Source organism: Bacillus sp. FDAARGOS_1420 (genome assembly GCF_019344915.1).
Classification (GTDB): domain Bacteria; phylum Bacillota; class Bacilli; order Bacillales; family Bacillaceae_G; genus Bacillus_A; species Bacillus_A mycoides.
Genome location: NZ_JAHWJB010000004.1, coordinates 115,343 through 173,013 on the forward strand (window position 1 = coordinate 115,343; position 57,671 = coordinate 173,013).

33 protein-coding genes, 1 tRNA gene and 30 pseudogenes (2 of these 64 running past the window's edge) are annotated in these 57,671 nt (G+C 34.6%); 36 read left to right on the forward strand and 28 right to left on the reverse strand.

The genetic code is table 11. The features are described 5' to 3' along the window. Positions 1-599, forward strand: partial view of an ATP-grasp domain-containing protein gene (locus tag I6L50_RS31875; RefSeq protein ID WP_219304067.1) — the 3' portion only. It extends 577 nt beyond the left edge of the window; only the last 599 of its 1,176 coding nucleotides appear in the window; the start codon falls outside the window, past its left edge; its stop codon occupies positions 597-599. 573 nt (positions 600-1,172) lie between these two features. Next, positions 1,173-2,510 (forward strand): amino acid permease, encoded by a 1,338-nt coding sequence (locus tag I6L50_RS31880; protein ID WP_219304222.1) that lies wholly within the window; start codon positions 1,173-1,175, stop codon positions 2,508-2,510. An 80-nt stretch (positions 2,511-2,590) separates the two neighbouring features. On the opposite strand, the pseudogene I6L50_RS31885 reads toward I6L50_RS31880, so the two are convergent. After that, positions 2,591-2,878, reverse strand: a pseudogene (locus tag I6L50_RS31885) (DDE-type integrase/transposase/recombinase); the annotation flags it as partial. 255 nt (positions 2,879-3,133) lie between these two features. Continuing rightward, positions 3,134-3,805: an IS6 family transposase gene (locus I6L50_RS31890; RefSeq protein WP_219304068.1), complete on the reverse strand. Its 672-nt coding sequence runs from the start codon at positions 3,803-3,805 to the stop codon at positions 3,134-3,136. Between the two features lie 65 nt (positions 3,806-3,870). On the opposite strand from I6L50_RS31890, the pseudogene I6L50_RS35245 reads away from it, so the two are divergent. Next, positions 3,871-3,999 (forward strand): annotated as a pseudogene (locus tag I6L50_RS35245) (DUF3221 domain-containing protein); the annotation flags it as partial. Positions 4,000-4,074: 75 nt separating this feature from the next. On the opposite strand, the gene I6L50_RS31895 reads toward I6L50_RS35245, so the two are convergent. Continuing rightward, positions 4,075-5,079 carry a helix-turn-helix domain-containing protein gene (locus tag I6L50_RS31895; RefSeq protein ID WP_219304069.1) on the reverse strand — a complete coding sequence of 335 codons (1,005 nt, stop codon included), beginning with the start codon at positions 5,077-5,079 and terminating at the stop codon, positions 4,075-4,077. Positions 5,080-5,484: 405 nt separating this feature from the next. Between I6L50_RS31895 and I6L50_RS31900 the strand changes: the two are divergent. The 3 genes and pseudogenes from I6L50_RS31900 to I6L50_RS31905 all read left to right on the forward strand — a co-directional run. Further along, a pseudogene (locus tag I6L50_RS31900) lies at positions 5,485-5,925 on the forward strand (tyrosine-type recombinase/integrase); the annotation flags it as partial. Further along, a pseudogene (locus tag I6L50_RS35250) lies at positions 5,921-6,163 on the forward strand (hypothetical protein); the annotation flags it as partial. The pseudogenes I6L50_RS31900 and I6L50_RS35250, both read left to right, overlap by 5 nt. Positions 6,164-6,602: 439 nt before the next feature. Beyond that, positions 6,603-7,520, forward strand: a complete 918-nt coding sequence (locus I6L50_RS31905) for an Rpn family recombination-promoting nuclease/putative transposase (RefSeq protein WP_219304070.1) — start codon at positions 6,603-6,605, stop codon at positions 7,518-7,520. A 377-nt stretch (positions 7,521-7,897) separates the two neighbouring features. Here the strand turns inward: I6L50_RS31905 and I6L50_RS31910 are convergent. The 3 genes and pseudogenes from I6L50_RS31910 to I6L50_RS35255 all read right to left on the reverse strand — a co-directional run. Further along, positions 7,898-8,860, reverse strand: a pseudogene (locus tag I6L50_RS31910) (tyrosine-type recombinase/integrase). Between the two features lie 48 nt (positions 8,861-8,908). Next, on the reverse strand, positions 8,909-9,109 hold the full coding sequence (locus I6L50_RS31915) for a hypothetical protein (protein WP_219304071.1): 201 nt from the start codon (positions 9,107-9,109) through the stop codon (positions 8,909-8,911). A 476-nt stretch (positions 9,110-9,585) separates the two neighbouring features. Next, positions 9,586-9,723 (reverse strand): annotated as a pseudogene (locus tag I6L50_RS35255) (IS6 family transposase); the annotation flags it as partial. A 113-nt stretch (positions 9,724-9,836) separates the two neighbouring features. On the opposite strand from I6L50_RS35255, the gene I6L50_RS31920 reads away from it, so the two are divergent. After that, positions 9,837-10,781, forward strand: coding sequence for an ETX/MTX2 family pore-forming toxin (locus I6L50_RS31920; RefSeq protein ID WP_219304072.1), 945 nt, complete (start codon positions 9,837-9,839; stop codon positions 10,779-10,781). A gap of 259 nt (positions 10,782-11,040) precedes the next feature. Here the strand turns inward: I6L50_RS31920 and I6L50_RS35740 are convergent. Continuing rightward, positions 11,041-11,178: pseudogene (locus I6L50_RS35740) on the reverse strand (IS6 family transposase); the annotation flags it as partial. A gap of 489 nt (positions 11,179-11,667) precedes the next feature. On the opposite strand from I6L50_RS35740, the gene I6L50_RS31925 reads away from it, so the two are divergent. The 5 genes from I6L50_RS31925 (at position 11,668) to I6L50_RS31945 (ending at position 16,907) form a co-directional block, all read left to right on the forward strand. Continuing rightward, positions 11,668-12,378: a response regulator transcription factor gene (locus I6L50_RS31925; protein ID WP_098638850.1), complete on the forward strand. Its 711-nt coding sequence runs from the start codon at positions 11,668-11,670 to the stop codon at positions 12,376-12,378. Then, positions 12,375-13,364 (forward strand): sensor histidine kinase, encoded by a 990-nt coding sequence (locus I6L50_RS31930; RefSeq protein WP_219304073.1) that lies wholly within the window; start codon positions 12,375-12,377, stop codon positions 13,362-13,364. The genes I6L50_RS31925 and I6L50_RS31930 overlap by 4 nt, the downstream gene beginning before the upstream one ends. A gap of 149 nt (positions 13,365-13,513) precedes the next feature. After that, positions 13,514-14,284: an ABC transporter ATP-binding protein gene (locus tag I6L50_RS31935; protein ID WP_219304074.1), complete on the forward strand. Its 771-nt coding sequence runs from the start codon at positions 13,514-13,516 to the stop codon at positions 14,282-14,284. Continuing rightward, positions 14,259-16,193: an FtsX-like permease family protein gene (locus tag I6L50_RS31940; protein WP_219304075.1), complete on the forward strand. Its 1,935-nt coding sequence runs from the start codon at positions 14,259-14,261 to the stop codon at positions 16,191-16,193. Before I6L50_RS31935 ends, I6L50_RS31940 begins: the two co-directional genes overlap by 26 nt. 123 nt (positions 16,194-16,316) lie before the next feature. Next, positions 16,317-16,907, forward strand: coding sequence for a lipoprotein BA_5634 family protein (locus I6L50_RS31945; RefSeq protein WP_219304076.1), 591 nt, complete (start codon positions 16,317-16,319; stop codon positions 16,905-16,907). Between the two features lie 222 nt (positions 16,908-17,129). Here the strand turns inward: I6L50_RS31945 and I6L50_RS31950 are convergent. The 3 genes and pseudogenes from I6L50_RS31950 to I6L50_RS35260 all read right to left on the reverse strand — a co-directional run. After that, positions 17,130-17,291, reverse strand: a pseudogene (locus I6L50_RS31950) (IS4 family transposase); the annotation flags it as partial. Positions 17,292-17,455: 164 nt separating this feature from the next. After that, positions 17,456-18,667, reverse strand: coding sequence for an IS110 family RNA-guided transposase (locus I6L50_RS31955; RefSeq protein ID WP_098630104.1), 1,212 nt, complete (start codon positions 18,665-18,667; stop codon positions 17,456-17,458). Between the two features lie 41 nt (positions 18,668-18,708). After that, positions 18,709-19,050 (reverse strand): annotated as a pseudogene (locus I6L50_RS35260) (hypothetical protein); the annotation flags it as partial. Positions 19,051-19,107: 57 nt separating this feature from the next. Here I6L50_RS35260 and I6L50_RS31960 point away from each other — a divergent pair. Then, a pseudogene (locus I6L50_RS31960) lies at positions 19,108-20,531 on the forward strand (IS3 family transposase). A 56-nt stretch (positions 20,532-20,587) separates the two neighbouring features. Here the strand turns inward: I6L50_RS31960 and I6L50_RS31965 are convergent. Continuing rightward, positions 20,588-21,730, reverse strand: a pseudogene (locus tag I6L50_RS31965) (IS4 family transposase); the annotation flags it as partial. 103 nt (positions 21,731-21,833) lie between these two features. On the opposite strand from I6L50_RS31965, the pseudogene I6L50_RS31970 reads away from it, so the two are divergent. Beyond that, positions 21,834-21,926: pseudogene (locus I6L50_RS31970) on the forward strand (ATP-binding protein); the annotation flags it as partial. A 622-nt stretch (positions 21,927-22,548) separates the two neighbouring features. On the opposite strand, the gene I6L50_RS31975 reads toward I6L50_RS31970, so the two are convergent. After that, entirely contained in the window at positions 22,549-23,727 is a 1,179-nt protein-coding gene (locus I6L50_RS31975) for a tyrosine-type recombinase/integrase (RefSeq protein ID WP_219304078.1), read from the reverse strand. Positions 23,728-24,130: 403 nt separating this feature from the next. Between I6L50_RS31975 and I6L50_RS31980 the strand changes: the two genes are divergently transcribed. Continuing rightward, on the forward strand, positions 24,131-25,135 hold the full coding sequence (locus I6L50_RS31980) for a helix-turn-helix domain-containing protein (RefSeq protein WP_219304069.1): 1,005 nt from the start codon (positions 24,131-24,133) through the stop codon (positions 25,133-25,135). A gap of 75 nt (positions 25,136-25,210) precedes the next feature. On the opposite strand, the gene I6L50_RS31985 is transcribed toward I6L50_RS31980, so the two are convergent. Then, a complete protein-coding gene (locus I6L50_RS31985) occupies positions 25,211-25,615 on the reverse strand; it encodes a YobA family protein (protein ID WP_219304079.1) in 405 nt (134 codons plus the stop codon). A 254-nt stretch (positions 25,616-25,869) separates the two neighbouring features. On the opposite strand from I6L50_RS31985, the gene I6L50_RS31990 reads away from it, so the two are divergent. The 3 genes and pseudogenes from I6L50_RS31990 to I6L50_RS32000 all read left to right on the forward strand — a co-directional run. Continuing rightward, entirely contained in the window at positions 25,870-26,193 is a 324-nt protein-coding gene (locus I6L50_RS31990; RefSeq protein WP_374108450.1) for a DDE-type integrase/transposase/recombinase, read from the forward strand. 485 nt (positions 26,194-26,678) lie between these two features. Beyond that, entirely contained in the window at positions 26,679-27,050 is a 372-nt protein-coding gene (locus I6L50_RS31995) for a MerR family transcriptional regulator (protein WP_219304081.1), read from the forward strand. Between the two features lie 79 nt (positions 27,051-27,129). Next, positions 27,130-27,356, forward strand: a pseudogene (locus tag I6L50_RS32000) (transposase); the annotation flags it as partial. A 316-nt stretch (positions 27,357-27,672) separates the two neighbouring features. Here I6L50_RS32000 and I6L50_RS32005 read toward each other — a convergent pair. The 3 genes and pseudogenes from I6L50_RS32005 to I6L50_RS32015 all read right to left on the reverse strand — a co-directional run. Then, on the reverse strand, positions 27,673-27,858 hold the full coding sequence (locus I6L50_RS32005; RefSeq protein ID WP_219304239.1) for a hypothetical protein: 186 nt from the start codon (positions 27,856-27,858) through the stop codon (positions 27,673-27,675). Beyond that, positions 27,858-28,973 (reverse strand): response regulator aspartate phosphatase, encoded by a 1,116-nt coding sequence (locus I6L50_RS32010; RefSeq protein WP_219304082.1) that lies wholly within the window; start codon positions 28,971-28,973, stop codon positions 27,858-27,860. The genes I6L50_RS32005 and I6L50_RS32010 overlap by 1 nt, the downstream gene beginning before the upstream one ends. Before the next feature lie 618 nt (positions 28,974-29,591). Continuing rightward, positions 29,592-29,927: pseudogene (locus I6L50_RS32015) on the reverse strand (Rpn family recombination-promoting nuclease/putative transposase); the annotation flags it as partial. A 167-nt stretch (positions 29,928-30,094) separates the two neighbouring features. Here I6L50_RS32015 and tnpC point away from each other — a divergent pair. Further along, positions 30,095-31,497 (forward strand): annotated as a pseudogene (gene tnpC / locus I6L50_RS32020) (IS66 family transposase). A 234-nt stretch (positions 31,498-31,731) separates the two neighbouring features. Here the strand turns inward: tnpC and I6L50_RS32025 are convergent. Next, positions 31,732-33,504, reverse strand: a pseudogene (locus tag I6L50_RS32025) (DUF4158 domain-containing protein); the annotation flags it as partial. Positions 33,505-33,724: 220 nt separating this feature from the next. Next, positions 33,725-34,755: pseudogene (locus tag I6L50_RS32030) on the reverse strand (endonuclease/exonuclease/phosphatase family protein). 230 nt (positions 34,756-34,985) lie between these two features. Between I6L50_RS32030 and I6L50_RS32035 the strand changes: the two are divergent. Then, entirely contained in the window at positions 34,986-36,584 is a 1,599-nt protein-coding gene (locus tag I6L50_RS32035; RefSeq protein ID WP_374108442.1) for an esterase/lipase family protein, read from the forward strand. Positions 36,585-36,749: 165 nt separating this feature from the next. On the opposite strand, the gene I6L50_RS32040 is transcribed toward I6L50_RS32035, so the two are convergent. Continuing rightward, positions 36,750-36,823 (reverse strand) — tRNA-Ile (locus I6L50_RS32040). Between the two features lie 933 nt (positions 36,824-37,756). On the opposite strand from I6L50_RS32040, the pseudogene I6L50_RS32045 reads away from it, so the two are divergent. Both I6L50_RS32045 and I6L50_RS32055 read left to right on the forward strand, forming a co-directional pair. Further along, positions 37,757-38,311 (forward strand): annotated as a pseudogene (locus I6L50_RS32045) (M9 family metallopeptidase N-terminal domain-containing protein). A gap of 287 nt (positions 38,312-38,598) precedes the next feature. Beyond that, on the forward strand, positions 38,599-39,183 hold the full coding sequence (locus I6L50_RS32055; protein WP_257475457.1) for a methyltransferase: 585 nt from the start codon (positions 38,599-38,601) through the stop codon (positions 39,181-39,183). Between the two features lie 162 nt (positions 39,184-39,345). Here I6L50_RS32055 and I6L50_RS32060 read toward each other — a convergent pair. Then, positions 39,346-40,195 (reverse strand): annotated as a pseudogene (locus I6L50_RS32060) (GerAB/ArcD/ProY family transporter). 96 nt (positions 40,196-40,291) lie between these two features. Beyond that, positions 40,292-41,431, reverse strand: a complete 1,140-nt coding sequence (locus I6L50_RS32065) for a Ger(x)C family spore germination protein (protein WP_219304086.1) — start codon at positions 41,429-41,431, stop codon at positions 40,292-40,294. Positions 41,432-41,553: 122 nt separating this feature from the next. Between I6L50_RS32065 and I6L50_RS32070 the strand changes: the two are divergent. The 5 genes and pseudogenes from I6L50_RS32070 to I6L50_RS32090 form a co-directional block, all read left to right on the forward strand. After that, positions 41,554-42,780 (forward strand): annotated as a pseudogene (locus tag I6L50_RS32070) (transposase); the annotation flags it as partial. Positions 42,781-42,912: 132 nt separating this feature from the next. Next, positions 42,913-43,498 (forward strand): annotated as a pseudogene (locus I6L50_RS32075) (recombinase family protein). A gap of 69 nt (positions 43,499-43,567) precedes the next feature. Beyond that, positions 43,568-43,798: pseudogene (locus I6L50_RS32080) on the forward strand (transposase); the annotation flags it as partial. A 499-nt stretch (positions 43,799-44,297) separates the two neighbouring features. After that, a complete protein-coding gene (gene ltrA / locus I6L50_RS32085) occupies positions 44,298-45,602 on the forward strand; it encodes a group II intron reverse transcriptase/maturase (protein WP_219304087.1) in 1,305 nt (434 codons plus the stop codon). A 146-nt stretch (positions 45,603-45,748) separates the two neighbouring features. Then, positions 45,749-46,141, forward strand: a pseudogene (locus I6L50_RS32090) (IS4 family transposase); the annotation flags it as partial. Positions 46,142-46,354: 213 nt separating this feature from the next. Here I6L50_RS32090 and I6L50_RS32095 read toward each other — a convergent pair. The 3 genes from I6L50_RS32095 to I6L50_RS32105 form a co-directional block, all read right to left on the reverse strand. Beyond that, positions 46,355-46,540, reverse strand: coding sequence for an aspartyl-phosphate phosphatase Spo0E family protein (locus I6L50_RS32095; RefSeq protein WP_219304088.1), 186 nt, complete (start codon positions 46,538-46,540; stop codon positions 46,355-46,357). Positions 46,541-46,634: 94 nt separating this feature from the next. Next, positions 46,635-47,684 (reverse strand): Fic family protein, encoded by a 1,050-nt coding sequence (locus I6L50_RS32100; RefSeq protein WP_219304089.1) that lies wholly within the window; start codon positions 47,682-47,684, stop codon positions 46,635-46,637. A gap of 72 nt (positions 47,685-47,756) precedes the next feature. Then, a complete protein-coding gene (locus I6L50_RS32105) occupies positions 47,757-47,939 on the reverse strand; it encodes a hypothetical protein (protein ID WP_219304090.1) in 183 nt (60 codons plus the stop codon). Positions 47,940-48,362: 423 nt separating this feature from the next. On the opposite strand from I6L50_RS32105, the pseudogene I6L50_RS32110 reads away from it, so the two are divergent. The 9 genes and pseudogenes from I6L50_RS32110 to istB form a co-directional block, all read left to right on the forward strand. Further along, positions 48,363-48,550: pseudogene (locus tag I6L50_RS32110) on the forward strand (AbrB/MazE/SpoVT family DNA-binding domain-containing protein); the annotation flags it as partial. 198 nt (positions 48,551-48,748) lie between these two features. Continuing rightward, a complete protein-coding gene (locus I6L50_RS35270; protein WP_257475458.1) occupies positions 48,749-49,072 on the forward strand; it encodes a recombinase family protein in 324 nt (107 codons plus the stop codon). Positions 49,073-49,098: 26 nt separating this feature from the next. Continuing rightward, positions 49,099-49,269, forward strand: a pseudogene (locus tag I6L50_RS35275) (IS3 family transposase); the annotation flags it as partial. A gap of 49 nt (positions 49,270-49,318) precedes the next feature. After that, positions 49,319-49,735 (forward strand): annotated as a pseudogene (locus I6L50_RS32120) (reverse transcriptase/maturase family protein); the annotation flags it as partial. A 545-nt stretch (positions 49,736-50,280) separates the two neighbouring features. Further along, positions 50,281-51,543 carry a group II intron reverse transcriptase/maturase gene (gene ltrA / locus I6L50_RS32125; protein WP_219304091.1) on the forward strand — a complete coding sequence of 421 codons (1,263 nt, stop codon included), beginning with the start codon at positions 50,281-50,283 and terminating at the stop codon, positions 51,541-51,543. Positions 51,544-52,189: 646 nt separating this feature from the next. Beyond that, on the forward strand, positions 52,190-52,660 hold the full coding sequence (locus I6L50_RS32130; protein WP_219304093.1) for a transposase family protein: 471 nt from the start codon (positions 52,190-52,192) through the stop codon (positions 52,658-52,660). Positions 52,661-52,694: 34 nt separating this feature from the next. After that, on the forward strand, positions 52,695-53,747 hold the full coding sequence (locus tag I6L50_RS32135) for a transposase (protein ID WP_257475459.1): 1,053 nt from the start codon (positions 52,695-52,697) through the stop codon (positions 53,745-53,747). A gap of 204 nt (positions 53,748-53,951) precedes the next feature. After that, positions 53,952-55,457: an IS21 family transposase gene (gene istA, locus I6L50_RS32140; protein WP_219304094.1), complete on the forward strand. Its 1,506-nt coding sequence runs from the start codon at positions 53,952-53,954 to the stop codon at positions 55,455-55,457. After that, a pseudogene (gene istB / locus I6L50_RS32145) lies at positions 55,454-56,197 on the forward strand (IS21-like element helper ATPase IstB). The gene istA and the pseudogene istB overlap by 4 nt, the downstream one beginning before the upstream one ends. A 54-nt stretch (positions 56,198-56,251) precedes the next feature. Here the strand turns inward: istB and I6L50_RS32150 are convergent. From I6L50_RS32150 to I6L50_RS32165, 4 genes and pseudogenes are all read right to left on the reverse strand, one after another. Further along, positions 56,252-56,512, reverse strand: a pseudogene (locus I6L50_RS32150) (zinc ribbon domain-containing protein YjdM); the annotation flags it as partial. 137 nt (positions 56,513-56,649) lie between these two features. Next, positions 56,650-56,889, reverse strand: a pseudogene (dltC, locus tag I6L50_RS32155) (D-alanine--poly(phosphoribitol) ligase subunit DltC). A 41-nt stretch (positions 56,890-56,930) separates the two neighbouring features. Then, positions 56,931-57,452, reverse strand: a pseudogene (locus I6L50_RS32160) (hypothetical protein). A gap of 64 nt (positions 57,453-57,516) precedes the next feature. After that, on the reverse strand, positions 57,517-57,671 hold the final stretch of the coding sequence (locus I6L50_RS32165; RefSeq protein WP_219304095.1) for a SulP family inorganic anion transporter. Its footprint extends 1,609 nt past the window's final position; only the last 155 of its 1,764 coding nucleotides appear in the window; the start codon falls outside the window, past its right edge; the stop codon is at positions 57,517-57,519.

A 57,671-nucleotide genomic window follows, 5' to 3' on the forward strand; every position in this document is an offset into this window, starting at 1 on the left:
TCGGTGAAAATGGAAAATATATTTTTATGCCTTTAATTTATCAAGGAACCACCAATATAAATGGCGAACATCCTACGAAGCGTTGGAGCTATACACCTTATAATGAAGAAGAAATTAAGAAATCAATGCAAATCATTGCATTAAAAATTGCACGAAAATTGAATTTATGTGGAAGTGCTGAATTAGAAGTAGTATGGGAACCGCATTCAAACCTTATTTATGTTTTAGAAGTGAATCCAAGACTCAATGGTAATACACTTTTAGGTATGGCGCATACAAATCTCTGTGTACCGACACTTTTCATTGATATGGCTGATAATACTTGGAGCGCTAACTCGGAATCCATTGTTACGGATAAACGAAGTATTGTATTAGATTTAAGACCAGATCTTTCAAAGAATATAATAAATAAAGTGAATTCTTTATCGACATTTTTTAATTTTAGACGTAATAAAGATGGACGATGTGTAAACTTTATCTTAAGTGGTAATACAGAGGATGTTATTTTAGATATGGAAATAGTAAAGTCACTTGGAGTAAGCTCACAACTGAAGGATACTATTGATTTTCAAAACCTATTAAGAATCATACAAAAGTAAACTAAAGTTATAAAAAACAAAATTGGTGTTGATGTCAGCAGAAACTGTAATTGTTCGCAGATACTTAACAAATTGATCATGTAAAATTAATTAAAAGTTCTCTGTATGCAGCCTGCAGCTATTTTTGAATTATGATGAGAAATTATCTTGCTTTGCTGAGAATGTAATCCAACTGCTTTTCATTTTTCCCATTGTTGCATGGTCGTTGTAAGTGGCGTTTTCTCTGTCAACATACAAGTTTTGTAATACTATAATTCGATAAAGTACATAAACGGTCGAGTACTTCCGTACTTGATACTAATCTAAAGAAAAATTGATTTTTTTATAGTACGAAAATAAGTTTCAATTGCCTATCTCTTACTATTGTACTGCATGATTGGCTTGTTTAATACACTTACATCCGTACATAAAAAGCACTCATATTTTTCAATGTCTTTAAGTCAAAAATCAACAGGATTTTCCGATAGTGGTTTAGAGTATCTATCTTTCTGTGCCCCACAATGGCAAGACTCTTTTTGTAATAAAAAATCAAACACATAGGGGACATTCGCATTGGAAGGATGTGAAAGTATCGTGAATAAAAAACTAAAAAAAGATTTGAAATTTCGCCATATTACAATGATTTCAATGGGTGGAGTTATTGGAGCTGGTTTGTTTATTGGTAGTGGTGCGGTCATTCATTTGGCAGGACCAAGTTCTATTATTTCATATGCATTAGCGGGACTTTTAGTTGTTTTTGTAATGAGAATGCTAGGAGAAATGGCTTCAATAAATCCGACAAATGGTTCATTTGCAGCGTATGCAAGTGAAGCGATTGGACCGTTGGCAGGCTATACTATCGGGTGGTTATATTGGTTTTTTTGGGTTATTTTAATTGCAATAGAGTCTACAGCAGGGGCTACTATAATGCAGTATTGGATTGTAGGGTGTCCTCTTTGGTTACTGAGTTTAATACTAACACTGTTATTAACTTTCACAAATGTTTTTTCAGTGAAATCATTTGGAGAATTTGAATATTGGTTTTCTTCTATTAAGGTAATCAGTATAATATTATTTCTTTGTCTGGGGCTTATTATTGTTTTAGGAATTTATCCCGGAATGCCAGCACCAGGAACTTCGAATTTAATTGGACAAGGTGGATTTATGCCGAATGGTATAAGTTCCGTTTTACTTGGGGTTACAATTGTAATATTTTCGTTTATGGGATCTGAGATTGTCACAATAGCGGCCGTAGAAACCACGGATCCTGTAAAAGCAGTTGAAAAAGCAACAAATAGTGTAATTTGGCGGATTCTTGTATTTTTTATAGGATCTATTTTAGTAGTAGTAACGCTACTACCTTGGAATTCAGCTAACATATTAAAAAGCCCATTCGTAGCGGTACTTGATCATTTAGGTATACCCTCCGCAGCGCAAATTATGAATTTTACCATTTTAACCGCCGTACTTTCGTGTTTAAATTCAGGTTTATATACAAATTCTAGAATGCTACTTTCCATGGCTGAAAGAGGGGATGCTCCAAAAATATTTTTAAAGTTAAATGACAACGGCGTTCCTGTTCGTGCAGTTTTATTTGGAACTTTTTTTGCTTATGTTGGGGTAATATTTAGTTATATATCACCAGATAAAGTTTTTTTATTTCTAGTAAATGCATCTGGTGGAATTGCATTACTAGTGTATCTTGTTATAGCAGTCTCTCATTTACGAATGCGTAAAAAAATGGGAAAAGCAGCGCGAAAAAAATTAAAGATAAAAATGTGGCTATTTCCGTATTTAACTTATATTACAATTATTGGGATCATATCCGTTTTAATTGCAATGTTTGCGATTCAATCATTGCGCTTACAAGCGCTATTAACTATATTTGTTACAGTTCTTATTATAATTTCTTATTTTCTGAAAAAACAATAAGGGCTCTTTTAAATGGAGCTAAACGGTTCCGTTGTAAAGTTTGAGAAAGTTTAAACGGGTAGAGAAATGAAAGAACATATTTATGCAGTGGCTACTAATTTTTGTAATTCATTGTATACCGAAAAGACGAAGTTCGTTTGAAAATTTCACCTCTGTTTATAGATAGTCTGAATCGTTTCGATTCCTTTAATAGTACGAAAAGTATGACGAAGAGTGTGAAATCCAGCTGATTTCACAAATCGGTGTTTGACATGTCGATGGTCCTGTTCAATAAGATTATTACGATGGTTAATTGTACAGTGTTTGGTACGTGTATAATAATCGTCTTTCTCCAATTTTTTATATGTACAAAGCCAGGAGCCTTGTTTGCCATAAGAACTGATACATCACGTTCAAGATTTCAGATACGTCACGATAGCTTAAAGAAATGTCTTTTTGAACTGTGTTCCTTTAAAATATCTCATGTATCATTTTCTTTAGCACATTTTCCATACAGTTTAGCTTCATGTTAAAAATTTTGCAACAGAATCCAATATTATTTAAGGATTAATATTGGTTCTGTTGCAAAGTTAAAAAAATAGAGAACGGATTATAAAGTGGCGTTTGGGTTTAAGCAACCGCTACTAGTTTTGTAGTTCATTGTACGCCGAAAAGACAGAGTCTAATTCAAGACTTCGTCTCTGTTTATATATAGCCTGAATCGTTTCAATCCCTTTTATAGTACGAGAAGCATGACGGATACTTTGGAACCCAGAAGATTTGGTAAAGCGTCGTTTTACATGTCGATGATCTTGTTCAATAAGATTATTACGATATTTGATGGTACAGTGTTTGGTATGTGTATAATAATCGTCTTTCTTCAATTTTTTGAATGCACAAAGCAAAGCCGGGGCCTTGTCTGTCGTAAGAACCGATGGTTCTCCAAAAGCTTTGACAAGTCGCTTCATAAACATATAAGCCGCTTGATGATCACGAGTTCTACGAAGTTGAATATCCAATGTATGTCCATCTCCATCAATTGCACGGTACAGATAGCACCAATCCCCTTTAACTTTGATGTAAGTCTCATCTAAATGCCAAACAGGGTGTGTCGTTTTGTTTTTCTTTTTCCAGATTTGATAAATCAAATTGCCATATTCATGAACCCAACGCATGATGGTCGTAGGATGAACGGATATGCCACGTTCTTTCAAGAGTTCAGAAATATCACGATAGCTTAAAGAAAAACGACAATAATAGCCGACGGCTACCAAAATAATGTCTCTCTCGAATTGTTTTCCTTTAAAATATCCCATATGTTATGCTCCTCACCTCATTTTTTCTACAGTCTAGCTCAGTTCCAAAAACTTTGCAACAGAACCTAAGAATTCCTATCTCTACTAGTGATCATTATTTAGCGGGGGACAAATTAAATGTATTTTCAGCAGGATGGACGTTCTCACTGCCACCAATTGCTATTATGCCTACTATTGAAAAAATAGTTGAGTAAATAATTATATGGAATAGAAGAAAAGACATCGTTCCATAATTTTTATTCGCATATATAAATTTAAGTATGGTGAATTTATAAAGAGGAATCAACTTTTTCAATATAAGATTTTACAGCTTGCAATAAGAATTCTTCTTGCCCTATACCAGCATCCACTGCCATTTTTACTACTTTTTGCTTGAATTCATGATCTGCATGAAAAGTTAATGTCTCTACATTACTTTTAAAGTAAATGCCTTCTATATGTGGAAGTATCGTGCCTGATTTCATATGAGAATGTAAGTATTTAATCTCTTCTTGAAACTGTAATGGATCAACTTGTAATACGAAAGGTTTAATTTCTAATTTAATAGTATCAGATGAAATACTCAATCGCATATTTGTGACACCTAGCTCTTTATAAAATAAGTTTATTAGATTATAAGTGATGGAATTAAATAGCTGAGGTTTTTTAAATGAAAAAGATAAATACCCTCGTTTTGTAATTACAGCTTGTTTATGGAAAGGTTCAAAGGAGTAATCATATTCCTTATAAGTGGATAGAGGGAAAATTTCTTCGTCTTCTGTAAGAATCTTGCCGCCTGCTCCATTGATCTCTATTACTCTAGCTGTTTTTCCGGTATGTTGATGTGTTAATAATTGATATAAATATATATCTTCTTCTTGAATTTTAGTAATGAATGTTTTTCGCTCTTTTGATGTAGTTTTTTCATAAGTAAGTTGAAAAGCTTCAAGGTCATCTTTATCAACGATATATACTTCTTTTCCGCGTTTTTCAAGCTTTGAAGCAGGTAATTTTCCAGATTTAATATATGTAAAGACAGTAGATGGTGCTACATTAAGAATTTCAGCCGCTTCTTTTGTGCTATAACCCTCAACCTCTTCAATATTTTTTAAACGTTCAATATCCTCTAAATAGAAAATTTTACTACCAAATTGTTTCCAATTATCTTTATATACACATTCTATTAATCCATCTTTTTCTTTCTTTAAAATTGTTTGTACCGTTACTCCTAATAAGTCGGCTGCCTCTTTTGTCGTTACAGTAGGTTTTGTAATGAACAATAAATCTTGTGTCATGTAAGGACACCTCCATAACTATTGTTTGTTAGTATTTTAGATATGTATATATCATATCAGAATATGAGTTAAATTTAAAATGAGAAATAGAATTTATTAAAGTTCTTATACATTTTTATAGTTTAAAAATATTTGTAGTTTATTTTATACTTTAATTGGTTTTTATAGTTAATTTAATTATAAAAACAATTTTAATATAAAGTAGTTAATCATTAAAAGATATCTATTTACTAATAATTTATAAAAAAATATAAGTATAGGGTAATCGAGAAGAAGAAGAATGTTTCTTACAGAAAGAATATGAATTATCATTTGTATAATAGATAGAAGTGAAATAAAATGATAAGTATAGTTAATAAAGAGAATTATATTCATAATCTTCAATAGGAGAGGTGAGTTTGAAATATGGATAATAAAAGTGGAATAGAAAACTTACCTATTATAAATAATCAAAGTAAATATATAGATATATATTTAGAGAATATGAGATATATCGTTCCATACCTGCATAAAAATCGTTATGTAGATAAAGTGGAAGAGAAGATGGAGGTTGCAGAAAAAGAGGGAAAGAGTAAATATACGTATTTAAGTGATCTGGAAGTCATTTATCATTTCGTACATTTACAAAAAGATATGGATGAGAAGAAGAATAGAAAAGAGGATACGAAAAAGAGTTATATATCTGAAATTTTGTCATTTTGTCAGTGCATGGTGCAGCATGCAGAAGAATTCGAATTGAATGGGGAGGAGGTACAGCAAAATGACTCGTTATTGAAAACATTACAGCTTTGGCATATTCGTAAATATAATGCTTGGTTGAAGCAGGTAGAGAGCGGTAGGAACGGGGGAAGAAATCCCTTCTTCACAAGCATTACAAATACTGGGACAGTTTGCTCCTGAAGAAATACCAGGTACAATTAGACAAGGACGTCGGTATCGTATAAGGAAAAATGGAGAAGAATTGTTCGGATACTACAGACAGAAGCATCCGAAATTATTTGATAAACAAAAATTATACACGTATGAAGAGTTGAAACATCGAGCGGTGAACTATTGTTCGTCTCATTTGGTGATTCACATGTAATTAAAGATGTACAGGAGAATGCTCTGCCTACTTGAATATCCTCAAAATTGGTTATTATATCTAATTCATTAGTCGAGAGGGATAAAAAAACGAACGCTCAGATTCCTCTCTAACGAAAGATAAGGAGATTCCAAATACGTTTGAGTATCGACAGGGAAAGAGTCCCCATGCAAGGAGATAAGAGGATGAAAAGATGGGTAGTAAATATTTCAATTAGAAAGGGATATAAATCAGTAAGGATAGGCGCATATACAAGTAAATACATAAAATTTCACGTACCGTAATATTTATAAAAACAAAATACATCAACATTAGTGACAAGGGTTGCTTCTTCCCTCCTATCTCCGCTACAATAGATATATACTTTCTTTGCCCATTCCCCCGAAAAAGGGGAATAACAAAGAAGACAGAATATGAAATAAGAAAGGTGACTCACTCTATGAATCAACCTTTAGTAAATTTACGAGTCGATTTTGCTTTTAAGCAATTATTTGGTGTACAAGGACAAGAGGAATTACTGATTTCTTTTTTAAATGCAATCTTGCATGAATCCTTATCTACACCGATTGTATCCTTAAAAATTGAAGACCCACATTTACATAAAAAATATGAAGAAGATAAATTATCCATACTAGATATATTAGCTACACTTCAAGATGAGACCAAGGTAAATGTGGAAATCCAGTTACGCAATACACAAGAGATTGTAAAACGTTCCCTGTATTATTGGAGTAAATTGTATACATCTCAATTAGAGCAAGGAATGCCCTATCGTTCTTTACGAAAAACGATTGCGATTAATCTATTAGATTTTGATCTCTTTCCTCAATATGATGATATGCATACAGTCGGACAATTTTGGAGTCAACAACACAAGGAAGTGTTACTCGAAGATCTGGAAATCCATTTCATTGAAATTCCGAAATTGCTACAGCAATGGAGAGAAGAAAAAATTAATCCGTGGGAAAATGAATTCGCTCGTTGGTTACTTTTACTACCAGCGCATGAAGATGAACATTTAACCCACACGTTGGAGGATATCGCCATGAAACAAGATCCAATGTTACAGAAGGCAATCCACAAATGGGAAAATATGAGTCAGAGTAGCTCTTTCCGTCTCGCATATGAAGCACGTGAAAAAGTGTTATTTGATGAACAAGCTAAATTAGCACACGCCCGTGAAGTTGGTATGGAAGAAGGGATGGAAAAAGGGAAAAAAGTTGGGAAAGAAGAAGGCATTCAAGAAGGCAAAATCCAACTTATCCGAGGCATGCATAAAAATGGCATGGATATAGAAGATATTGCGAAGTTTACGAATATGGATATGTTAGAAATACGCCATATTTTAGACAAGTAAAGTGTACCGTACACTTTTTCAAAAGGTTAGATGATTCTTTAGGGCCATCTGAACCGGAAGAACTAATACTGAAAAGTAAATTAAATATTCAGAAAATACAGACCGAATAAATTCAGTTATGATATAATTAGCGTAACCGATATACTGTACTATCTTTTACTCCCTGATTTGTATAACAAGTCAGGGAGCTTTTCGTATGTTTCATGTTCTACGATTCTGTTTTCAACAGATTCCTATATAAAAGAAATATATTGAAAATATTAGGATTTTCGGCATATGACGAATATTATTTCTCCATCACAAGAGATTCAATTGTTACATTTTTAAAGATAAACTTATATTATTTTAGTATGTCATAAAAATTGATTCTTTTCAAACTATGTTCCATGTGAATGCTGATTTGCATATTCTACATAACGCTTTACTGATAAATGAGAAAGGAATCCTGTTCTTTTTATGATTTCCTCTGTAGACATATTTCTTTCTAAACAACGTAGAATAAAGGTATTCCGTAAATGCTGTGCGGAAATTCCTTTTCTCAGTTTCGCTCTGGCTACTTCTAATCGAATCATCTTTTGTACAGCAATGGCTGTTAGTGCTTTCGGAGCATCATTGTCATACACCTAGCGAAATGTGCCACGTTTAAAATCAAATGAGACCAATAAAGGATCCGTACTATGATATCTAGGACGAACTGGTTCAGGTATCGTTTTATAGTACGTAAATAAACGTATTTTATCCTCTTCCCTTAACATGATCCTTCTCTCTGTCCCTTTGTTATGTAAAACAGTAATCATATTCTTTCCAAAGTGCACCTGTTGCATCTGTAACGACACAAGTTCTTGTAGTGTAAGCCCATAGTCCAAAAGAAGTGATAGAATGGATACATTTCAATCTATGAGAAGCGGTCGAACGGAAAGTTGTTCTTCTGACAATCCTTCAGGTGAAGAAAGAATGTTTTTCAGCTTTTTCTCTTCTTCCTTCGTAATAAAGTCCTCTTTGCGTAGGGCCCGATTCGGTGGAGTAATTCCCTGCATTTCTACAATAGGACTTGGAATATCCAAGAACTGATACAATTTCTTTAACACGACTGCAATTCGATGAATGGTTTTCTCTCCATACTTTCGTTTATATATGAGTTCCTGAAAATAGGCTTCAAAATCCTCTTTATCTATCTTGTTCCATACGTTCTTTTCTTGAAAACGGTTCGATGTTTGCAGCCATCTTCCAAAGTCTTCAATATCATAGACATATCGTTTAATTGTGGATGCTTTTCTTCCACGACTAGCTAAAAAGAAAGAAAAATTTTGTAAGGTATCCTCAAATTCTTTTCTATTCATGTACCTATCACCTCACTTTTTCTGTATGATTTTAGTCCTGTACAGTTTTCATTTCAGCTTAGCTGGGTATTTCCAATCTCGTTTATCAGACTTTATTTTTGGTTTCTTTCGCTCTATTTTGTTCTTCACCTGATTTTGTTGTTCGAATGTATCTAACTTTATTTGCATTTTCTCCATCTGTTCTTTTACTTCTTTAAGTTCCAACTTGATTTCTGATAACAACCTTAAAATTGCATCACCTTTATTCATAAAAATAACCTTCCTTTTTAGGATGAGCATTTTCTCAATATATAATAGATTTAATTTTCAGTATTTTTGTGTATAATAAGAAAGAATAACTGTCATTATTCCCTTCTCAAAGGACGGACTATGCCAATAGGACCGTTCTTTTTTGTGTTGATAATTTTTATTATCTAGAAATTCATTATACTATGAATTTGAGTGACTTTCATTTCATCTTTTATCTATGGGTAGATTATTTCAATAGTCTGTTCTTTCCCGTTCGCAAAGGTACACTTTTTGACACTGGGTACAACGTCTAAATAACATAAGCTTATTCCCCCATTTCGGGGATTTGGGCAAAAACACCCTATATACGAATAGCTACTTTGCGGTCTACAGCAAGAACCCTGTGACTAAGCCAAGTAGACAGTATTTAAAAAGCGCAACGGTTCTGTTGCAAAGTTTGAAAAAACATCAACCTGCTTACAAAATACGATTGTAGTTTAAGCAGTTCTTAATAACTGCTGTAATTCCTTGTACGTTGAAAAAGAGAAGTCTGGAATGTGACTTCTCTTTTGTTTGTATATGGCATGAACTGTTTCGATTCCTTTCAATGTACGTGAAGCATGGCGAAGATTTTGCAACGGAACCAAAAAATTAGATTTTTTCCTATTGTTAAAAGTATTTTTTGTTAAATATTTTTATGGAAATCTCGTTATTCTATTAATATCTTAAAGAAATCGAGGGGATTCAGATGAAAAAATGGATTGTTTTAACAAGTCTAGTAACGTTACTGGGAGTAAGTGCACCAACAAATTACCATGTGTTTGCTGATGGTAATTCAGCGCATTCAATTAATAAAGTTACTACTGGTGAAAAAAATCTTGGGCCAGTCTTTCTGCAAAAGGCTTTTACAAAGGGGAAAACTACTACAATATTAAAAGGAACTGAATCTAAAACCTACGAACATCCAGAATTTGTAACTGTAGCTGGTTTGGACAATACAATAGGGACGATAGAACAAGAGGTCCAAACACCATCTCGTTCTAAAAAGACTGCTACGAGCTTTACTACTACTAATAGTATAGAATTCAACGTAGAAAACACCTTAAAAGTAGAAGGCTCTGTTCCAGGGCTAGGAAAAGTAGCAAATGATCTCAAGGTTGGTATGAAACAAACTACTGGAAATACTTATGTATCGTCAAATGAAATTACATTAACGATACCAAGCCAAAAGATCCGTGTACCTGCAGGTAAACATTATCAAGCAACGGCAGTGTATAAAGAAGAACGAATCACTGGAACTGTAACAAATGATATCGAATTAACAGGAAATTTAGAATGGTTATCATTTTTTGGAGATAATAAAGAAGAGTTTAATTTAATTTCAGAGCTTCCTACGAAAGAACATACAAATATCACACCTTATCAATTTGTAAAATTAATACAAGCAGAGAAAAAGAATGGACATAAATGGATTCATTTACTAACAAAAGCAAAACCTGGAATGCCAAATACTTGGACTTTAAATATAGATGATTTTTTACGTAATTTAGATATCGATGATACCGATCAAAAAATAGTATTAAAAGGCGTGGAAACAAATTTTACGGCAACATCGGGAATATCTTTTCATATGAAAATTAATGATTTAACTTCCCAAAACACAGTATTTCAAAGTTCAATAAAATATTTTTAAAGTGCTGTAATGAAAGAAGATTAGTATAAGAAGCCTTTAAAGTTCCTTCACAACGTTTTAACAATAAAAGGTTAGTATAAATGCAGATTCTTTTCCATAATTTTAAGGTACAGTAAGTATGTATAACGCAGGATTAAATTTTACTGTATAAATCAAGTTCAATATTTTAATAGTTGCTCCATACCGGACCTTTGCAAAACTTTTTCTGGACATTGAGCGGTTCTGTTGCAAAGTTAAAAAACATAAATCTTATTGTAGTTTAAGCAATTCTAAATAAGTGCTGTAATTCTTTGTATCTCGAGAAAGAGAAGTCTGGTATGTGACTTCTCTTTTGTTTGTATATAGAAGGAATCGTTTCGATTCCTTTTAATGTACGTGAATCATACCGGATACGTTGCAACAGAACCATTTCGGGAAAATTGTAAGCTAAGGACTATAAACCCTTATTAATACAGTGTTTTTTAAAAAGGAACTTATGTTCACAAAGATAAAATACTAAGTTTAATTGAACACTGATTTATATACAAACTTTATGAACACGATTATAGCTAGAAAGCGTTGATATTATTGAGTTTTATCGTTTGTCCATAAACAAAATTTTCTGTACACGAAAAAAGACAATTTTCTGTACATGTTGATATTTATTCTGAATTTTCAGTAACGTTACAAAACTGTTAGGTTTTTGTAACGTTAATCAATATGAAAGATGTTCCACTTTATATAGACTAAGGAAGAGGCAATTAAATTGTTGAAGATGGATTTTGAGGAGATAAACAATCCTATTTTTCAGGAAACTATAACAAAATACGAATTAAATCTAAAGTTCTTCAAAAAATATATTATTTAGTTTAAAACATATTTATTTTAAAGGAGAGAAAGCGAACCTATGCATAAAATCATGATAGTGGAAGATGATGAAAAAATCTCTGATTTGCTTCAATCTTATATTAACAAATACGGATATCAAGCAGTTACTACAAAAGATTTTGAACATGTCCTGGAACAGTTCAAGGATATTCAGCCTGATTTAGTTCTACTAGATATCAATTTACCGTATTTTGATGGTTTTTATTGGTGCCACCAAATGAGAACGATATCCACTTGTCCGATTCTTTTTGTATCAGCACGACAAGGAAAGATGGAACAAGTTATGGCATTAGAACACGGGGCAGATGATTATATCGTGAAACCGTTTCATTATGAAGTTGTAATGGCCAAAATTAAAAGTCATCTTCGGCGGATTTATGGTGAATATGCCCCAAAAGTACAAGAGAGAGTGGTACAACGATCAGGATTACAACTATATCCAGAGAAAATGGAATTAAAATTAAAAGATAGAACTAGTATGCTTACAAAAAATGAAGCGCTATTAATAGAAATTCTCCTAGAAAGGTGTCCTAACATTGTTAGTCGTGAGAAAATGCTAGAAAAAATTTGGAATGATTATACGTATGTAGATGATAATACACTACGTGTAAATGTTACACGTGTTCGAAAAAAATTAGAAGCACTTGGAATTAAAGATGCACTGGACACGGTCCGAGGGGCGGGATATCGCTTAAAAATAAACTGGGATAATGATGGAGTACTATCATGAAGTTATTTTTACGAGAACACCTACTTTTGATTGGAATGATAATTTTACAACTCATTGCGACTCTTATGGTGTATTGGTTAGATGGCTATCGTCATATACTAACAGCTTTATATAGTATATTTTTAGGGATTTGTTTTTTAATTGGGTATTTAATATATCGTTATTATAGCCATCGTAGATATTACAATATATTGTCTCAACCTCCTCAAACTATGCAGGAATCAATGAAAAAGATGGATGAGACGCCTATACCCATAGCTTTTAGACATGTATTAGAAGCGCAATATAACCAATGTCAAAGCCAATTAAAAGCATGGGAACGCAAACAAAAGGAACATTTGATATTTATGAATCAATGGGTACATCAAATGAAGACACCTATATCTGTAGTGGAATTAATTATACAAGAAGAGCATGGAGAAACGTTTGAAAGTATAGCGGAAGAAATAGATCGTATGAAGTATGGGTTAGAAATGGTACTACATATGGCACGATTAGAGACGTTTGAACAAGATTTTCATGTGGAAAGAGTATCATTAAAGACACTAGCGCAAGAGGTGATTTATGAAAATAAACGGTACTTTATCAGAAATTATGTGTACCCGAAAGTAAAAATCGCACAAGATTACATCGTCGAAACAGATATAAAATGGCTCAGATTTATTGTCAATCAAATTCTGTCTAATGCGATTAAATATTCTACTGGAACTAGACAGAACATTACAATGATTTCTTTTAAAAGGGGAAGATCTATTGTCTTAGAAATCCAAGATTATGGTGTAGGAATTCCAAAAGAAGATTTGTCAAGAGTATTTCGGCCGTTTTATACAGGAGAGAATGGAAGGAAGTTCAAAGAATCTACTGGGATGGGATTATATCTTGTGAAAAATATTATAGAGAAATTAAATCATGAAATCGAAATAGAATCTGAAATAGGGAAAGGGACGAAAGTTCGAATTATTTTTCCTTATGCAAGACAGGCATAAAATTCATTTTGAATTTTCAGAACTCTTACACGATTGTTATGCATTCGTAATGAAAATCGATAGGATCAATACATGTTCTCCGTTACACTTAGTATATAAAAAAGAAAAAGGAGACAAACGAGACAAACGAGACAAACGAGACAAACGAGATGGAAATACTCACAGTAAACGAGCTTAGTAAGACCTATAGGGAGAAGATATCCTATGAAGCACTTTCTAATATTAATTTAAATATAAATAAAGGAGAGTTTGTAGGTATTATGGGGCCTTCTGGAAGTGGAAAAATAACATTGTTAAATATGGTGTCTACCATTGATTCTCCCACATCTGGGGAAGTATTGATTAGCGGGAAAAATCCACATCGTTTATCAGCTAACAATCTTGCAGAATTCCGAAGACGTCAGTTAGGGTTTGTATTCCAGTCTTTCAATCTGTTGAACACATTGACAGTAAAGGAGAATATTGTTCTTCCTTTGATCTTAGATGGTATGGATGTCAAACGGATGAATAAACGTGTAGAAACGATTGCAGAGAAGTTAGGTATCCAAGAAATATTAAACAAGCGTACGTATGAAATATCTGGTGGACAAGCACAAAGGACAGCTATTGCGCGTGCTCTTATCCATAAACCGCAACTTGTACTAGCAGATGAACCAACAGGGAATTTAGATTCAAAAGCGGCTAGTGATGTTATGGCGTTATTACAGCAATTAAATAAAGAACAAGAGGCGACAATGATGCTGGTTACACATGATCCAATGGCTGCGAGTTATTGCGATCGCATCGTATTTATCAAAGACGGCAAACTGTATAATGAACTGTATTGCGGGGAAAGTCGCCAAATGTTTTATCAGAAAATTATGGATGTACTTGCTTTATTAGGAGGACGTAAGGATGAATTTTCGACAATTCGCGTGTAACAACGTTATGCGTAGCAAGCGAACCTATGCCGCGCATTTTCTCAGTAGTACCTTTTCCATTATGATTTTCTTTACGTATGCGTTGCTATTGTTTCATCCAAATTTACAAGGAGAATTAACTTCTGAGAGTGCAATGATGGCGAAACTTGGAACAATCGGGATGCAAATTTCTCAATCCCTCATTTTCCTTTTTTCTTTTTTCTTTCTTTTGTATTCTGTCAGTGCATTTTTGAAAACAAGAAAAAAGGAATTTGGGCTTCTTATGATGCACGGCATGTCTCCGTCACAGTTAAATACATTGATATTTTTAGAAAATATGATAATCGGAGCTGCAGCGATTGTTTTTGGCATTCTGATGGGGCTGATTTTTTCAAAACTAATTTTATTATTCAGTGCCAATCTATTAGCGATTGAAACAGGTCTTCCTTTTTATGTGCCCATCAAAGCAATTGGGATGACTGCTGGCGCGTTTCTGATTTTATTTTTATTGATTTCCCTGTTTACTTCCAAAATGGTAAAAGTTAACCAGTTGATTGAATTGATGAAATCCGAGGACAAGCCTAAACCAGAGCCGAAAGCGTCTAGGGTACGAGCCTTTCTTTCCCTTCTTTTTATTGGTATTGGATATGGTTCCGTATTTTATTTTGTGTCAACGGCTAGAATGACTTTGAATCCTATACCGTTGGTTATCGGGGTGATATGTACCATAATTGGCACATATTATTTATTTTCTCAATTGAGTGTAGGTATCATCGGTAGGTTAAAGAAGAGGGAACGTATATTTTTTAAGAAAACAAATCTTCTCACTATTTCGGAATTAGCGTACCGCATGAAAGATAATGCCACGATGTTCTTTATGCTAGCGGTTGTTTCCGCTGTAGCTTTTACAGGAATTGGGACATGTTTATCAATCGGAGATTCTGCATTATATGGAATGAAAAAGCCGTCATTTGCATTTACCTATACTTCATGGAAAGGAAATGCGCAAGAAGAAGCGCATATTACAGAAATAAAGAAACAGCTTACAGATGCGGGATTTTCTTATCAAATGGGTGCTGTAACGAAAAAACATAGTGAAAATGGTTTCGCAATACTGAAGTTAAGTGAGTATAATTCTTTAGCAAAAGCATTGAGGCACCAAGCAGAAATATTACAAAATGAAGATGAAACAATTGTAGTTCCCACATCTGCTTCAGCAGTGGCGAAATATCAAAAAAGAGAGGGAATTCCTTCTGAAATATCCGTAGTACAAGGAGAGAAAAATCTTTCATTCAAAGTGAAAAAAGCCGTTCCCTATCTAGTGGAACCAAATGGATATGGCGTTACTCTTGTTGTTTCAGATTCCATGTATGATGTGATTCCAAGCGGAGATGATAAGCGTACTTTTACAGAGTACGGGTTTACTGTGAAAGATTGGACAGAAACAAAAGATATAGCAAAGCAATTAGATGCGAAATTCATGAAGACAGAAAAAAAAGACTCAAAATACAGTTTTAGCTCCTTGTACACGGAAAATCATATGTTTAGACAAGGAAATGGTATCTTATTGATTTCTAGTGTATTAGTAGGTATTGTATTCTTCACCTTTGCATCCAGTTTATTGTATTTCCGCCTGTATGCAGATTTAGAAAGAGATCAACGACAGTATGAAATGATTGCAAAAATAGGATTAAGCAAAAAAGAATTAAAACAAATTGTTACAAGGCAGCTGTCGTTGATGTTCTTTCTCCCCATACTTGTATCGGTCATTCATAGTGGAGTAGCATTTTTAGCTTTACAAAAATTACTTGAATTCTCTATTTTGAACATTTCTATGGTAGTATTTGTAGGGTTTATTGGAATTCAAATACTGTATTTCTTTATGGTGAGACGTGGATATTTACGACAATTGTATACAAAAGTTTTATAAATGAAAAATAAAACGCGAAATGGAGAAAAATGATGAAAAAAAATACTATCTATATGTGGAATTGGATTATTTGTGATTTCAATACTCGGTGCGTGCTCGCTGTTTGGAGGAAACAAAGAGCCAGTGAATGGGCTGATGTTACTAGGTGAAGAACAGACATTAAAAAAAATAGAAACTGAATATAAAAAAGAGGTTAAGTCTACAGCGTTTTATAAAATAAAGCAAGTGGAATATGATGGCGAACAAGCATTTATCATGGATAAAGAAACTGCAAAAAAAGTGATGAATAGTGGTATTTTAAGAAAAAGAGATAATAGTGATGATATGATAAGTAGCGCCCCGCTATTTTCTTTACCTGCTAGTGGAAAAGAAGAAGGAATTTTATTTGCCAATAAAGACAAGAAAGATGTAAAAACTGTGGTTTTAAATGGTACTAAAGTAAACGTAAAATATGATAGTGATACATGGTTTGGGCATATGCGAGGTGAATTTGATAAAATTATAGTAATTGTAGACAACACTGCATTCCAGAAAATCCCTGCGACAGAAATTGATATGAGTATAGTAGAATTGAATAAAACTTATGGAGAAAATAAACCGTTTGGTTCTGATGATGTCGAGGAAGCACAGAATGCAAATGAATTTGAAAAATTAGTTAAAAATATGGTAAGTGATGTTAAACTTTCAATGCCGATTTCAATTATTAAACAATAAAAAATAAACCGATTCCTTAAAGTATAGGGAATCGGTTGTTTTGTGTCCAAATTGTGTCTAAACGTACAGTTTTCCCGAAATGATATGGTGACCCCATGCCCATCAACTTAAGAGAACAAATAAAATGAAATTCCCTTCAAAACAGCTACTAATTGTTCATCATATTGATTATTCCTAAAAGTACGCATACTAAATAAACTCTAACGAGTTTTATTTTTAAAACTATGCAGCTTTCTTTTGTTCCCTAGCTATACTATACTCATAATGAACACCCATGATATCAAAGACCGTTTTCTTCTCGTATCGATGAGATTTCCGTCCGTTTTGTTGTAGAAGGTGGAACAGACGAATTAGAAGCTTTGTTATCTCTTGGGTGTTTTTCTTACGATTAGTCAACTGTTTTCTTACGATTAGTCAACTGTTTTTTAGAGTTATAATTGATTAAATGCCAGAGATTTTAAGCCAATTAGAATGCAAGCCAAATACCCCTAATATGTGTCCATTTTTTACTAGGGGGAAGATATGGTACGATGGATGAAACTATGGTTTTAGGCGGCTAACCGATAATCATAGTGCATATTATGTGTAATGAGATAGAAGAGAAGCTTCAATAATTTATTTACACATGCAATGGACGCAACTTTATGACACTTGTTATAAGGTTGCGTTTTTAATTTATCGTAATACTCAACAATATGATTTTGTCCGTAACGTCGTTGTTTAATCATGTTCTGGATGATGAGGAAAAGGAGCTTCCTCAAATGTTTATTTCCACGTTTATTGATTTTATCTTTAAAAAAGGTTTTACCTGATTGAAAACGGCGTATATCAATACCAGCAAATGCATTGAGTTGCTTGTTATTGTTAAAACGAGTAATATCTCCTATTTCAGCCATCAAGCGTACGGCAGTATTCGGTCCAATCCCAGGGAGACTGCGAATGATATCGTATTCTGCGCGTTGCTCAGCTACATACACCATCTTGCTAATACAGCTTTCTTTTTGGTGAAGAAGCTCTTGATAGCGCCTTGCGTATAATTTGAGCTGGTCACACAGAACATCGTTCTGAGAAACCGCAGGATAGCAAATTTTCGCTATTTCAAGTATCTGAATCGCTTTTTTCTCCGCCGTAATATTTGATATTTTTTTATTGGTGTTGGCACGAATACGATTTTTTATAATGGTTTTAGAAAGACCTAAAACACAATCTGGGTGGGGAAATAGTTGAACAAAATTTAAAAACAAATCAGATTTACTAGTAAATATTCTTTCCAATTCTGGAAATGTTAATTGGATTACTTTATGCATACGGCCGCGAATTATTGATAATTCATCATCCAGTTCACTATATAATCTAGAAAGAGATTTTAACTGATAGAATAAATTATCAGTTCCGGTAGATACCCTTCGGGTAACTGTAAAATGAGTGAGAGCTAATCGGTGTGCGTCGCTTCGGTCTGTCTTATGAATCCGCAAGGAATCACATTGTATTTTGGCTTCTAATGGGTTTAATAAACAATATGTATACTGGTTATTTTGCATAAATCGTTCTAGCTGTCTGGAATAGATCCCTGTTGCTTCGAACACAATTTCAGGTGATTCGCCGGTTTCATCTGTAAGCTTATGTATCTTTTCTTGTAGCTTTTTAAAATCAGGCTTAGAATGCTTGATTTCACTTTCGAATACGCATTGTTTTTGTGCATTATAAATTACCATATAACTTTTACCCATACTGACATCAAATGCAATAACTTGTTTCATATAGCGCCTCCTCAGGTGGAATTGAAGTCTTCAACTTACACTTATCGATTCTCATTTCTTATACACGATCTCGAAGACCAACATACTAAAAACTGATTCAAATAAGGTAAGTGAAGAAGGTCAGTTTTGTATACGGATTCAAGATCCCAAAACACCCACGACCTCCTCTTCACTTCTACTATATAAAAAATAGTAGTGCGAACCAATGCCTTGGTCTGCACTACTAATCTTAGTATGTTTTGTATGGCTTGATAGAGGAGAAATAGGTGATCTTGAATCATTCCAATCGCTTTATATTCACTTAATTCTATTTGCTTCTTCTGTAACAAAAGTTGGCGCATTTTAAATATAGTAGAAGAACATAAAAAAATAGCAATTAGTTTTGTACCGACCCCCAAAAGTTAGACCAAAAAATCTAACTTTTTGAGGTCGGTTTTTTCATGACGAAATATAGTTTTAAGCTCAAAATGAACGTAATTCATGAATATCTCGATGGCAAAGGTGGTGTGAGCTTTTTAGCGAAGAAACACGGCATTAAAAGTTACTCGCAAATTCAAAGATGGATAAATAATTATCAAGAATTCGGAGTAGAAGGACTTTTGCGAAACAGACAAAATAAGAATTATTCTGTTCAATTCAAGCTGGATGCGATAGAGTTATATCAAACAAGCGAGATGTCCTATCGTGAAGTTGCCAACGTACTCGGAATAACCAATTCTCCTATGATTGCTTCTTGGATAAGGAAATTTGGGGAGAATGGCATTGAAGGACTCTCCAAACCGAAGGGGCATCCAACTAAAATGTCTATAAAGAAAGCCAATAAAACGGGTAATAAAGATTCTATAAATAAAAGTCAGAATACTGATAAAGAACGTATCAAAGAATTAGAAAAACAAGTCAGAACTCTACAAATCCAAAATGCCTTTTTAAAAGAATTGAGGAAGCTGAGAAAGCAGGAAGCTCAAAAACGAACGAAACAATCACAAGAATCATTTCCAGCCTCCGAGGATCATTCAAATTAACTGAGCTTCTTGAGGTGCTAATGTTTCCGAAGTCTACGTATATGTACTGGCAAAAACGCCTTTATCGTGCTAATTCTAACCAAACCATAGAAGATGAGTTGAAGAAGATTCGTGAAAAACATAAAGATTATGGATATCGTCGAATGACTCAAGAGTTAAGGAACCGCGGGTTCCTTGTGAACAAAAAGAAAGTCCAGCGTTTGATACAAAAGTTGACTCTTCAAGTTCGCTCCTTTACTCGTAAGTCTCGCAAATATAATTCTTATAAAGGAACGATCGGAAATATCGCAAAAAATTTGGTACATCGCCGTTTCTGTACAAGTGTAATGCATCAAAAGATTACAACAGATACGACCGAATTCAAATATTTTGAGACAGATAGTGATGGGATTATCCGTCAAAAGAAATTATATCTCGATCCTTTTATGGATCTATACAATAGTGAAATCGTCTCCTACCGCGTCTCTGAACGTCCGAATGCACAAGCTATCATGGAAGCTCTTGAGGAAGCAATCGGTGTAACTAATAATTGCCCTTACCGAAGAACATTTCATTCTGATCAAGGGTGGGCTTATCAAATGAATGCCTATCGAATCAAACTAGAAGCAAATAAGATTTTCCAGAGTATGTCCCGTAAGGGAAATTGTCTGGATAATTCTCCAATGGAGAACTTCTTTAGCCTTCTTAAACAGGAAATCTATCACGGTCATATTTATCACAGCTTTCAAGAATTGAAGCAAACGATTGACCAGTATATTTATTACTACAACCATGAGCGCATGAAGGAAAAACTTGGTTGGAAAAGCCCAGTAGAATTTAGAAAACATCAATTTACTGCATAAAAAATAGAGCGGAAAAATTCGCCCTATTAAAAGTCTAACTTTTTGGGGTCACTACATTTTCCATATAAGTGGCACTCTATTCTTTCTCGTTTGACAGTGCGACAATGATCTATATCAAACAATGATTTCCACGTTTTAAAAACAATTTCTATCTGCCAGCGTAATGTATACAATTCATGTACTTGTTCCATCGGAACCTATTCCCAAGGTGCATTTGTCACATATACATTTAATCCTGCTACTAATTTACTTTTCTCTGAATAGGTTCTATGTTTCAACTTTTCTTTTTCTGCAATTTTTTTCAAGCGTTTTTGTAATTGTGCTGCTGTTAAACGATGAAAAACGAGACGTGAAAATAACTGCTGTTTATCTCCAATATAAGCTTGCTGGTATTCTATTGTTTCACCTGGTTGGAGTTGATTCAAAATTTGCATGACATTGATTTGTATGTATTCTGATTGCTTTTTAATGGTACCATTTTTAAAATACTCCGGACTTGGATTTTTTACATATACGTTCGTATTTAACTTTAACCTCGAAATATAATATGTCCCCCGTTGATCCATTTGGTCTAAATCTTCTAATGAGAAATACCCTAAATCACGAATACATAAATCGCCTGGTCGTAACGTATCTAAACATTCTGTTCCAAATGTTTTATCATTATTTTTTCCAGGTCCCACTTGAAAATTGAGAAATTGGCCACTATGTAAGTCATATTCTAATTGAATTTTGATCCCAGCTGTTTGCGCACAACCACCTGAACCAGGATATATATGTTCCAACGTATTAGGTACCTGAAACATGGTGGCATCCATGATACGAATACGTTTAAAATGAGTATAAAGTTGGCTAGAAATGTGCGTTTGCTCGCAGACTTTTTGTTGTAACAACAAAGAAAAGATATGTTTTAAAAATAACACTGATTTTTCATTAAATCGTTTATTTAAGCCCTCCGGACTAAGTGCAGTACCTGTAACTGCGTGAAGCCTACTACATAATCGTACTAAAACTAAAGGATCACTGGCCACCCTTTGGCTAATCCAAATACAAATGGTAGCTAAATCTGCCCCCGAAAATTTGCGCTTTCTCTTTACAAATTTCATCTCTCTTGCGAGTTCTTCCAAAAAATCAGGTGTGATATAGCGCTGTAATTCTTCTGCAAATGGTTGTAACTCCTCTTGAATCGAGAGATTCATAAAAAAACGTCACCCTTCCTTATAGTTTATTAAGAAAGAATAACGTTTTTTTGTACTTGGGGGTAGTAAAAAGGCTTAAGTTGATGGGCATGTATGGTGACCCCTACTAGATCGTGTATTACATCACGCTACCGTTGTTAGCATTGTAGGACAATCATATCGAATTAAAGATCATTTCAGTAAAGAAAACGATTAAACTTGTACATGCTTAAACAAGTGAAAATGTACATGATCATCTTGACATTTACAGGAATGATAGAAATGATTCAGGACCACTTAAACTATACGTATATTTTGGAAAAGAGCTTGTGTTTTTTCAAACTTTGTACCAAAAAACATTTTTGTTGATAAACAACCTACTGAGAAATAATAAGATACGTGAGGGCTGCACCTGTCGTAAATATACAGGAGAATTGGTCGCAATGAAAAATCATGACGGCGAGTAGAATATAAGGGCGTTTCTGTATATATTGTATCAGAAACCAAATGAGAAGGTTTGTGAAAAATGGAATTTTCATCCTTCACCAACATCCATACCTAGAGGTAAGCCATGCCAACACATGTAAAAATAGGACGAAGATGATGCGGGAAGCTTTTTCACCTAGTTGTTCTACCGTAGTCAATTGTTTTTTCTCAATATATGTAAAACAAAGACTAGGATATACGATAGGTATCCCTAATCATTCGAAAGTATTACAATATTCCCCATGCGAGTTGCCCGAAAAGAATATATCGAGGTGACGTGAACCAAAGGTGATCCCTCTTTTTATCATATAAAAAATATACAATAAAGAAACGGGCTCTTCCCTTCTCTTCTTCTACTCCGCTCCCAACATATCCGCAAATGAAGTACCCACATTATTCTTACGTTTCATATGCTTCTCTAAATAGATTTTTGTTGTTTGGATATTTTTGTGACCCAGCGTTTGCATTAAATGATAAAGATCCGCGTTTCCTTGTTCAACTGCCATGATTGCAAATGCATGACGGAATGTATGCGCCGTTACTGGGTTTTCACGATACTGCAGAAATTCTAAATTGGTCTTTTTTATCATATCCGTTATCTGGTTCGATAACGTTTTTGAATTATAAAAGTTCCCTCTTTGATTTACAAATAAAGGACTTTCATCTCCTCGATTCAATATTGTTTCGAACCCTCTTCTTCGTCTCATTTCACAAATACACTCATATAAATGTTCCGAAATGAAAAGTTCACGTACTTTATTTCCTTTACCTATAACTTTTAACCAGTGCTTTCCGTCATAATGTAAGTCTTTTACCCTTGTTGTACATAATTCTTGAATTCTTGCACCGGTACTTGCCAGAGCTAGTAAAATTGTATAGTTTACTAAATGACCTTGTTCTTTATAAAACCCTAAAATTTTCATAACTTCCTCATAGGATAGGTCCCGATTCGGCCGATCATGTTCATTTACATTCGCACGCTGCAGTTCTTCATGAAGAGGTTTTTCAATATAAGCAAATACATGAAGGTGTTTTAGAAAAGAACGAATGAGTACTGTTTTCTTTGCAAGTGTTGCGACCGCGTACGTATCCCCGTTCCTACCGCTCTCTACCTGCTTCAACCAAGCATTATATTTACGAATATGCCAAGGCTGTAATGTTTTCAATAACGAGTCATTTTGCTGTACCTCCTCCCCATTCAATTCGAATTCTTCTGCATGCTGCACCATGCACTGACAAAATGACAAAATTTCAGATATATAACTCTTTTTCGTATCCTCTTTTCTATTCTTCTTCTCATCCATATCTTTTTGTAAATGTACGAAATGATAAATGACTTCCAGATCACTTAAATACGTATATTTACTCTTTCCCTCTTTTTCTGCAACCTCCATCTTCTCTTCCACTTTATCTACATAACGATTTTTATGCAGGTATGGAACGATATATCTCATATTCTCTAAATATATATCTATATATTTACTTTGATTATTTATAATAGGTAAGTTTTCTATTCCACTTTTATTATCCATATTTCAAACTCACCTCTCCTATTGAAGATTATGAATATAATTCTCTTTATTAACTATACTTATCATTTTATTTCACTTCTATCTATTATACAAATGATAATTCATATTCTTTCTGTAAGAATCTTATATTCTTCTCTAGTTACTTATACTTATATTTTTTTATAATTTATTAGTAAATAGATATTATTTAATAATGGATAATTTAATTTTTATAGTACTTTCGTGTTTAAGATTACCGTTAAAATACATTAAAATATAAAATAAAGTTTAATTGTTTTTAAAATATAAAACTTTATAAAACATTTTATAAAAACTATTTATCATTTTAAATACAATTCAGATTCTGATATGATATATACATATCTAAAATATTAGTAAACAATAGTTATGGAGGTGTCCTTTTATGACACAAGATTTATTGTTCATTACAAAACCTACTGTAACGACAAAAGAGGCAGCCGACTTATTAGGAGTAACGGTACAAACAATTTTAAAGAAAGAAAAAGATGGATTAATAGAATGTGTATATAAAGATAATTGGAAACAATTTGGTAGTAAAATTTTCTATTTAGAGGATATTGAACGTTTAAAAAATATTGAAGAGGTTGAGGGTTATAGCACAAAAGAAGCGGCTGAAATTCTTAATGTAGCACCATCTACTGTCTTTACATATATTAAATCTGGAAAATTACCTGCTTCAAAGCTTGAAAAACGCGGAAAAGAAGTATATATCGTTGATAAAGATGACCTTGAAGCTTTTCAACTTACTTATGAAAAAACTACATCAAAAGAGCGAAAAACATTCATTACTAAAATTCAAGAAGAAGATATATATTTATATCAATTATTAACACATCAACATACCGGAAAAACAGCTAGAGTAATAGAGATCAATGGAGCAGGCGGCAAGATTCTTACAGAAGACGAAGAAATTTTCCCTCTATCCACTTATAAGGAATATGATTACTCCTTTGAACCTTTCCATAAACAAGCTGTAATTACAAAACGAGGGTATTTATCTTTTTCATTTAAAAAACCTCAGCTATTTAATTCCATCACTTATAATCTAATAAACTTATTTTATAAAGAGCTAGGTGTCACAAATATGCGATTGAGTATTTCATCTGATACTATTAAATTAGAAATTAAACCTTTCGTATTACAAGTTGATCCATTACAGTTTCAAGAAGAGATTAAATACTTACATTCTCATATGAAATCAGGCACGATACTTCCACATATAGAAGGCATTTACTTTAAAAGTAATGTAGAGACATTAACTTTTCATGCAGATCATGAATTCAAGCAAAAAGTAGTAAAAATGGCAGTGGATGCTGGTATAGGGCAAGAAGAATTCTTATTGCAAGCTGTAAAATCTTATATTGAAAAAGTTGATTCCTCTTTATAAATTCACCATACTTAAATTTATATATGCGAATAAAAATTATGGAACGATGTCTTTTCTTCTATTCCATATAATTATTTACTCAACTATTTTTTCAATAGTAGGCATAATAGCAATTGGTGGCAGTGAGAACGTCCATCCTGCTGAAAATACATTTAATTTGTCGCCCACTAAATAATGATCACTAGTAGAGATAGGAACTCTTAAAATTTTATTTTGAGAAACTAATTCCCACCAATCCTTTTGATAAGAAAGAGCTTCTTCCTTTGTAGCAGTATTAGCAACGACTACATAATTGTCAGCGCTTTCGATTACATACCCAGTAAAAGGAACCTGCGCTCGTACTTGTTCCTCCTTAACGGAAATAGTTTTCATAGAATTGTTGTTTACATCTGCAAAAGCAGGTGCAGAACTAACAGTAAATCCGCATCCTAATGCTAGCGTAGTTGCTACGGTAATTAGTTTTTGTTTCGTTGTAAACATAATAAATATCCCCTTTGTAATTGATTTATTCTGTACATAACATATTCTAGGGAATAAAACCTGTAGTGTCTACGCGTTGTAGATTGATAAATATTTTCCGGAAAATTCCTTTAAATCTAATGCATATACATTTTAATTTGAACCGTACAACGAGTCAGATAATGAAAAGGCAAGATAGATACAAGTAAGAAATATCCTACAACCATCCTGCAGTAGGTATATGAAGATTGCAATTTGATGTGACGTATATCAACGTGAAGGGAGATGGGTGTTACCTGTATGGTACGATTGATAAAAAAGAACATACATTGGATATTCAACTTTGTAAAAGGCGAAATCAACAGGCTACTTATGATTGTATGAAAAGCCTTATAAAACGTTGTGAGAACCAATGGTTCTCACAACGGACAAAGCTCCAGCGTTACTTTGCACATGTAACAAATTTAAAAAATACGGTTTCCTCAAAAATACCATCAAATTTGAAAAACATTCACAATGTGGTACCACGACAAATCGTATTCGTTATAATCAATTTGAGAAAAAATTATTTGAATAGTAAGAATAAATGTTTTTGTTGATTTTTATTTCATCACTTTCACAAAGGAGGTACAGCGGAATATTTCGTTTATTATCAAAATTTGGTTTTAGAATGAAATACTCTCACATAAAGAATTTCAAATATAGAATCGTGCTATTTTAACATGTAGGAGTTATATTCCCTGTTGGTCCTACGTGAACAAAGATAAGATTAGGCGGATTCTTAAAAAACGTTCAAAATAGGATAACCATATGCAGAATGATACGTTATACGTGTTACTTTGAGGAATATATCACCGTGGAATCGTATACGTATTCATACAATGATGAGAAAAACACGTTGACGAGACGATAATTGATAACGCTTGTGCTCTGTTGATACATGCGAAAAATTATAGAATACAGACAACCATAATGGTACCATACACTGTGCTTTAAAATGTCGGAATTATCCAATCGAATAGCAACATAGGGACGCATTCGTTTTATTTTATAAAAAAGATGTTGAAATAGGAGTGTCAACAGAATGTATACAATTGGAGATATAAGTGTGAAAACGGGTCTTTCTAAAGCGACTTTACGTTATTATGAAAAAGAAGGGCTACTTCCTTTCGTGAAGCGCGATTGTCATGGGAGTCGCCTCTATAATGATGAAAATGTGGAATGGATAAAGTATATCTTAGTATTACGTTCAATAGGTATGTCAATTAGCCAAATCAAGAAATATGTAGAATTATATCAGCAAGGAACTCATACCATTCAGGAACGCAAACAACTCATAGTAAGTCATAAAAAACATATAGAAGATGAAATAATAGAAAGATACAGCTATTTTAAAAAAATCAACTATCAATTAACTCTATATGAGGTATTGGAAACGCTAGTACAGAAACAATAGATGAGCATTTGAAAATTCCGGAAATAGAAATCGCTCAATTCTATTTCTGAAATTTTTCTTTCCATTATAGACACACCCTATTTTAGATTCCACCGCATTTCAACTCCCAGATTCGTTTTCATTTGTTTATCCAGGTGCAAGAGGATGCAGCCATACAGCGGGGAGAAAGGTTCAACTTGAGTATGATTTATTAAGTGGAACGTTCCTACATATTCATATAGGTCCCGGTAAACAACATGATTTAACTGACGGTTCTATGTGTGTTCCGACAGTAACAGCGATCATTTATGTATTCGAGACTTAGGTTAGATTGTTGGTTTATCATTCATATAATCCACGCTTTTTCAACGAGCACTTCCATTATTGATTCTGTATTTCATCCTTGACTTTTCATAGTTGGTCTTTCAATATCTCCCTAGTAAATTACATATATTTCTGGTTTAGTTTCGCGGTGTCTTTTGTCAGCAAATAGGCCTTTGATAACTAAAAATTCTTTGGTTTTTCAGTTGACATACTACCGCAGGTCTTATTTTATCGTGTTCGGTATAGTAAAAAAGCATCAAAAAAAGACCACTTTTATAAGTGGATCCAAAAAGAAGGGGTATGGCAACACCATTTATAATTATCCTTGCTGTGGTGCACCATTATAGTCACCAGCACCATATACAGAAGTAAGAAGATTATTTTTTTCAGGGATAGGGTAGTGTCCGTGAGTAGCAAGTTGATCCGTTTGTGAGAACTGTGTCATTCCGATAGTTATCATTCCAATAAAAGCTATTCTGGATAATACAACTTTGCATTTTTTCATTATTTTAATGCTCCTTTTTTTAGTATTTTTCGTTTCGCTTGATAACAAATATGAAAATAATCGCTTACCTTTTTGTAATCTCCTAATTGTCTACATAATGTAGCAAATAATTCAGCATATTCTACAACATAATCCCACAACTCTTTTTTCTCGAAGTATATGAGTCCCTCTTGAATAATTTTTTCTAATTCTTCTAAGGAAATATTTTTGTTTAAACTATTCAAAATAGAGAAGTGGTGCGTATATTCCTCATTATTAATTTTTTTGCAAATTTGTAATCCTTTATCGATGAGTGGGCTGGCTGCGGATTGTTCGCCTAATTTATAATGTTCCTTAGCTTGTAGAAAGATAGCCTTAAAATGCGTAGGTACTTTAGCAGTCACTTCTGAAAGCTGGCGAATAGCTAAAGTGGACTTATTTTGATCAGAATATAGCCACCCTATGGTATTTCTTACATGTAATAAGGAATCTTCTGCATGATTTTCTTTTAGTAAATCAATTGCAGCGTTTAGATATACTTCTGCTTGTTCATACTGTTTTACATAAATACAGCAACCACCGAGCAAACTATTACAAAAAGCGGTTTTTATTTCATAACCTTCATGCTTCGAAAAGATTTTCTTTGATTTATTTGCGTATTCGATCGAAGCAAGTATATTATACGTATGATGATAAAAAGTAGCAATTCTATAGTAGAATTCAGCATGTTCAATTTCATCCGGTATATCGATTAATATCTTTTCCGCCTGTTTATAATATTCAATCGCCTTAGTATAATTCGTAGTAAAAGTGGCATGAATCGCTTTAAAAAAATGATAATAGAAGTGGAGAAATTGGTCTGTAGGCATATCATACTCGTCAAGACTATCAAGACTATTTGGTTGAATGCTAAGACCATCTGTTAAGACAGTGTAACGAAACTCAAGTAGTGAGTAATACAATAACAAATTTTGATCTTGACGGTACTGATTCCGTTCAGTACTTAACGTACTAATTTTTTTATCGATTTTCTTTTTTAAATTTGTAGCTTTTAAAACTTGTTGCGATAGCATAGATTGGTACCATTCGTTCAATAGAGAGGTTAATTGCTCATTTGTTTTTACTGAAACACTCATTTTATATCCCTCCGTCCTATATAAATATCTTAAACGCCATGTAACTGTTATTATCATAGCAAAATTGGAGAAATAATAGAATGATTCGATAATTTTTTCAAGAAAATTCAGAAAAAACACTCAATTTATGTCGAATATCCATATACTTAAAATATCGTTTGAACTTCACGTTTGTGTAAAAATAAATTGCAATATCTTGCGGTGCCATTCCAATTTTCTGACAATACGAGCATCACGCCACTAAGAAATCAGTTTGGGTAATTCAATATAATGGATTTCTATACCATCACAGATAGGTGATTTTTTCCACACTTCATAAAATACCTGTCGTTTGAAAATGATCTTGATCCAGGTACAACACAAAATCTAATACATTAGTCGTAATCCCCTTGCTGCGGGGGCCTATTTTCTAACAAAAAATAAATATACATTCTTTTTATATGCCTATTATACTCTAACTTATATATCTAGTTATGAATTCTAAAATGTATAAAAAAAAGAGGGTATATGCCTCATACTAGTCATAATATCCTCTTAATTATACTATGTTTAATATTGAAATTTCTGAACAATCAAACAATAATAGAGAGGAACCCCATTACATGAAATGCCTCTCCGTTATTGCCCCAAAATACGGCGTATTTTCAATGCATCCATATTTGTAAATTTTGCAATGTCTTCTATGTCCATTCCGTTTTTATGCATACCACGGATCAATTGTACTTTTCCTTGTTCAATCCCTTGTTCAATTCCCTCTTGAATCCCTTCTTCTCTTCCTTGTTCCAATCCTTTTTTCTCCGCATGCGCAACGGCAGCCTTCTCATCTAATAATGCCTTCTCCCGTGCTTCATACTCTCTACGAAATTGCTGATTATGGCTCATATTGTCCCATTTTTGAATCGCCTTTTGCAACGTTTCATCTTGTTCCAATGCAATCGCCTTGAACCTTTGTGTTCGTATTGGAGAATAGAGGGAGACACTATCTAAATTTTTAATAGGAGTGATTTCAATGTATTATTGTAACTACTCAGCCACCTTTCGGTGTCTTTTTTTAATTTTACTAGTTTCATATGCCTCCCATTTGTAAATACTGAGTATATCAAACAGGGGAGGTGAATATTATGGTCGATCGAAAAATTATTTTAGATACATATAAAAAAGGACCTGAAGCTGTTATTTCTTTATTTGAAGAAACATTTTCTAGATTAGAGAAACGTATACAAGAACTAAAAAATGCTTCAAAAAAAACTCCCAAAATAGTCATAAGCCACCTTCTACAGATGGTTTGGGTAAGCCCGTTACAAAAAGTTTGCGCAAACCGCCTCATCGTCAAACGGGTGGCCAGTTTGGCCACAAGGGACATACTCTTGGTTTGACAGCGACTCCAGATTATACGATTACACATTCTCCTACATATTGTACTTGTTGTCATACTTCCTTGAAACACGAGCCTGTAAAAGGGTATCGCATTCGCCAAGTGTATGACTTACCACCTATTCAGATCGAAGTGACAGAACATAAAGTAGAACAGAAAGAATGCCCATATTGCCATTCTATCCAAGAAGCCCAATTTCCTTCGACAGTATCTCGTCCCGTTCAATATGGTCCAAATATAAAAAGACTGATTCCCTATTTGACGCATTATCAATGCCTTTCTTTGAAGCCAACAAAAGAATTCTTTCAGGACTGTTTTGGACATTCTATAAGCGAAGGAACCCTGGTAAATCATACACAGGCTTTCTCTTTTCAATTGCAGCCATTCATAAAAGAAGTAAAGGAAAAGATTCTGCAGTCTCCTGTTGTCCATTTTGATGAAACTGGTATGCGTGTAGAAAAAAAAACACAATGGTTACATACTGCCAGTACACCGGAGGTGACATTGCAACATATTCATGAAAAACGTGGAAAAGAAGCAATGGATGCGGGAGGAATTTTGCCGTCTTTTTCTGGAATTGCGATGCATGATGGTTGAAAATCGTATGATGCGTATACAGATTTTCGTCATGTATTATGTAATGCCCATCTCTTACGAGATTTGCAAGGAATTATAGATAGTACCGGACAAAAATGGGCACAACAGATGCAGAAATTTCTAACGCAAGCCTTAACGCTGAAAAAGCAATTCACAGGAAGCCTGCCAAAAGCGGAACAACAGAATCTATTTACTGTCTATCAATCCATATTGAAAGAACAACCAGTCTTTTCTGCAGAATTAAAAAAGAAAAGAAAGCAGACGCCTGCTCAAAATTTATGGAATCGCTTCGTCAAATATGCTGATAGAATTCTAGCATTCTTAGAACAGCCAGACATTCCATTTGACAACAATCAAGCGGAACGGGATATTCGAATGACGAAAGTAAAGCAAAAAGTGTCTGGGACTTTCCGAAGTAAGAAAGGCGCAGAATCTTTTTGTCAGATACACAGCTTTATGAGTACCATGAAAAAACAAAAACAATCTGTCTTACAAGCGATAGGCCAGGTTATAGAAACCGGAACGGTTCCTTGGAATTGCACAATTTCATAAGAGAAATTCTCTATTTGATCTAGCTTATTTCTCTTATTAGAGTATTTTCTTTTTCATGTTTTCGAATGGAAAACATTTATTTGGTATGCCTTTTTCCTAACTAAGCTGAGTAGTTACTCTTATTCTTATATGTCGTACAATGCTAAACATCATATGAGTGTGGATGTACAATAACATACCAACAATTTTTTTACTTGAATCCCTTTACATTGGGGCCATAGGATAGGTGACAAATAAATTAATATCATTCCACCTATTTTTAACTTCTTGTTTAATAGTTGGTACAAGTGGAGGTTCCAGTTGCTTATCAAGGGGAGTAACTTGGATCCATCCTTTATTACTTTTGGTAGTAATCACTATTTTTTTATTGCTTTGACTCTCTAACCCTTGATGAAGCATTTGTAATTTTTCTTTCATTAACTGCTTTATATTTTCAATAAAAGGCTTCACATCAAGTGGTATCTTTAATGCTTCAAAATATTCTTCCTTATTTTCTTCAAAATCTTGTGGAAGATCTTCATCTGGGTTACGATATCGATTTGCTCCTTCAATCCAAATTTCTTTACACCGAAGTTGCGTACGAAGAGATTGAATTACTGCAATTTCATAGTTAATTCGATTGACTCTTTCAACTTCCTGACTATCCGCTTCGATAATAATATTTTTCCATTTAGGTTGAATGACACCCTCAATTGGAACAGTATCTTCAATTGCAAAATAACGTTGGCCACTTTCTTTATATTCTCGGATAAGTTGGATAGCTTTAATTACAGGCTGATGTAATTGGTTATTAGACCGAAAGGTAAAATTCATCAAAATATCAATAAATGTCCGTCGATAGTGTCCGCCATAAGAAGCATGCATCCTAGTATAAATTTTTTCTTCATATTCACGATTATTTTTTGTCATCTCTTTTATTATATCTTGAATTGTGTTAGCGCTAACAATTGGGAATAAGGTATCTTGAATAATCCCTTCGGGCTGTTCTACAGTTGCTGTTAATAAGCTTATAATATGTTTATTTTTCCCTTTTACTCGTTCCAATTCTGCAATGGCTTCTTTCCGAGTTGTATTTTTAGCTCTATTTTTAATTTTTAGTGTAATTTCATCTAATAAATCTGCTAAAGAATCAATGACTTTCCCATATTGATGTGAAAACAAGATAGCTAATAATGTATAACGAATGTGGGCCGGATGCGCACGTAATTCCGTTACAGTTTCTGTTGCTGCGCGAAAACGATATTTTTTTTCTAATTTTGGAGATAAATGTTGAAATAGTCTAGGAGGAATTTCTAATTGTTGGATGGCTAACAGTTTTTTTAATTCTGTTTCCATAGTATTTACACTCGGTTTACATGCAGACGATAACAGATATCGAAAAGATAACTGATTTGAATTTGTTTTTTCATACATGATGTCTACAATTTCTAAATCTTCATTTGATTGCACATCTAATAATGCATCTAATCGACAACAAGTTTCAGCAGATAATTGTTCGGAAATTGTATAATATAAATCTTTCTCATACGTATCAAGAGTGGAATGAATCATTCGTTTTAAACTACCTTTAGAAGGTGATTCTACTTTCCATTTGCGAAATAAATGATAAGCTTGATCAGATAAATATTCCATATCATGTGTAAATTGTACTTGTTCTTTTAGCCATTGTATCAATTGGATATTATCTTTTGAAGCAAGCTCTCTGAAACTAAAGAAATCACGAATGGTTTTTAGATGATCTGTATAACTTCTTTCTTTTCCGCCCCATCTATAATGTTCAAAAAAATCTTCAGGTGACGCATCTATTTGCTGTGCTAAATGTTGAACAATATCTTTCGAAATATCTTGTTTTTCGCTTGGAAAACGAGCTTCTTTTTGAAAATATTTTAGTAAGACAGCAAATCCCAGCCGATTAACGTTTGTTTTTTTACTCAATACTAAATGACGTTCATTTGGTAACAGCATATAGTTCTCTAATAATTCTTCTTCAGTCCAACTTTTTTTCAATATTTCCCCTCATCTCATTACGTTTATTTAATAAATAGTATAATTGAGAGAGAGCATAACCTTCAAGAACACCCTGTTTTACTATTACTGGAAAAAGCCCTACGGACTAGATCAGCTACCCTGTCACTAAGCCTACCAGCTCCGATAACAACAATTGTATATGCTTGTTTCATGTTTATTCACGTCTCCCAAAAGTTTATTCAAACGTATGTCTTCCGTTCTACTGTAATTGAAAAACAGCACTCACAGGATTATGATCACTATGTGTAAACTGTAAATCGTGTCCATTAATTTGAAGGATTTCCACATTAGGTGAGACTAAAAATCCATCAATAATGGTCACAAAACTTTTTCCTTTTATGTATGCCGTACGATTATCGCGTACCGTATACACAGAAGAATCTACAGCCCATTGAAATCCTCCTTCTGTAAAATCTTGGGGCAAACGCACTAACCACTTGGGCCAGGCGGCTAGAAATGCGGGGTCTTGTAACTGAATATCTAACAGTAGCTGATTCCAGTCGCCACCTACAATCACATAATCCCCCTTCTGATACTGTGTATGCATATACTGTTTTACGTATTGCAGTTGTTGTTTGCGGATATTTCCACCTGCATCATATGCCGATACATGTAGATTTACGATTCGTAAGTTCTTTCCATTTTCCACCGGGATAATGTGTTCTACCATCGCACGATCTAAATCAAAGAGTTGCTTGGGCCAAGGCTCTCTCCCTGGTAATTGAAAACGAGTTGCCTGCTTTATGAAGTAGGTAGAAAACGTAGCGAGTCCTGATTCCACATATCCCATGGATTGCTATAATTATAACCAAATGTAGAAGCGTGAGAGGATAACTCCTGTTGAAAAAATTGATATTCATTTTGATCAAAAGAACGGAATGCTTTAATATCGACTTCTTGTAACAAGACAAAATCTGCATGGTCTTCTTTTAAAAAGGACGACATGTGTTGTAAGTTCTGTTTGGTTTGTTCTTTACTACGAGAACGTGAGCCTGTTCCTCCGTCCATGAAGAAATCTTGTTTTGCATCTAATCCTGCGTAACCAATGTTAAAGGTAGTAACTTGGAATGGCGTATAGGATGGTAATCTTTTTTCTTGCGAGTTTTCTATAATAAGTTTTACAGATTCGGATGGCTTTTTATGCTTACATCTGATAAAAGCTAAAAAGATGATAGGCAGTCCGAGCAAAACCAATGAGAAAGTAACCAATATTCGGATTCCCCTTTTCATCCGCTCCCCCTCCTATTTCTATGATCCTAGACAATCCTGCCAGGTACCCCCAGTATATATCGGATATAAGGGAAGTATTTTGAGAAATATCGCGAAACTGCTAGAATAAAAGGTTTTTCTCTTTTAGAGACCGAATATCATCAAGAATTATATGTACAAGATGGGGGGGAGTAGATGTAATCTTCATTTGAAAGTGTATGTAAAGATAAAAAACATGAGGGGGTATTCATTTGAAACATTGTAAAAGACTTTTGCAATCTTTTCTTTTGTTTTTCTTATTTTCCATTTTTTATAACGCACCTTCTGTATATGCAGAAATACATCCGGATTATGGAAAGGTGTTTCCACCAACAGAAACATTCAAGCCAGGGGATTGGTTTGTGGGGGTAACACCTGCACAGGTAGATCCTACCAAATCACCGATTGTATTCGTACAAGGAAAAAACGGAAAGGCAAATGATTGGTATGGAGAGACTTACTATCATGGGAAAAATAATATGTATGACCTTGCTTACGATGCTGGCTATCCAACTGCTTTTGTACAACTGTATGATGCGGCGGGGACAGGGTCTGTCAGTCCTTGGACAAATGGGAAATTATTAGCTAAAAAATTAGAAGCCATTTCGCAACATTTTGGAAAAAAAGTAAATATTATCGCGCATAGCAAAGGGGGCATTGATACACAAGCGGCTCTTGTACAATATGGTGCGCATCGTTTTGTTGATAAGGTCATCACACTTGGATCCCCTCATTATGGGACACATCTAGCAGATTTGTCCTATAGTTGGTGGGCTGGATGGCTTGCCTCTTTACTAGGGCAGCAAGACGAAGGAACGTATGCGTTACAAACCGGGGAAATGGCACGATTTCGCTCGATTATTGATGCGAATCCTGCCACAACATCCAATCAATATTACACGATAGCAGGAACCAGTTGGGGTCCTACTTTTTCTGCTTTATCTATGGGAGGATTGTATTTGTCACCATATGGAAATAACGATGGACTTGTCAGTGAATGGAGTACCACTTTGCCGTACGGTGCCCATCTTTTTTCTGATGTTACATTAGATCATGATTCGATTCGAACGGGAAGTGCCGTCTTTTCTCGCATAGAACCTTACTTACGAACGAAAAAAAGGGGGACAGCATGGTCACCGTCTTCCGCGCCTTCTAAAAATGAGCCCTATACAGGGTTAGGACCGACAGAAAACCAAACAGTTTTAGGTGGAGAACTGATTCCACATCAAGAAAATCGCGCTGTGTTTTCTGTGGATACGTTGACATCAGGAACCGTATCCATTTTGACTGCGAGTAAACAAGTAGAGATACAACTCATTTCGCCATCAGGGAAGGTTTACAACAAACAGGATGCGGTAGTAACAACGGGTGATGAGACCTTTTTTAAAGGGGCCTTTATTCATACATTTCAAATAAAAGGTATGGAAGTGGGAGACTGGAAGATACGTATGAATACGGAAGGGAAAGATGCCTATTTAGCGATGGTACAGTATCAACAAGAAGCACCTTTCCATTTGAAAATACCCGCTAAGATGAAAGTAAATAAAGCAAAATTACAAATCCAATCTGCTGATAAAAACCCAGTTGAAGCGGAGGATGTCTCTATGACGGTTCGAGTTATCGATCGGACAGGTACACTGATTTCACAATCTGATGGCGTTCAACAAGTAGATGCAAATACGTTATCTACCACGTTACAGCATATAGAGCAATCAGGTGTATACAATCTTACCATTGATGTGAAAGGGAAAAATAAAGCGGGGTATCCATACACACGTACCATGATACGTTCTATGTATATTGAGAAATAAAATATATTTAGGAGGCAACAAACCGAAAAAGGTGCTCTTAGGAGCACCTTTTTCGGTTTGTTGCCTGTCTTCATATCCAATCTTATCATAATCCATGTAATCGTTTCTGGACTAGGATTGTCCATACCCATGCATGTTCTAATCAGACAGATATACAAATAGTGATGGACCTTGTAGGATTTGAACCTACGACCGGACGGTTATGAGCCGTCTGCTCTTACCAACTGAGCTAAAGGTCCATAATACGATAATCTTTTTACACATTTTATCGTATTTGAATATATATGACAATCAAAAATATCCAAAGAAAAAACACCCTTACAAGCGCTTCCCCCTTGACTTGATAACCACTTTCATTTTAATAACATACTATTTTATAGAAATACATATAGAATTAGCCGATTCCACATATATTCTATCATAGATGTTCCATGCTTTTGTTGAGAAAATGATAAGGAAAATATTTTCATCGTACACAGTATCCAGCGATTTCAATAGAATATATTTCTCAATACATTGGCAAAGGTAAAAAAATGATTTGCCATATATTAAGTACTGTTGGGATGATTTTAAAACAATAAACGATAAGAAAAAAGATCATACAAGTTAGATGCCTTTATATTGGTGTAATCCCAACAAGACAAAAAAGAAGAACGGAGGGATGTTTATGAAAATCATCTGTGTTTTTCATGAAGCATCTCCATAGTCGAACGATTTGGTTTCCAGACTCTATGAAAAAATCTCAACCATCATGTGACAGTCAGCTAGAATTTTTGATTTTTGAAATGGAGGAATTGGATGAAACGTATAGGTAAGATTATAATCATGTTGTTGTGTTGTACGATGTTAGGTTCCGTACATGTTGTACAGGCGAATTCTATACAAGTTTCTAGTAAACGGCCGGTTAGTAGCATAGCGCAAGAAATGCTTGGGAATACATTGGTATTGGTATCGTCATCTAATCCGAGCCCCTATGATTTACATTTACATTCATCGAAAATAAAAAGACAATATATGTCCCAAAAACCTTTTCACAAACCATATCTATATACTTCCAATTTGTTCCCTACACCATTTCAAATCGACCGACCGATCGATCGATTCAACCACCTGATGAGAAAATAAACTTTGCAACGTTCACTGCTACATCGCCCGCTCAACAAACATTTACGATGGCACAATTACAAGCACTTAGCTATGAAAATCTCGTACAAGTACTTTCGGCCATACGTTGGAGTGACATTACGGAGTTATTTCAATTGAATGCAGACTCTCTCGCATTCTATCAAGATCAAAATCGTGTCCAATTTTTAATTCAAGCATTAGAAAAAAGAGGAGCGACGTATACCACAACAAGTTCAAATGGAATAGAGACGTTAGTGGAAGTATTGCGCTCAGGATTCTATTTAGGCGATTACTATAAAGAGCTTGCTTATCTCAATGAACGTACGTTTCATGATACATGCTTACCTGCTTTAAAAGCAATCGCAAGCAACCCAGCTTTTCGACTTGGAACAATGGAACAAGATCGAGTCGTGGCGGCTTATGGGAATTTAATTTGAAATGCCTCGAGTAATCCAGAAATTGTATCGTTAACGGTTCCTGTTTTAAATCAATTTAATCAAAATTTACAAACGTACGCGAAAGAATATTCAAAAGGAACAGCGGTATACAGTCTCTTAAGTGGTATTGACTATGATCTTCAAACGTATTTGTACCAAACTTAACCAATCACCTTGGTATGGGAAAATAAACACCTTTATCGATGAGATTGGAAAAATGGCATTATACGGTCCAGTCAATGCCGACACGGTACACACAAACCGATTTGATTTCATATCTAGAACGAATTGAAACCACCTTAAAAGCAAAAGAATATGCTTCTTTCAAAAAAGTGAAATTTCTGAATTTTTACTTTTCATTTACTTTCTGTCGTGATATGATGTTTCCATTCCTTATATATGACACGATTTGATAAATTTCGCGAGCAAGAGGGAAAGGAAGGACTATACGTATGAAACGATATAAAATTATGAGTGCAACTGCTTTAGCTGCAATATTAGTAACCAGCTCATCTACATTCGTATATGCTGCGGAAAAAGAAACGACTCCGCAACAAGTACAAGCAGCCCATGTATTTTCATCAAACTTTATTGAACAAACGCAAAGTCTAGATGCTATCCCTATGAACGATCTAGATAAAGCGGTACAAGCAGCTTTGTTAGGCCCTGAAATAAAAAAATTAAAAGTATTTGATCATGAATTCAATATAAAGCCAGCTTATATTTCTAAAAAAGACAAGCAAACTATCGTGAATGGACAAATTTCGCATCATTTGAGTTATCGTCTAGATGATCAAGTCTATTATCGCTTTGTAAAAGAAGGTGGGGTAATCAAAAATTTAGAAATTAAAATCGATCGCGGTGGATGGACAAAAATTACAGCACCTATCGGTGCAATTATTGCTCAATATTTTGGTGTTCCCATTACGCCAGATCTTTTATCACAAATTGGTCAACAATTAGGAGCCCTAACAGATGGAAAATGGGAATACACTTCTGAAGCGATTATTGCCGCAATTGGTTTATATGTAGAATAAAGGGTACATATAATGTGTAGCAAGTTTACTTTCTTGACTTCTATAATACGTAATAATTTTGGTATACACCGATGGGAATATACATACCATTTTTAAAATACTCCAAAAGAAAGAGAATACTTATTTATTCTCTTTCTTTTGATATTGTACTTTTAAATAGAATCACAAAAGGAGTATAGGAATATAGATATAAATTAAATAAAATGTAAACCGAGAAGTTTGCGTAATAAATGTATTAATGGTATGTCGATTTTGTAGCAAACAGACAATCATACTATTCATACTTAACAGAATCAGTAACGTATATTTTTGACGAATCTTCGCTATTTCTCGAATACCCCGTGTACAAGCCCAAAGAGGTAACATCATACTTGTAACCATCTGCCATGCATACGCTGATACCATCAGGTATTCAAACCTTTGTAGAAAAGGAAAAGTAATCACTTGAGAAAGTGACAGTTGAGACCAAATAAGAATGATTCAAAATAGGTGAAAAAACATCCCAATGTCCATATACTACCACGCAGTATACACAGAGAATTGCATAAAATATAGATATAAAAATAGAGACAATACAGATGGCGGTCATCACTTGAAATCCTGATGAAATAATGTAATACACTAAAACAGACAAAATAATCGTAAGTATAAGAGTAGAAGCAGTGGGAAACATCCATACTTGTACGATTTCAATATAAGTTCGTAAGATCGAGACACTTACAATCAAAAAATAAACAAGAACTACCAGGTTTAAACCTGTTCCGATAAACCTGCCAAACATATACGTCTGGAGTTCTAAAATACTTCCTTGAACCCAAGACAGCATACGGTACCTCATCCACATTAAAATATGCAAGAAAATACCCGCCAGTACGACTCCAATCCAAGCACCATATCCGGATTCTTTAGCAATAATTCTAGCAAATCCCAGTACACCAGCCCCAAATTGCGCACTATGTATTAAAAAGAAGACATAAATTGGAGATACTTGATATGCCTTGTTAATCTTCATTTTTTTCTACTCCCACTGTATGGTATGTGATATAAATAAAACCATATCCACGTAACAAAAGATGCATGATTTCATGATAGATAGGTTCTATATGCACTATTTTGGCAATGTCGATCCAGATTGTGTAATCTGAGACTGTACGTGAATACGAATTTGACAGGTAGAGAAATATTGTTTGCCATTCTCCCAATCATTCTCTATTTCTTTCCACTTTTTGAAGTTTTGTCGTTGATACTTGTCTCCAATTCCAATGACATCTAATTTATATTGTGTTTGTAAGCGTTTGGTTGTCGTTTGTAGTTGTTTTTTCATTTCGTTTGCTAATACCTGCTGGAGCTGTTTCATGGGATGTTGGTGAGCTGGAGAGGAATGCATCTCTGCAATTTTCCCATCTAATTTCACATATATATCGACCTTAGGGTGTTTGGGGTTTGTCATATCGAGTTCCATACGCTGGTGCACACGATGAAATTCATAGGTAATATGTTGTTTGTTCATAGGAACAGTAACAATCCCTCTTACTTTTGAGCTAGTCATATACTGTAAGGCAGCAGTATCTTGTGCGTTTAACATCGCAACCAAGCGATTATCGGTACCTTTAAATAAGGCAGAGCCACTTAATTCTACGCCTTGTTTTGTACGAAATACAACGGGAAGGATAAAACTTTTCTTTGCAATGATTTTACTGTGAATATCGCCAATTCGCTTTTTCTCTATCATTTGAGCATTTTTTTGCGTATGTTCGGATAACATCCAAACGTATTTGGCCGGTAAATATTCAGGGCCTGCATTTTGTGCTAAAATGTGTTCGGCACTACCCTTGGCTACAAATAACCGAATGTTTCTTCTCATTGCGTCATCACGTGTATATACATCTAAAATATGTTGTAACATATGTGGTGTGCGTAATACCTTTTCCGAACAGATAATGACTTGTATATGTGGAAAAAATAAAGGACGACTAATTTTTTTCGCAATCATGCGGAAATGTGCAAAAATACTTTCTCCTGTAGCACTTAGATTAATATAATTTTTTTGTGTAGCGGTTCCATGCTCCGAGCTACTAAGTGTATTGGGTAATACCATTTGATAGGTGCCTTTAATGGCCGAATGTGATGATTGATCATAGGCAGCACCAACAACAAATCCTAATTCTTCGATTTCTCTTCGTTCCGCACACGCACACAATAGATAAAGAAGGGAACCTACAAAAATGAGTTTTGTAATCGTTTTCATATACACTCCTTCTGTTAATAATTGGTGTGTATAATAGAGTGTGTTGTTTGAAGAATAAATATGTAAGAAAACAGAAATATGACTCACATAGAATTGGCTTATGCAATAAAAATGGAGTGATTTTATTAGATTTATTAAAAGAAACGGACTTTCATACAGGATTCACCAAACATTTTAAAACTACAGCTAACCGAGAAATATTAGATTCAGAAACGATTCAACGTCGTTTACTTCTTTGTTTATTTGGGTTAGGAACAAACACTGGGTTAAAAGCAGTAGCTGCTGGAAACCCCATTGATAATTATCGAGAGCTTCGATATATGCGTCAGAAATTTATACATAAAGATCATTTAAGAAGAGCAAATGCAGAAGTAATCAATCAAATTATGAATCATCGAGAGAAAAATGTATGGGGAGAAGCTACCACTGCTTGTGCCTCTGATTCTAAACATTTTGGTACTTGGGATCAAAATCTACTAACAGAGTGGCATCCTCGTTATAGGAAACATGGAATTATGATTTATTGGCACACAGATCGAAAATCTGCATGTGTGTATTCTCAAATTAAATCTTGTTTATCTTCTGAAGTAGCTGCATTGATGGAAGGTGTCTTGCGCCACTGTACAGATATGGAAATTGATCGAAACTATGTAGATACGCATGGGCAAGGTGTAATTGCATTTGCCTTTTGTCATCTGTTAGGTTTTAAACTTATGCCACGCTTCAAGAATATTGGTTCTCAAAAATTGTATCGTCCTGAAGCCGGGATGAATGAAGAATATGCTCAGTTACATCCTGTTTTAAGTAGACCGATTAACTGGGATCTTATTCAACAACAATATGAAGAAATTGTTAAGTTTGCGACTGCCCTAAGATTGGGAACAGCTTCTGCTGAATCTATTTTAAAACGATTCACAAGAGATACAAAACATCCAACATATTTAGCATTATGTGAACTGGGAAAAGCAATGAAAATCATTTTTTTATGTGAATATTTACACTCCGAAGATATTCGTAGAGAAATTCAAGAGGGATTAAATACTGTAGAACAATGGAATTCAGTAACTACTTATATTTTCTATGGAAAAAATAGTGAATTGCGCTCCAATTCATTAGAAGATCAGGAAGTATCAGCTTTATCACTGCAGCTACTTCAAAATTGTTTGGTCTATATGAATACATTAATGGTACAAGAAATTCTATACGATAACCAACAATATTGGTTAAAAAAAATGACAATGAAAGATTTCCGAGGTTTAACCCCGTTATTTTATCATCATGTTAATCCATATGGAATTTTCAAATTAAATATGAATCAAAGAATACCAATTAAATTACAAGTAGCTTAAAAGTAATCATTCTTGTAAAACAGAGTTATAACTTTTAAGTTTTGACTCTGTTTTTGAAGCGCTGTAATATCAGTATGCAGACCGGTGTCATAACTTAAGGTCTAAAGTTTAGTGGAAAAAGGAGCAATTTTTATGAAATATGGCTATGCACGCGTAAGTACATTACACCAGGACCTGAGGTCCCAAATTCAAACATTGCAAAATGAAGGCTGCGAAGAAATTTATTCTGAAAAGTTTACTGGAACAAAAACAGATCGTCCAAAGTTTCAGGAAATATTGTCTATACTAAAAATAGGGGATACGCTTGTTGTGACAAAACTAGATCGTTTTGCACGTTCAACAGTTGATGCGATACATATAATTAGAACGCTATTTGAAAAAGGTGTAAAGGTTCATATACTCAATATGGGATTAGTTGAAGATACACCAACAGGCAGGCTTGTATTTAATGTAATGAGCGCATTTGCTGAATTTGAAAGAGATATGATTGTAGAACCGTACACAAGAAGGAAAAGCAATTGCAAAGCAAAATCCTAATTTTAAAGAAGGGCGACCAAAGACATATAATAAGAAACAAATAGAACATGCTTTATTTCTTTTACATAATCATTCTTACAAAGAAGTGGAAGAAAAAATGGGGATTTCAAAAAGTACATTAATCCGAGCAAAGAGGCAATTAAAAAAAGAGAGTGCCACAGAAATTACAGTTACATCATAGCATTCATCTCACTATTTACTTTTAATAGAAAAAGTCCTGCGGACTAGAGCAGCTACCCTGTCACTAAGCCAAGTAGGAAATGTTTATGTTGGTGATCAAAAGGTTTTGTTTACACGACTCGTTCTGTATCGTCTAACAGAAAAACAATTGCGAGAACGCCGGAAAAAACAAGAGGAAAGCGTATTCGGAGAAAAGTAAAATATTATCTAGGCTGAATATATATGTAACAAACACTCCGTGGAGTGGGTTCCGATGAAACAAGTCCATGAACTATACTCTTTACGCTGGCAAATTGGTGTGTCCAGATAAGGACACATTATCTAGTTGGTGAAAGTCCAATCGGGAGAATAGACTCCACTCCCGTAGCCTGAGAGGCGCCATGAAGTGAAAGCGACACGGCGAAGCCCTCTGACATCACATGCAAAAGGCATGTGGGCAAATCTCCAGGTTGTAACGTACAGTGAACGTAGACGTAGCCTCGTTACACGCAATTCCGGTGGCTGAGACGGTCGATAACGTGCGAAAGCAGTAAGAACTGACCGAAACGAGTCTGGAACGGCAGTTCTCACCGGCGACATGGAGAGAAAGATAATGTGGAAACTGGAGAAGCCCTCGACACCCGATGAAGAAACCTCATCGAGGAGACCGTCTCTATAACCGCGATCGGGAAGTGAGAACGGTAGGTGTCAGGGTGGCGGAACGGATCGTAGTACCAGAGATCTGCGTGCAGCAAAACGTGCGGGGAGGGAAGGGTCCGAACCTGTAAATATTTCGTACGACCAAAGGAGGCAAGGGTGCCATGATAAAAACACCTATTACTTTGCAGGAGCTAAGGCGACGAATCTATCAAAAGGCGAAGTCTGAACCTACGCATCGGTTTTGGGGACTATTTTCCCACATTACCAAACTAACAACCCTTCATGAAGCATATCAGCAAGCGAGGAAAAACAACGGTGCCCCAGGCATCGACGGGAAAAGTTTCGCTGATATAGAGCTAGAGGGAGTTATGCCGTTTTTAAAGAATATCCAAGCAGAACTACAGGCTGGAACATATCAACCACAAGCTAATCGTAAAGTAGAAATCCCAAAAGAAAACGGAAAAATGCGGACACTACAAATCCCGTGTATACGGGACCGCGTGGTCCAAGGAGCGTTAAAACTCATATTGGAAGCCATCTTTGAAGCTGATTTCTGTTCAAATTCCTACGGATTCCGACCAAAACGCTCTCCACATCAAGCACTGGCAGAAGTGCGACGTAGCATATTGCGCCGGATGACTGTAGTAATCGATGTTGACTTGTCACGCTACTTTGATACAATTCGACACCACATACTTTTGGAGAAAATTGCAAAGCGTGTCCAAGATTCGCAAGTTATGCATCTTGTAAAACAGGTAATCAAGGTGACAGGAAAGATTGGTGTCCCGCAAGGGGGACCATTTTCTCCCCTAGCCGCAAACATCTACCTCAATGAAGTAGATTGGACATTTGATGCCATTCGACGTAAGACAACAGAAAACCATTACGAGGCTGTAAACTATCACCGTTTTGCTGATGATATAGTTATCACTGTAAGCGGACACTCTAGTAAACGTGGATGGGCTGAATTGGCATTGCGACGACTGTGGGAACAATTAAAGCCTTTGGGAGTTGAACTGAATCTGGAGAAAACCCGAGTGGTTAATGTTTTAAAAGGAGAATCCTTCGGGTTCCTAGGATTTGATTTGAGGCGAGTACTTAATCGAAATAAGAGTAGATACTTTGTTCTTATTACCCCGAAGAAGAAAGCCTGTACGAAAGTGAAAGCAAAAATCCGAGAATTAATCAGAAACGCAGGCGCCAAGCCTGCACAAGATTTAGTAAAACAAATCAATACTGTACTGATTGGATGGGTGAATTACTTCCGGGTTGGGAATTCTAGTCGAGCTTTTAGTAAAGTACGGGACTACACAGAGATGAAAGTCCGTACGTTATTGACGAGAAGGAAACGGCGACAAAAGCGTAGCATTGGATGGCAGAGATGGAGTAATGAATATCTCTATGGTGTACTAGGACTCTATTGGGACTGGAAAGTTTGTCCTCTCGAAAGCTCAGGAAGATATTGATAAAAGTGTCTGCCATCTGATAGGTCTCATAACCCTTTTGATGAAGTTTATGGGGTGAGCTGCTTGAGGGAAAACTTCACGAGCAGTTCTTATGGGGAGGGGCTGGAGACGGGTCATAACTGATACCGCGTCAGTTCTTTACCCGACAAATTGTTTTTAAAACGTGGAAATCATTGTTTGATATAGATCATTGTCGCACTGTCAAACAAGAAAGAATAGAATGCCATTTATACGGGAAACTGATTGCTATTTTCTTATGTTCTTCTACGATGTTTAAAATGCGCCAACTTTTGTTACAGAAGAAGCAAAAAGAATTAAGTGAATATAAAGCGATTGGAATGATACAAGATCATCTGTTACTCTTATATCAAGCCATACAGAAGGACACCCAAGAGATAGCAAAGATTCTAATTCGCCGGTTCCACCTTCTAGAGAAAAATGGGCGGAAATCTCATCGATATGAGAAGAAAACGGTCTTTGATATCATGGGTGTTCATTATGAGTATAGTATAGCCAGGGAACAAAAGAAAGCTGCATAGTTTTCAAAATATAACTCGTTAGAGTTTATTTAGCATGTGTATTTTTAAGAATAACCAATATGTTGAACAGTTTGTAGCTGTTTTGAAGGGGAACGCACCTTATTTTTGTTCTTAAGTTGATGGGCATGGGGTTGCCATATAGATTATTGAAAAATAACATATATACACATGCACTTTAAAAACTAGTAAGAAGTAAAACAACGTTAACATTGTTTATTTTTTCATACATGTACAGGAAGATAAGCTGGCATTTTGATGCATGAAAAGATATATTAACCGGTCCAGTTCTTGACTTTTGGCAAGGACGATAGGATTCGTACAACTATACTGCTGTAAAAGCAATAGAATTTCTTGCTTCTTTTCTGTAATTTGTTTTTGTACATAGGGAAGCTTAGACATGGTATATGCTCCTATTCTCTTGTTTTAAAAATATTATTTCGCCGTATACATGGTACGTAACGAATAAATAATAGACGGAATGCATACAGGAACCTTATGTATATACCTGTATCCACCTTGCGGTTCTTCCTTTTGAGATAAGCTGAATATGACCGGCATGTTGTAAAGAAGCAAAAGCTGTACTAATTGTACTCTCAGCTACGTCTGGATAGGCCTCACGAATATCCTCCCGTGTAAATGTATCTGTTTGCTGAAGAATATATTGCTTAATTCGTTTCAATTTTGTCTGTTTATCCATTGAACTCAATAGTATATGATTTAAGTCTTGATATCCTTCTATTAGTATTGTTAAGAGTTTCTTTAACCAAAAGCTTATATTATGTTCACCACAGTGCCAATTCGCAGACGATTGATAAATGGATTCGTAATAAGTGGATTCGTTCTTTTTTATATATTTGTCTAAACATACATACTTTATAAACGGATACCCGTTCTGTAGTAATAATAACTGCAGTAAGATGACGGCCACTCTGTCATTCCCTTGATCAAAAGGAACGATACAATACAAGTTTAAAATAAAGCGGGAAATTAATGGAAGGGCATGCATGTCTTTATTGGCACGTAAAGTATTATATTGCTCACATAGTTCTTTTACGGATTGTGGAACCTGGTCATACGGAAGTAGTCGATAGCTACTGACATGTTCCTCGTTTGCTGGTATGCCAGGAATCAGAAATGACTTTTGACGCCATTTCCCGCTATCCGAGGTACTATAGTGTAGTAACTGGAAATGTAACTCTTGAATGGTTTCCGGGCTAATAGATAGCGTATCAAATGTTTGGTGCACGAGAGAAAGTGTTTGATAATAGCAATACACAGCGTCTTCTTCTGTTGTTTGTGGGGGGATGTCATGTATAATCAGTTCTTTTACTCTTGTATTTGGAACACGTATATCCTTGTACATTGTGGTGAAGTTTTTCATATATTGAAGTGGAATATTCGTTTCTAAATGATGTAATATGGGATGTTTTTGTAATTGATAAACTGATAATTTACCCGTATATTCACTAATCTCACTAATTAACTTTATTACTTCTCTTTTAAAATTGATATTCATATATGTTTCTTCAAAGAAGTTGCGCATCTTATTTCCTCCGTTGTTCTGTCTATAGTGCTACAAAATAAATATATTATAACAGGTGATGGCATTCATACTTTAGTTTTGTCTCCAAACACCATTCTTTTTATGATATATATTTTTGTTATTCATGAATGTAGCTGCATCACCCGGTATCGTATGTTTTTTATTTGTTTTTTTCTTCCTATTTTTTCTTTTTTCCTCTTTCATAGCTTGTAAATCTGCTTTCCATTTCTTTAACATCGATTTTTTATGGTACATCAAATTCTCCCCTAGTTGAAACTGTGTATCAGTATATAAATGTGACATCATATGTGTGAATAGCGTTATTTTTATAGTGTGAAAAAACAATGTTGCGGGTACACTTACTATATATTTATGTTATGTTTTGTCACAATAACAAGCAAAGAAGAATGGAACTTATTGTTTTTTGGAATTTTTCACTATGTTTTTAAATGATTATTCCAAAAATAATATTAAAACACATTATTTTTTTGGATAAAAAAACATTCCAGAAATATACTCCCTTTGAAAATTGCGAATTGTCCACATTTGTAATATTTAACATTGCAACATTTTTTCTGCAGACGTATGGTAAAATAACTACTTTTAGGGAGGATTTACTATCGGTTTTTCCTATTTCTCTTTAGAATAATAAAATAAGTTGAAGAAGGTGGGAATTTGATGAAATCAACAGGTGTTACCCGCAAAATAGATCCATTAGGTCGTATTGTGATTCCAAAGGAACTGAGACGAACGTTAGGTATGGAAGAAAATCCTTTTTGGAAATATGTATTGAAGGCGAACCAATCATTTTACAAAAATATATTCCTCAAGAAGCTGGTTTGATAACAGGAGATATTTCAAAAAGGGTGTTTTTTCCCAAATTCCCGAAATGTGGGAAGGAATATATAATGAGAAAAATTTTTATTTTTATATTAGAGTAAATAGTAAAGATCAATCTATTAAAAGACAATTCGCAACCGCAGCAGAGATAAGTATTCCTGAAGAATACATCTTTATAGAAAGAGCCAAGTGAAAAAGATTTTAAACGTCCTGAATATCAACTTATGAAACATATGTTGAGAAACGGCGATGTTTTATATATTCAATCATTAGATCGTTTGGGAAGAAATAAACAAATGATTTTATACGGATGGCAAGAATTAATTAAAGAAAAAAAGATTGATATCGTTGTGTTAGATATGCCACTTCTTAACCCTACGAACTATAAAGATTTAAATGGAATTGAAACTCTTATTTCAGATTTAATTTTGCAGTTATTAAGTTATATGGCTGAAAATGAAAGAAAAAGAATCTGCGAACGACAAAAAAAGGAATTACAATTGCACTTCAAAAAGGAGTTAAATTTGGTCGCAAAAAAGTTGAAATAGATGCTAATTTTAAAGAAATTTATCAAGAATGGGTCTATCCGAAAAAATATAGAACTCGAGAAGAAGCGAAATCCAGTATTTTTAAATATATTGAAGTGTTTTACAATCGAAAACGCAGTCATTCTGCCCTGAAGTATGTATCACCGACTCAATTTGAAAAAAGGTTTTATGAAAAGCAACAATTTCAAGCTGCTTAACGAATAAAATGTCTCTGTTTAATGTGTCTATTTTCTTGACATAACACCAATATCTAGATGCGCATCATTAGTCAACAGAAGCCACTTACATTATGTTGTAGACATTGACATAAAAGGATTCTTTGACAATGTTAACCACGGTAAACTTCTGAAACAAATGTGGCACATGGGAATTCGAGACAATAAATTGTTATCTATACTATCTAAAATGTTGAAAGCTGAAATCAAAGGGATTGGAGTCCCTAAGAAAGGTACGCCTCAAGGTCGGATTTTATCACCTCTACTATCTAACATAGTTCTGAACGAATTAGATTGGTGGATAAGCGACCAATGGGAAACATTCCAAACCAAACGTGATTATGGAAGATATAGAGATGCTTCCAATAGACTAGACAATAGTAATAAGTATAGAGAAATGCGGAAAACACGACTCAAAATGATGTATATCGTAAGATATGCGGATGATTGTGCGCCACGAAAGTGTGCGTGAGTAACAAGATTACTCAAAGCAACTATGCTGTACAAATGATGACGGTGGGCCCGTCGAAGTCGCCATACAGGTGGAGATTTCAAACCACCTTAAGGTGCTGTAGTCAAAAGCTATGGTATTGAGCGTTAAGGAAAAGGCAATCAAGAATTGTCAGGTGAGTATTATGGAGATGAACGAGCATGTGAACTACTTACGAAAATGTCGAAAGCGTAGAGATTCCATCAAAACTAGGGGTAGTCGTTAATCTAGGATAAGCTTAGAGGAAACCTGTTTACTGGCTAAGCGGTGGGCGGCATAAAGGTGGCATGAACATAATACAGGCATTTGTACGGAACGTGGGAACCTACGGACTGATGTTAAGGGAGCATTTCAAGTGGAAGAACCACAAGAAAAGAGTACCGATGCAGTCATAGGGGCAGATTGGATTGTAGTAGTGAAGAAGCTTCTATAATGGAAGTGGAGCGAAGAATCCAGGTTATTCCGTTTCAAAGATAAGTCAACTTTGAAAGGAGGAGGAACTTATGCAAGAAACAAAACCATTTGGTATTTCAAAGAATATTGTAATGATGGCCTTTGAGCGAGTAAAAGCCAATAAAGGGACATATGGAATGGATGAACAGTCCATCGAAATGTATGAAATGAACTTGAAGAATAATTTGTACAAATTATGGAATCGTATGTCCTCAGGAAGTTATTTTCCAAAACCAGTGAAAGCAGTAGCTATTCCTAAAAAGAATGGAGGAATAAGAATACTAGGTATTCCAACAGTTGAAGACCGAGTGGCACAAATGGTAGCGAAACTCTATTTTGAACCAAGGGTGGAGAGATTGTTCTATGAAGATTCTTATGGATACCGACCAAATAAGTCAGCGATTCAAGCAATTGAAGCGACAAGGAGAAGGTGTTGGCGGAAGGATTGGGTGTTAGAGTTCGATATTAAAGGGCTATTTGATAACATCCGACATGACTATCTAATTGAAATGGTAAAGCGTCATACCAATCAGGAATGGGTTACGCTCTATGTACAAAGATGGCTAACAACACCTTTCCAAATGGAAGATGGAAGGATAATAGAAAGAACCGCTGGCACACCGCAAGGTGGGGTTATCAGTCCAGTTCTTGCGAACTTGTTTCTCCATTACACATTTGATGATTTTATGGTAAAAGAATTTTCAAGTATTCCTTGGGCAAGATACGCAGATGATGGAATAGCACACTGTACTTCATTGAAACAAGCAAAATATCTTCAACGGAGACTGGAAGAAAGATTTAAATTGTTTGGACTAGAGCTAAACTTGGAGAAAACGAAAATTGCCTATTGTAAAGATGATGATAGACAACTGAACTATCCGAACACTTCATTTGATTTTCTTGGATATACGTTTCGACCAAGGGAGGCAAAGAACAAACATGGGAAATTCTTCACAAACTTTTCACCAGCTATTGCCGATAAAGCTAAGAAAGCAATTAGAAAAGAAGTGAGAAATTGGCGATTACAGTTGAAAGCAGATAAAACATTACAGGATATTTCCAATATGTTTAATAAGAAAATCCAAGGGTGGATTAATTATTATGGACATTTCTATAAATCAGAAATGTATAGTGTATTGCGGTATATCAATAGTGGCCTAATAAAATGGGTTCGTCGAAAATATAAGAAGCGAAAACATCGAAGGAAAGCAGAATATTGGCTAGGTACTATTGCACAACGAGATCGTAAACTATTTGCACATTGGAAATATGGGATACTACCGGCAATGAATAATGGGAGCCGTATGAGCTGAGAGGTTCACGTACGGTTCTGAGAGAGACTTAGGGGGAAGATCCTTGGGTCTACTCACTTCAAGATATTTTGTAAGGATGCAAAATCAGCTCAGAAAACTTATGTGGCAGTAAAAAAATGGCTAAATGAAAGATTGGGTTTAGAAATTAGCCCAGAAAAATCCCAAGTGACAAACCTGAAAAAGAATTATCGAGAAAATTAAAGAATCCATCACCAAAATAAAAAGCAATCCTTCTACGAATGAAGCAAATCGTTTCAACGCTCTGATTTTAGGGTTTCATAATTACTATAAAGTAGCAATAAATGTAAGTGTAGATTTTGCACAAATTGCTTTCTTAGTCAAAAAGAACCTATATAACAGTACAAAAAGTATACGAGGTCGTACAGGATTACAAACGAAAACCTATAGAAAATTGTATGGAAAATACAATTTCAAACCTGTATATATATCAAAAGTAGCATTATTTCCAATATCAGGAATTAAAACATCGCCTCCTATGAATTTTAAACAATACATTTGTAACTACAATAGAAGGTAGAAAGTATATACATGTTTAGTGCAGAATAAAAGTGGTTCTTACGAACTTTTGGGGAGTTGTTTTTGTAATCACTACATTGATATAATAAAAGAAAAGGAGTGGAAAATCATGCGTGAAATTTCGTGGTCAGCGCCAGGTACTTTTCTCATACTGAAAGACATCTACCAAATGGAAGATCATTTACGCTTAACGATAGAAAGCACACAACGCTCACACTCTTGTCCAACATGTCACTATAGATCTTCTCGACCCCACAGTCGCTATACTCGTCTCATACAAGATCTTCCTCTTTCAGACAAACCCATCAAATTATTACTTCTTTCACGCAAATGGTTTTGCGATTCTCTTACTTGTCCAGTTAAAGTATTTACAGAGCGTTATGATTGGCTGGCTTCTAATGGTCGCCGAACCATTAGAGCAGAAGAAGTATTACGAAAAATAGCTTTTTCAACAAGCTGTCTAGCTGGAGAAAAGGTTGCACAAGCCATGTACCTACCGGTTACCCATGATGTATTATTAGCTATTATTCATAAAACAAATATTGAAGTTGAGGTATCTCCCTTTTGTCGGAATAGATGATTTTGCTTTTCGAAAAGGACGTACCTATGGTTCTTTGATTTGTGATTTACAGAGTCATAGGCCACTTGCTCTATTACCAAACCGAGAATCTGAACAAGTAACTCAATGGCTGAAAATATATCCTCATATTGAAGTCGTCAGTCGTGATGGTTTTACAGGATTTCGTCAAGCAATATCTGATGCCAATTCTTCTATTTTACAGGTATATGACAGGTGGCATTTTATTCGAAATGCCAAGAAACAATTAGAAAAAATACTTACCACTTCGGTTCCTTCTACTATTTCTTGGTCTTCCAAACTTCCTATCCAACCTGTAGAAAAGATAACAAAAGCAGAGAAAGAGAAAGAAATTCGTCAGAATAGAAAATGGGAGTTAATCCAACGTATTAAGCAAGCCCATCGGGCTGGAAAATCTATGTGTACGCTCGCTAAAGAATATAAACTTAGCTGGAAAACAATTCGAAAATACATTCAAATGAATGGCCCGCCGTCATCTGATCGATACAAAAAAAATCTAGTACGAGGGTTTGATAATTTGATTATTCAGTTGGAAAATAAAAGTCATACCCTTAAAGAAATTGATCAATTGATTCGTCTGGAAGGCTATTCCGGAACTTTTTTAGCAGTACGTACAGTTGTAGAAACATTACGCCGTAATCGAAAACAAGGTCATCGCCAAAATCCTGTTTATCATGTCTCTCGTCAGCAACTCATCCGCTGGTTTTGGATTCATCCGGAGCAATTAACTAAGAAAGAAAAACAAGACCTTGTACAATGTTTTTCTAAATATCCGGAAATACGTCCGCTTTATCAAATGGTGCAACATTATCGAGAAAGCGTAAAACAATCTAATTATGAACAGTTTTTAAATTGGCTCAAACAGCAACTATCCCATAAGCAACAGCCTTTTTATCATTACGCTCGTCGCTTACGAAGTGATTTACAAGCAATTAAACATGCATTTTTACTTCCATACAGCAATGGTGTTTTAGAAGGACAAGTCAATCGCTTAAAAACAATTAAACGTATGGTATATGGAAGAGCAAGCTTACATGTATTGACCAAACGAGTCCTGTATAGATTGTGAATTATTATGTCAAAAAAATTAAGTGCATTAATATATTTCTAAGTCGTAAGCACTCCCCAAAAGTTCGTAAGAACCATAAAAAGTACTGAGTTGAGCAGAAATTTTGTCCTGAAAAAATTAGCATAAAAAAGAGGCTTGTCAGTTCCTAAAAGTCCCTCTACTGTTTTGGTTACCGCAACTAAACCAGAGGAGGAAAAGGAAAGGATGCTAACAATGCCTGAAATTAATTATATCAAACATTTACGAGAAAATGAGGACTTAAGTATATCTGAGATTGCTAGAAAGGTCGGGAAAGATTGGAAAACAGTAAAAAAATATGCAGATGGGGAAATTTATCCTTCGGATATCAGTTATACAAAGCGAGGTATGCTGTATAACAGCGAACACGGCGAAATGATAGATCTGTGGCTAGAAGAGGACAGTAAACTTCGCCGTAAGGAAAGAAGAACAAATAAAAAGATATGGAAACAATTACAAACAGAATATAATTTTAAAGGTTCGTATCGAACCGTATGTGATTACATTCAGCTTCGAAAACCACAAATGAAAATAGAGAAGTCTACACGATATGAAAGATTAGAACACCCAGCAGGAGAAGCACAAGTAGATTTCGGGAATATGACAGTTGTAAAAGACGGTGCATACAAAGACATTAAAGCACTTTTACTGAGCTTCCCTTACAGTAATGCAGCATTTGTATACTCATTACCATCTGAGAATACAGAATGCTTTTTAGAAGGCTTAAAACAATTATTTCATCAAGCTGGTGGTGTACCAACGCACCTTCGAATTGATAACTTATCTGCCGCTGTAGTCACAGTAGGAAAAGGTGATAATCGAACTTATACGGATGCATTTTTACAATTTCAAATGCATTATAACTTTGAAGTGCAACCTTGTAATCCTTATAGCGGGCATGAAAAGGGGCACGTTGAACGGAAAGTCAGTTATACACGGAACAATTGGTTTACAACCGCTCCGATTATGGAGAGTTTTTCTCAACTTGCACAATGGTTAGAAGTACAAGCAATAGAAGATCAGAAACGCCTACATTATGAGAAGGAAGTCATGATTGAAGACTTTTGGAATGATGATAATGCTGCGTTGAAACCATTACCTTTGGAAGACCTAACGGTCTTCTCGATGGACACAACAACGGTAAATAAATATGGAGAAATCACAGTGGATCAAGAACGTTTTGTTTTACGTAAAACGAACGTAAAACAAGTGATTATTATTAAAAAAGAATGGGATAAATTTACATGTTATACCTCAGAAGGTGAGAACATTTTTACAGAATACAGACCGTATATGCACACGAGTAGGCCGATTCCATGGGAAGAGATTTTTGAAGATTGGGAAAAGAAACCACGTGTTGTTCGTTATTCTAGATTTTTTAAATATTTACCTCAGCGGGTTCAAGATTATCTGCTCTTTCATAAGGATGAAAGAAAAGCTTGTTTAACAGGATTCAAATATTTAATTCAAAAATACTCATTACACCAGCTACACTTACTGTTAGAGAATGAAGAATGGTTGAAAAAAGCTCCTCATGAACTCGATATCATATTGCAAACTAAACAAGTGACGTATCCACAAAAATGGAAAGAAAACCATACGCCACCTGTTTTAATAGATTACGAAACAGATCTTCAGCAATATGATCGAAAGCTTTGTCCAACTTTAGAAAGGGGTTCATTCTCATTATGATACAACGAAACCTGCAAGACGCCTGTAAATCACTGCATTTAAGCTATATTATGGACCATTATGATGAAATATCTTTTGAAACCAAAGAACAATTTCTGTGTGATATTTTCAATATAGAAATTGAATCTCGTCAAACGAAAAAAGTAGCAAACTTAATCAAGAAAGCGAAATTTCGAGAGTTAAAATGGCTCAAGAATTATGAATGGAGCGAACAAATTCATCTGCCATCTACAACGAGTCAAGAGCACATTTGTGAATTGTGATTTTTTGAAGGGAAACAAAACCTTTTGTTACTCGGATCTTCTGGAACTGGGAAAACGCATTTAGCTACAGCATTAGGTTTGAAGGCCTGTGAACAGGGATATCAAGTAAAGTTTTTCCGAGTAGCAGATTTAGTAGGTCTATTAGAAGAGGCTTTAAAACAAGGGAATTTAACCCGTATCAAGAAGCAAATTGAAGCCTGTGATTTATTAATTTTAGATGAACTAGGTTATGTACCATTTCAAAAGCAAGGAGCGGAGCTCCTATTTCATATTATTGCCGACTGTTACGAACAAAAAAGTGTCATAGTTACTTCAAACTTAGAATTTGGTCAATGGAATCGTATATTTGGTGATAACCGACTTACTTCTGCATTGGTGGACCGTTTGGTCCATCATGCTCATATTATTGCATTCACAGGTGAAAGTTATCGTTTGCGAAATGCTTTATCTTCTGGAAATACCCAAATTAACATTTAAAAAAGTAGCTGCACGCCTCTGGAATTTTTCAGGAATTGCTGCTTGCACAAAACACACTAAACGGATACTTTTTACTTTTGTACCGATTTTCACAACCGATGAAGTTCCTTTCACTTTAAGATCTTTGATTACTGTTACAGAATCACCATCATTTAAGATATTTCCGTTTGCATCTTTAATTACCTTTGTATCTTCACTATTTTCAGTTGCTGATTCTAAAGTCCACTCATAGGCACATTCCGGGCAAACAAAAAGATTTCCATCTTCGTAAGTGTACTCTGAATTACATTTTGGGCAATTAGGTAAATTAGACATATTTTTATTTCCTCCACGTGTTATCATTCATTCTATATATAGCTTTTTAAAACTTTCATTTTATAATTTCATAAGAATAGCAATTCTGAAGTTGAAATTTAAGAAGCTACCCTTATCTATGTTTCAAGAACCTATTTTTATCGCATATCTTTCAGTTTCTTAATGATCATGTTCGGTGTTGCCCATTCATCACGGTCAAAGTCAGAAATAGACACTTCAATATTTAAACGTTATTGAAATTCTACTAATAAAGATACTGTAGCAAAAGAATCTAGAATCCCTTCTTCAAATAATTGCACATCTGGGTTATCTTTTACGATATCATCTTCACATACTTCTTCTAAAACAGTTAATACTTGATCTTTAAATCCAGACATTATTTATGCTCCTCTATATCCATGATTTATCATTAATTTTTTCATAGTTTTCTATTTTTTAACACATCATTTAAAAGAATCTGTACCATCATCATTACAAAGCTACCCCTAGTTTTTGTATAATAGTTATTCCGGTTTAACAAATAATCGTTCCCTGGAATATATGTGATTACAAACCCTTTGTTCTTTTCTTTAGGGAATGGAATGTAAATATTTTTAACATCTGGCTGTATAGCTGGAATGTCTTTCGAAAACAAACCATTTAATTTCGTTAAAAACGTCTTTCCATTAGAGATAGGTTGTATTTTCTCAGCCCTGTTCACACCATCTTTGTTTTTACTTGAATCTATTCCCCATACAATTACACCACCAGAAACACAAGAAAAAAATGACACGCTTTCTTCATAATTCTCTTTATCCTCTTTGGAAAGAACACTACTCGTACAATTTGTTTTACATTGAAATGTAAGGAAGATATTCTCTTCTTACTGTTTGATGATCATTTGTTGGATGTATGAAAAACCTTCTTGTTCACACCTTGTAAAAATCTTCTCCTTCTTTATTTTTTAATAAAATAATTAAAAGAGTAGATCAAATCAAACAAACTTTGTATGTGAAGTGAATTTTTTATAAATCTAATGCATTTACTTTATTCTTTATTGTATTTGCTTCCTGAGATTGCTGAGAAAGCTCGATACATTCATGAAAAGCGAAATGCTTACACCCTATACATTTTTTTGTATTCAGATGTCCTAAAGCATAGTTAATAGCTTCCCCGGTAT

What these genes read in the sequence shown, in the direction of transcription:
- I6L50_RS31890 (WP_219304068.1), bottom strand. Translation starts at nt 3,805, where the DNA reads ATGGGATATTTTAAAGGAAAACAATTCGAGAGAGACATTATTTTGGTA.
- I6L50_RS31895 (WP_219304069.1), bottom strand. Translation starts at nt 5,079, where the DNA reads ATGACACAAGATTTATTGTTCATTACAAAACCTACTGTAACGACAAAA.
- I6L50_RS31905 (WP_219304070.1), top strand. Translation starts at nt 6,603, where the DNA reads ATGAATCAACCTTTAGTAAATTTACGAGTCGATTTTGCTTTTAAGCAA.
- I6L50_RS31915 (WP_219304071.1), bottom strand. Translation starts at nt 9,109, where the DNA reads ATGAATAAAGGTGATGCAATTTTAAGGTTGTTATCAGAAATCAAGTTG.
- I6L50_RS31920 (WP_219304072.1), top strand. Translation starts at nt 9,837, where the DNA reads ATGAAAAAATGGATTGTTTTAACAAGTCTAGTAACGTTACTGGGAGTA.
- I6L50_RS31925 (WP_098638850.1), top strand. Translation starts at nt 11,668, where the DNA reads ATGCATAAAATCATGATAGTGGAAGATGATGAAAAAATCTCTGATTTG.
- I6L50_RS31930 (WP_219304073.1), top strand. Translation starts at nt 12,375, where the DNA reads ATGAAGTTATTTTTACGAGAACACCTACTTTTGATTGGAATGATAATT.
- I6L50_RS31935 (WP_219304074.1), top strand. Translation starts at nt 13,514, where the DNA reads ATGGAAATACTCACAGTAAACGAGCTTAGTAAGACCTATAGGGAGAAG.
- I6L50_RS31940 (WP_219304075.1), top strand. Translation starts at nt 14,259, where the DNA reads ATGAATTTTCGACAATTCGCGTGTAACAACGTTATGCGTAGCAAGCGA.
- I6L50_RS31955 (WP_098630104.1), bottom strand. Translation starts at nt 18,667, where the DNA reads ATGAAACAAGTTATTGCATTTGATGTCAGTATGGGTAAAAGTTATATG.
- I6L50_RS31975 (WP_219304078.1), bottom strand. Translation starts at nt 23,727, where the DNA reads ATGGATAATAAAAGTGGAATAGAAAACTTACCTATTATAAATAATCAA.
- I6L50_RS31980 (WP_219304069.1), top strand. Translation starts at nt 24,131, where the DNA reads ATGACACAAGATTTATTGTTCATTACAAAACCTACTGTAACGACAAAA.
- I6L50_RS31985 (WP_219304079.1), bottom strand. Translation starts at nt 25,615, where the DNA reads ATGTTTACAACGAAACAAAAACTAATTACCGTAGCAACTACGCTAGCA.
- I6L50_RS31995 (WP_219304081.1), top strand. Translation starts at nt 26,679, where the DNA reads ATGTATACAATTGGAGATATAAGTGTGAAAACGGGTCTTTCTAAAGCG.
- I6L50_RS32005 (WP_219304239.1), bottom strand. Translation starts at nt 27,858, where the DNA reads ATGAAAAAATGCAAAGTTGTATTATCCAGAATAGCTTTTATTGGAATG.
- I6L50_RS32010 (WP_219304082.1), bottom strand. Translation starts at nt 28,973, where the DNA reads ATGAGTGTTTCAGTAAAAACAAATGAGCAATTAACCTCTCTATTGAAC.
- I6L50_RS32055 (WP_257475457.1), top strand. Translation starts at nt 38,599, where the DNA reads ATGAAACGATATAAAATTATGAGTGCAACTGCTTTAGCTGCAATATTA.
- I6L50_RS32065 (WP_219304086.1), bottom strand. Translation starts at nt 41,431, where the DNA reads ATGAAAACGATTACAAAACTCATTTTTGTAGGTTCCCTTCTTTATCTA.
- ltrA (WP_219304087.1), top strand. Translation starts at nt 44,298, where the DNA reads ATGATAAAAACACCTATTACTTTGCAGGAGCTAAGGCGACGAATCTAT.
- I6L50_RS32095 (WP_219304088.1), bottom strand. Translation starts at nt 46,540, where the DNA reads ATGTCTAAGCTTCCCTATGTACAAAAACAAATTACAGAAAAGAAGCAA.
- I6L50_RS32100 (WP_219304089.1), bottom strand. Translation starts at nt 47,684, where the DNA reads ATGCGCAACTTCTTTGAAGAAACATATATGAATATCAATTTTAAAAGA.
- I6L50_RS32105 (WP_219304090.1), bottom strand. Translation starts at nt 47,939, where the DNA reads ATGTACCATAAAAAATCGATGTTAAAGAAATGGAAAGCAGATTTACAA.
- I6L50_RS35270 (WP_257475458.1), top strand. Translation starts at nt 48,749, where the DNA reads ATGAAACATATGTTGAGAAACGGCGATGTTTTATATATTCAATCATTA.
- ltrA (WP_219304091.1), top strand. Translation starts at nt 50,281, where the DNA reads ATGCAAGAAACAAAACCATTTGGTATTTCAAAGAATATTGTAATGATG.
- I6L50_RS32130 (WP_219304093.1), top strand. Translation starts at nt 52,190, where the DNA reads ATGCGTGAAATTTCGTGGTCAGCGCCAGGTACTTTTCTCATACTGAAA.
- istA (WP_219304094.1), top strand. Translation starts at nt 53,952, where the DNA reads ATGCTAACAATGCCTGAAATTAATTATATCAAACATTTACGAGAAAAT.